The organism is Methylosinus sp. RM1, assembly GCF_011378635.1.
In the GTDB taxonomy this organism is placed as follows: domain Bacteria; phylum Pseudomonadota; class Alphaproteobacteria; order Rhizobiales; family Beijerinckiaceae; genus Methylosinus; species Methylosinus sporium.
This window is the reverse complement of sequence record NZ_WOVC01000033.1, coordinates 1-40,392: the sequence shown is the minus strand read 5'-3', so window position 1 is coordinate 40,392 and position 40,392 is coordinate 1. Positions and strand designations below refer to the sequence as shown.

Here is a 40,392-nt window from a genome sequence, read left to right as displayed (position 1 = left end):
TCTCTTTGAACAGGGCGAAGGCGAGGCTCATCACGGCGGCTCCAGAATCACTCCCCCGATAGGGAATCATGCCTGAGCCGATCCGTTAACCGCCGTTAACCCGAATTCGGAACCCTGCGAGCCGAACCGGCAGCGTTGCGCCAGGGAGAGCGAAATGCTATCTGGACGCCTCGCGCCGCGACGAATCGAAATTCGAGAACTTGCCGCTTTTTGTGAGATCATCCCGGGCGTCACATGGAAAATCGCAGGATTTTGGTCACCGGCGGCGCGGGGTTTCTCGGTTCCCATCTGTGCGAGCGGCTGATCGCGGCCGGACACGAGGTCCTCTGCGTCGATAATTTCTTCACCGGCCAGCGTAAAAATATTCACCATCTGCTCGATCACGACAACTTCGAGCTGCTGCGCCACGACGTCACCTTTCCATTATTCGTCGAGGTCGACGAGATCTATAATCTCGCTTGTCCCGCTTCGCCGATCCATTATCAATTCGATCCCGTGCAGACGACCAAGACCAGCGTCCTCGGCGCGATCAACATGCTCGGCCTCGCCAAACGGCTCAAGGTCAAAGTATTCCAGGCGTCGACTTCGGAAGTCTATGGCGATCCTTCCGTCCATCCGCAGCCGGAATCCTATTGGGGCAATGTCAATCCGCTCGGGCCGCGCGCCTGTTACGACGAAGGCAAGCGCTGCGCCGAGACTTTGTTCTTCGATTATCATCGGCAGCATCGGCTGAAAATCAAAGTCGTGCGCATCTTCAATACTTACGGCCCGCGTATGCACGCCCGCGACGGACGCGTCGTCTCCAACTTCATCGTGCAGGCGCTCAAGGGCGAGCCGATCACCATTTATGGCGAAGGCCAGCAGACGCGCTCCTTCTGCTATGTCGACGATCTCATCGGCGGCTTCACGTCGCTGATGGATTCGCCCGACAATATCGTCGGTCCGATCAACATCGGCAATCCGAATGAATTCACCATTCGCCAGCTCGCCGAGCAGGTGATCGACCTCACCGGCTCCGCCTCCAAGCTCGTCTTCGAGCCGTTGCCGGCCGACGACCCCAAGCAACGCCGGCCCGATATTTCCGCGGCGGAGAGCCTGCTCGGCTGGGCGCCCACAGTTCAATTGCGCGAGGGCCTCCTGCGCACTATCGCCTATTTCGACGAGACGCTGGGCCGGCCTCGCCGAGCATAGCGACGCGGTAGCGCGTTTCCGGCCGAAGCGGACGCCGGTTCGGTGTAGGAAACGGAAAGGTTTCAGCGCGCGGCGGAGCGTCTCTCTTTCGAGGTCGCGCGACGGACATCTCGCGTCCCTCGCTCATGACCGGCGGACGTCGTCCAATGTCGAGAGTCGATCAGTCGAAATTCGAAGCCTTGGCCGACCGAATCTACGAGGCCGCCGTCGTTCCGGAACTCTGGCCGGAGCTGCTCGAAACGATCGGCGCGCTCAGCGGCGCTTTCGGCGGCGTTCTCTTCGCGAGCAATCCGCAATTTTCGGGCTGGACGGCGTCGCCGCGCATCGCACCCATGTTCGCCGAATTCGTCGAGAAGGGATGGGCGGCGCGCAATCCGCGTCCGGCGCGCGGCCTCGCCTTCGGCGCCGGCGGCTTCGTCGGCGATCACGAGCTTTTCTCGCCGGAGGAAATGGACGCCGATCCCACCTATGGCTATTTGCGCGGCCAGGGGATGGGCTGGTGCGCCGGCAAGATCGCCGCCCCGCCCTCGGGCGATATGCTGGTCTTCAGCTGGGAAAGGCGCTTCGTCGACGGCCCCTTCGATCGCGCGACGCTCGACGCTTTGAACGCCATCGGCGGCCATCTCGCCCGCGCGGCGCTCATCGCCGCGCGGCTCGGCCTCGAGCGCGCGCGCATGGCCGCCGAGACGATGCGCGCGCTCGGCCTGCCGGCGGCGGTATTGTCACGCTCGCATCGGCTGCTGCTCCCCAATGATCTGTTCACGCGCTTCGCGCCCTCGCTGGTGCAGGATCGGCGCGAGCGCGTAGTCATCGCCGATCCGCGCGCCGACGCGCTGTTCGAGCGGGCGCTCGCCCGCTTGCGCGTGATCGGCGCGCCGGCCGGCGTCCAATCGCTGCCGATTCCCGCCCGCGAGGGCAGCCGGCCGCTGATCCTGCATCTCGCGCCGATTCGCGGCGCGGCGCAGGATGTGTTCGCCGCCGGCGAATTGCTGCTGGTCGTCACGGAAGTGACCTTGGGAGCGGCGCCCAGCGCCAGCCTGCTGCAAGGCCTGTTCGATCTCACGCCCGCAGAGGCGCGCGTCGCCCGCGCCATCGCCGCGGGCCGGCCCGCCTCGGAAATCGCCAGGGAGCACGGCGTCTCGGGGGAGACCATTCGCACTCAGCTCAGATCGGTCTTCGCCAAGACCGGCGTGTCGCGCCAGGTCGATCTCGTCCGCCTGCTCGCCGGCGCCACTCTGCCATGAGCCCATTCTCCTCCGATCGAGGGAGACGCCGGAAGCGCGACCCGCGTAAACGCGGGCCGACCGCCGCGCGATCATCGCCGCGTCATCGACGACGTGCTCTGGATCGCGCTGACCGGCGGCGCCTGGCGCGAGCTGCCGGCCGAATATGGCAATTGGAGCTCGGTCTACCGGCAATTTCTGCGATGGTCAGAGGGGCGGCCGATGGCGCCTTCTGCGCATGGCGCGCAGAAGGCGCCATTGCAGACTGCGCTCGCCGCCGTCTGCGCGCTGCCCGGCCGGCGAGCGGCGCGCTGACGCCTCAAAAGGTCGGCTCTATGCCGCCCGTCGCCAGAAAATGCTCGAGCCAGTGAATGTCGTAGACGCCATTCTGGACATCGGCGTTGCGCACCAGCGTGCGGAACAGCGGCAAGGTCGTGTCGACCCCATCGATGATGAACTCGTCAAGCGAACGCCGCAGGCGCATCAGCGCCTCGGTGCGGTTGCGGCCATGGACGATGAGCTTGCCGATCAACGAATCATAATTGGGCGGGATCGTGTAGCCCTGATAGGCCGAGGAATCGACGCGCACGCCGACGCCGCCCGGCGGATGATAATAGGCGATGCGCCCGGGCGAGGGCCGAAAGCTCGACGGATGCTCGGCGTTCACGCGGCATTCGATCGCATGGCCCCAGAACCAGATATCCTCCTGCCGCAGCGACAGTGGCGAGCCGGCGGCGACGCGGATCTGCTCGCTGACGAGATCGACGCCGGTCACGGCCTCCGTCACCGGATGCTCGACCTGGATGCGCGTGTTCATCTCGATGAAATAGAACGCGCCGTTCTCATAGAGAAACTCGATCGTGCCGGCGCCGGCATATTTCAGCTCGCGCATCGCCTTGGCGCAGATTTCGCCGATCTCGGCGCGCTGCTCGTCGTTGAGCGCGGGCGAAGGGCTCTCTTCCCACACCTTCTGGTGGCGGCGCTGCAGCGAGCAATCGCGCTCGCCGAGGTGGATCGCCTGGCCCTTGCCGTCGCCGAACACCTGAATTTCTATGTGGCGCGGCTTGTCGAGATATTTCTCGAGATAGACGGTGTCGTCGCCGAAAGCGGCCTTGGCCTCGGCGCGCGCGGTCGCGAGCGCGGAATGCAGCTCGGCCTCGCTGCGGGCGACCTTCATGCCGCGGCCGCCGCCGCCGGAAGCCGCTTTCACGAGCACCGGATAGCCGATCTTCGCTGCGACTTTCGCGCCCTCTTTGTCGTCGGTGATCGGCCCGTCGGAGCCGGGCACGCAAGGGATGCCGAGACGCTTGGCGGTGGCCTTGGCCTCGATCTTGTCGCCCATCAGGCGGATATGCTCCGCCTTGGGGCCGATGAAGGTGAGGCCGTGCTCGGAGACGATCTCGGCGAAACGGGCGTTCTCGGAGAGAAAGCCATAGCCCGGATGCACGGCGTCGGCGCCGGTGATCTCGCAGGCCGACAGCAGCGCCGGAATATTGAGATAGGATTCGCGCGCCGCCGGCGGGCCGATGCAGACCGATTCATCGGCGAGCTTCACATGCATGGCGTCGGCGTCGGCCGTCGAATGCACGGCGACCGTCGCTATGCCGAGTTCCTTGGCCGCGCGCAGCACGCGAAGCGCGATTTCGCCGCGATTGGCGATGAGGATTTTGTCGAACATCGCGCGCCCTACTCGATCACGAGGAGCGGTTCGCCATATTCGACCGGCTGTCCGTCTTCGACCAGAATGGCCGTCACCACGCCGCCCTTGGGGGCGACGATGTCGTTGAAGGTCTTCATCGCCTCGATGAGCAGCAGCTTGTCGCCGGCGGTGACGCGGGCGCCGACCTCGACGAAGGGCTTGGCGTCCGGGCTCGGCCGCAGATAGGCGGTGCCGACCATGGGCGATTTCAGCGCGTCGGCGTGCTCGGCCGCCGCGGCGGGGGCCGGCGCGGCAGGTCTGGCGGCGGGCGCCGGCGCGGCGACAGGGGCCGGCGCATAGGCTGCGGCCGGCAGAGCGATGGTCGCATGAGCAGGCGCCACGACGGCCGGCGTGCGCGCGGCGCGGATGCGCAGATCGCCCTTCTGGACCTCGATCTCGGTCAGATCGCTCTCGCCGAGCAGGCGTGCGATCTCACGCAGCAGCTCGGTGTCGACGCCGGCGGCTCCGGCGGCGACTTTCGGTTTTGCGGCAGTGGTGGAAGGGCGACGAGTTTGGGCTTTGCGCGCCATGATTGCTCAGGTCTTTCTTTCTTCTCGATCGAACAATGCGTCCAGCGCCAGAACGTAGGAATCGGCTCCGAAACCGGCGATGACGCCGCGAGCCACTGGCGCGATGAAGGAGTGACGCCGAAAATTCTCCCGCGCATGAACATTGGAGAGATGCACTTCGACGACCGTCGCTCCCGAGCCTTTGATGGCGTCATGGAGCGCGATCGACGTATGGGTGAAGGCGCCGGCGTTGAGGATCACCGCCGCGCCGATTTTGCCCGCCTCCTGAATCCAGTCCACGAGGTCGCCCTCGTGATTGGACTGCCGGAACACGAGATCGAGCCCGCGGGCGGCGCAAATCTCGGCCAGCTGAGCCTTTATATCGTCGAGCGTCGCGAGGCCGTAGACATCGGGCTCGCGCGTCCCGAGCAGATTGAGGTTTGGACCGTTGAGAACATGGACGGCGGGCATGAGGGTCCTGAACGAAGGGCGGGTCCTGAACGAAGGGCGCGCGCCGCCCCGCGGGGCCTCTTCTAGCCTCATTGCCGCCGCGAAGGAAGCCCCGCCCCCGTCAGCAGACCGTCTTGCCGCATTTGCGCGTGTTGTCGATCTTGGCTTTGAGCTGCTGATAGCCGACCGCGCCGACGATCACCTCCTTGCCCAGCACCCAGGACGGCGTGCCGCTCAGATTGAGGCTGTCGGCGAGCTCCATGACCTCCTTGATGGACGCCTTGGCCTCGGGGCTTTTGGCGTCCTTCTCGAGCTTGGCCGGATCGGCGCCGAGCTCCTTGGCGACAGCGACTGCCTGCGCCTTGCCGACCGCGCCGCGCGTGTTGAGCAGCTTGCGATGGAATTCATAGAATTTCTCCGGCTTCAGCTGCAGGCGCGCCGCGCCGGCGACCTCGGCCGCCTCGACCGAGCCGGCGCCGAGCACGGGGAAATCCTTCAGCACGACGCGCAGCTTGGGGTCGCCGTCGATGAGCTTGGCGATATCGTCCAGCGCGCGTTTGCAATAGCCGCAGTTATAGTCGAAGAACTCGACCAGAGTGACGTCGCCCGCCGGATTGCCGATCACCGCCTGATTGGCGGAATTGAACAATTTATCCGCGCCCTGAGTGACCGCCTTTTGCCGCGAATCCGCCTCGGCGACCTTCTGGCGGCGCTCGAGCTCGTCGATGGCGTCGCGAATCACCTCAGGATTGGCGATGAGATAATCATGGACGATTTTCTCGATCTCGGCCTTTTGCGGGACCGCGAGCTCGGCGCGCAGCGGCGTGGCGACGGCGGCGAAGCCGACCGCCGCGACGGCCGCGGCGCGGACGAGAGCGCCGAGGTCGAAAATTTGGGCGAGCCGCAGCGACATGGCAATCTCCTCGAAGGGTTCGGAACGTCCTCTTCGACGTTCGCGCGTCAGGGCTGGGTGCGCACGCCGTCGTTGAGCTGAAGCGAGCCGAGCCCGTAGTTGAATTTGGCGTCGCCGAGCGTGCGCAATTGCAACGACACCATGATGGTCTGGTTCCGCGAGAGCCCGGTCGAGGTGTTCCCTTGGAAGACCGACGAATAATTGACGGAGACGGTGGTGCATTCGTCGTGGTAGCCGCCCCCGAGGCCCAGCGCGGCGACCGAGAACAGCGGCGCCGATCCGGTGATCGTGCTGCCCGTCAGCGTGATATTCGTCGCCGGCGAGACGGTCAAGGAATTGTAGAGATAGCGGCTCATGTCGAAAGTGGCGGAGCCGGTGAGAAAATAATTCTTGGTGATGTCGTAGCGGCCATTCACCGACATGCCCTGGCGGCGCTGGTCGAAGCCGATCACCGGCTGCGACGCGTAATTGGCGTATTGCAGATTGACGGTGAGCGGATCGAGCTTGAACGAGGCGATGACATCTATGCGGCGGCCGCGCAATCCGTCCGGATCGAACCGCCCCTTGCCGACGATGCTGAAGAACGACGAAGGCGCGATGGCGAGACGGCCGACCCAGTCCGAAGTACGCGTGTCGAGGCCCGAAGAAAGGCCGACATTGGCGGCGTCGGCGGTGGAATAGCCGTTCTTGCCGGCCAGCTGCCGCGACTGGCCGACGAGGGCGTTGATGAAGCCGCCATTGGCGAAGGTCAGCGTGCCCTGCCCGCCGTAATTGATGCGCGTGCCGGTCTCGAAACGATCGTAGCCGGAATATTTGCTCCATTCGAACAGGTTGGAATCGTCGAAGACGAGGCTCTGCGCGTCCATGTTGACGAGCGAGGGGATCGACGACTGGTTCGGCCGCGCCACCAATTGCGCGATCGGCTCGACCACGAGATCGCCGAGATTGCTGCGCGCGAGAATGGGATAGCGCCATTCGACGCCGCCGCCCGGCGTCGCCTGTCCCCGAAACACGCTGTCCGCGCCATTGACGAACAGCGACTGCGCAGAATTGGGAATCGGCTGCCCGACGCTGTTGTAGGCGGCGTAGGAATTCGTCGAGTCGTAATTGAGATAGGAGCCGGTCACGCGGGTGAAGGCGAAGGGCGTCCAGGCGCCGCCGATCGGGTCGATGAAGCGGCGCTGCCAGGAGGCCATCGCCGTCGCATGTTGATAGTCGCCGCCGACGCCGCGCAGCAGGCAGCCGCTCTTGTACGGATCGGCGGAGGGCGAGTAGAGCTGGCAGACGTTATAGAGGCCATAGAGCGAATCGAGCGTGCGCGGCTGGATCGACTCGTAATTGGCGATGCTGGCGGAGGTGCTGGTGAAATTGGCGTCCAGCGTGATCTGGCCGCCGATGCCGAAGGTCTTGGCCGGGTCCACGGCGAAAGAGCGATTATAGTCGAGCAGAGGATGCACGACCGGCTGCTGCGCCTGCACGTCGCTGGCCGACAGGCCCTGGAAGTAATAGCCGCGCAGATCGAAATAGCTGCGCGGCCCCTGCCCGGTCAGATAGACGGTCGAAGACGCCTCGCGGAAGAAGTAGTTCTGCAGGAAACTGTTGTACTGCTTGTAATCCTGCAGGAAATAGCGGTCGCTGAGCACGGTGGCGTCCCAGCCGAAGCGCCAATAATCGTTGATGGCGAATTCGCCATTCGAATAGATCGAGCCGCGCCAGCGCTCGTTGCGCGCGCCATAGGGCGCGATGGTGAAGGCGCTGGGGTCGCTGACATGCGTCCCCTCGGCGCGGATGACATAGGAGCCGTTCTCGAGCCGATGACGGAACTCGGCCGCGAGGAAGGGGCCCTGCCGCGTGAAGCCGGTCGGCGTGATGGTGAGATCGTAATCGGGCGCGATCGCCCAATAATAAGGCACGCCGACGCCGAAGCCGAGCTGCTGGCGATAGGTCAGCTGCGGGTTGAGAAAGCCGGACTTGCGCTTCACCGACGGATCGGCCGACCAGAAATAGGGGACATAGGCGATTGGCGTCCCGAACAGTTCCAGCGAGGCGTCCTCGTAATAGATCACCTTCTCGTCATTGTCGTGGATGATGCGCTTGGCGTGGACGGTCCACAGCCGGGGCTTGCTCGGATCGTTCTGGCAGGCGTCGCAGGCGGTATAGGCGCCTTGCTCGAAGGTCGTGACCTCGCCCACGCGCTCGGCGCGCGGCGAGGTGAAATGCGTGCTCTCGGCGCTCTCGACCTGCAGGCTGTCGATAAAGCCGTTCTTGAAGTCGTCGGTGAAGTCGAAGCGATCGGCATAGGCGATCGATCCGTCCTTCTCGGTGAGCTTGGCGTGGCCTTCGGCGAAGACGCGCTGCGTGTTGCGGTCATAGACGACGCGGTCCGCCTCCAGCACCCGGCCCTTGTAGAAAATCTGCACGGAGCCGCGCGCTGTGACGACGTTACGGCGCTCGTCATAGGCGAGTTCCTTGGCCTCCACCACCATGCGCTGCGCGCTCTCGGGCGGCGGCGCGGCCAGCGGCTGCGCGCGACCCACGACCGGGGCCGCGACGAGAAGAACAGCGAGGGCCGGAGAGAGCCGGGAAAAAAGGCGCGACGACGCCGGCCCGGAGCGGATTCGCTCCGGCCCCGGCCTAGATTCGCGAGAGCGACGACGGGACTCCATCAGCCGTCCTCCGAATGCAGTAGAACGAGCGCACCCAACATGCTTCCGACGAGAGCAGGCGACCAAGCAGCGACCAGCGGGCTGATGACGCCCGCGCCGCCCAGATCGGAAAAGATTTTCGAGGCGATATAAAGCACGAAGCCCGAGACGACGCCACCCGAAATGGTCCGTGCGATTCCGCCAAATCGAAAGAATCTTAATGAAAAGGAAGCGGCGACGAGAACCATGGCGACCAGCAGCAGGGGCCGCGCAAGAAGCGTTTGAAATTGCAGCGTGTACCCGGTCGGGTCGAGGCCTGCGTCGCGGCTGCTGTCGCCGAGCCGCGGCAGATCCCAGAAGGGCGCGCCCTGCGGCGGCGTCGCCGCCGAGGCGAGCTGCTCGGGCGTCAGATCGGTGGCCAGAAGATAAGAGCCGACGGCCCGCGATTCTTCGCCCGGGGCGCTGACGCGGGCGTCCTCGAGCACGAAAACGCCGGCGAGCAGCCGCGCCCGCGCCGCCTCGACGCGCTCGAGGAAGACCCCGTCCTTCTGATAGACATTGACGCTGACGCCATCGAGCGCGAGGCCGCCGGCCCGCACATCGACCGCATGCATGATCGCCTGACCGTCGACGCCATTGAGGCGGAACCATTTGCCGTGATCGATGCGCACGCTGCCTTCCACGCCGAACAGATCGAGCTCCATCTGGTCGGAGCGCATCTTCATCATCGCCGAGACCGGATTATAAAGTGTGACCGAAACGATCCCGATCGTCGCCGCGACGAGCGCCGGCGGCAGCAGGAACTGCCAGACCGACATGCCCGAGGCGCGCGCGACGACGAGCTCGAGCTTGCGGGTGAGGTCGACGAAGGTCGCCATGGAGCCGAACAGCACGGCGAAGGGGAGAATCAATTCCGCCGTCGCCGGGACGCGCAGCAGGGTCATCAGCGCCACAGTGCCGGCGCCCGCCTGCGGAATGTCGCCGGCGCGCCGCAGCAGCTCCACGAAATAGACGACGAACATGAGACAGAACATGGCGACGAAGATCGCCATGATCGTCCTGGTGAATCGCGCGGCGAGATAGCGCGTGATGGTGACGCCGATCATCCGACCCTCGCGCGCGAATCGAAATCGGAGAGGCGGAACGAGGCCGGCACATGTCGCGCAGAATCGATCGCCATCGCCTGTCGTCGCCCCTCCCCCTCGATGCGCCCTGCCGACGCGACCTGTTCCGCACCGCTTGGCTAGACGCTCCGACGGCTCGGCGCAAGCCGAGGCCGGCGCGAGGGTCGATCGGCGCGGTCGATCGAAGCTGCCCTGCCCTCGAGGCTTTTCCTGGGCGAAGCCGCGCCGCCCCCGCCTCACCGGCTCGCGCGCTCTTCGACCGAAGGGTCGATGCATCCGACCGAGAATTCGTCGACCTACCTCCCCTGACGCGCGCCTCTCGCCCATCGTTTCGTAACCTTCCGCCGCTAGCTTGCGAATTTGCTCGACGAAGCGCGCGCCTCCTGCGCCGCCCGCCAGCCGCATAGAAATGGGCGTCGATGCGAGAATCTCGGATCGCCTGGGTCGACAATGCAAAAGGAATGAGCGTCATCCTCGTCGTCATGATGCATTCCGCGCTCGGCGTCGGAGAGGCGATGGGGGACGAGGGGCTGCTGCATTGGATCGTGGCTTTCGCCAAGCCGTTTCGCATCCCCGGCTTTTTTTTCATCGCCGGGCTTTTCCTGTCCCGCGGAATCGATCGCGACTGGCGCGCCTATCTCGATACGAAGCTCGTCCATTTCGCTTATTTTTATTTTCTGTGGCTCTTCGTCCAATGGCTGTTCAAGAGCGGACTGTGGTCGGGAGCCGATCCGCTGAACGCGTTTCGGCAATTGGCGCTCGCCACGATCGAGCCGTTCGGCACATTGTGGTTCATTTATCTGCTGCCGATCTTTTTCGTCGTCGCCAAGCTGCTGCGCGGCGTTCCGCCGCCGATCCTGCTGCTGGCGGCCGCGCTGCTGGAGACCGCCCGCATCGAGAGCGGCTGGACCGCGCCGGACGAATTCGCCGCTCGCTTCTTCTTTTTCCTGGCCGGTCATATGTTGGCGCCGCAGGTCTTCGCCCTGGCCGAATCGGCGAGGCGGGCTCCGCGCGCGGCGCTGACATGGCTGCTCGGCTGGGCTGCGGCCGAAGCCGCATTGGCCTTCTCGCCGGCCCCGATCGCCGGCTATTCCACGCTCGCATCGCTGCCGCTGGTGAGCCTCACGGCCGGCTTGGCGGGCGCGGCGGCCGTCATCGCCGGCGCCGCGCTCGCCTGCGATCTTCCAGCAATGGGATGGCTACGCTATTGCGGCGCCAATTCACTGGCGATCTATCTCGGATTTTTTCTGCCGATGGCGGCCGCGCGCAAGCTCATCCTCGATCATGATCTCGTCGCGAATGTGGATATGGCCTCGCTCATCGTCACGCTGACCGCGGTGGGCGGCCCCCTGCTCCTGCAAAAAATGACGAAGCGCGGGCGATTTCACTTTCTCTTCGAAAGGCCGGCATGCTTCCGGCTCGCGGCGAGATCTCGCGAGATCGAGCGGGACGCCCGCCAGGAGGCTCTCTGAGCTCCGATTTCCGACCCTGTTCGACGAGGGAATAGTCCATCGCTACGCGGTGGTCGTCGAATGATCGCGGACTCCGAGAGAGGCTGCGGTCGAGATCCGAGCCGACCAGCGTCGAACAACCTTGGTCTTTCCGACCTGCCGATAGCGCGAGCTTGCCCGCATTTTCTTGCGCCGGGGCTCTTGACCCGGTAGCTCATGCGCCGTAGGTATGTGTGCGCATACTTACATACGAGGCGACATGCACTCCGACGATATGGTCCGCAAGCCGCGAGCCCGCGACCGCCGAGCCACTCGCGACGCTCTGATCGCGGCCGCAGCGACGGCGTTCGCCGAATGCGGCTACGAGGGAGCGACGACGCGCGCCATCGCCGACGCCGCAGGCTGCTCGGAGGCCCTGATCCAGCGATATTTCAGCGGCAAGGAAGGCCTGCTGCTCGCGGTGCTCGACAAGGAGGATGACCGCTCCGACGCGGCGCTCTTCCTGGGGCGCCCGCTTTGTTCGAGCATGGCGCAAGAAACGCGCGAGATGCTCGCGCATTTGGTCGAGAAAATCTCGGAACGTTCGGACCGAATTCGCATCGTGATCTCGAGAGCCCTGCTCGATCGAGCCTTCAAAACGCATTTGAACCGCATCTGGATCCGTGAGGAAATCAGGAGCAGTCTCGAGACGCGGCTCGCTCTCTACGTCGACGCTGGAATCGCCGAACCCGATCTCGATGTCGGCTCCGCCGCCGAAATGCTGTTGAGCCTCGGCTTCGAGCTGGGCTTCGTGCATCGCGAGGTTCTCGAGACTTCACCCGAAGTGACGAGGCGGCTTCTGGAACAGTTCGCGGACATGTTCGGTCGAGCGGTTTCGGCGCCGCCCTACCGCGGGTCTCCCGCGGAGGCCCAGAAAGGCAAGGAATGAGGGACCTCGGTCGCTCCGAAGCCCTACGACGAAAAGCGCTATGTTTTCCCCACTCTCTCGAGCGAAGCCGCACATGATCCCGACGCGTCACCGAGTCCCTTCGTCGCCTTCGATCGTCACGACTCCTGAAGCACGGATTTCGCGCTCGGCCGCAGCAGGCCTGTTCGGCGCTTACTTCGCGCTGCTTTCTATGGCGGTCGCCGCGAGCTGCGAACGAGCGCTGGCCGCAGAGCCGGCGCGTCCGCCTGCGCAGGCGGGCTATGTCGTCGTCCATCTCCAACCGATCACGCGCGTGACGGAATTGCCCGGCCGCACGACCGCCGTTCTAACCGCAGAGGTGCGGCCCCAAGTCAATGGGGTGGTCCTGAAACGGCTCTTCGAAGAGGGCAGCGAGGTCAAAGAAGGCCAACAACTCTATCAGATCGATCCGGCTCTCTACCAAGCATCCTATGACAGCGCGGTCGCCACATTGGCGCGCAATCAGGCGACTCTCCAGGCGGCAAACGCGAAAGCCGCTCGTTACAAGTCGCTGGCCGCCATGAAAGCCGTGAGCAAGCAAGACGTCGAGGACGCCGTCGCGGCGGCGCAACAAGCGGAGGCCGATATCGCCATCGCCCGAGCGAGCATCTCCCAGGCCAAGATCAATCTTTCCTATACGAAAGTTCTTGCGCCCATCTCCGGCCGTATCGGTCGATCCACAGTCACGCCGGGCGCGCTCGTGATCGCCAATCAGAGCAATGTTCTCGCGACGGTCACGCAGCTCGACCCGATCTATGTCGATGTGACGCAATCGGCGACGACGCTATTGCGTCTGCGGAAGGCGCTGGCGAGCGGCGGGCTCGAAAGCATCGGCAATGGCGCGGCGAAGGTCACTTTGAAGCTCGAAGACAACAGCACATATGATGTCGCGGGAAAGCTGCAGTTTTCGGAGGTCACCGTCGACGAGGGGACGGGCACGGTTCTCATGCGGGCGATTTTCCCCAACCCCAAACACCTTCTGTTGCCGGGCATGTATGTACATGCCTCCCTTCAGGAAGGGGTGGATCGAAACGGCGTTCTGATACCGCAGCAAGCCGTCTCCCGCAACACGCATGGAGATGCGACCGTCCTGCTGATCGGAGACGACGACAAGGCGAGCCTGCGCATCATACAAACAGGTCAAGCGATCGGCGATCAATGGATCGTCATCGGCGGCCTCCGCGCGGGCGAGCGCGTGATCGTCGATGGATTGCAGAACATACGTCCCGGCGATGTCGTTCGACCCGTCGCGGTCGAAGACGCGGCGATCCGCGCCGACAAACGGTCCTGACGCTTCGCCACGGGGATTCCATCGATGTCACGTTTCTTCATCGACCGTCCGGTGTTCGCATGGGTTCTCGGCCTGATCGTGATGCTGCTCGGCGGCATTTCGATCTTTCGGTTGCCGATCGCGCAATATCCCAGCATCGCTCCGCCGCAAATCTCGATCACGGTCACCTATCCGGGAGCCTCCGCTCAGACGGTCATGGATACGGTGGTGAGACCCATTCTCCAACAAATGTCGGGCCTCGATGGCTTGGAATATCTTCTTTCGACCGCCCAATCGAATGGATCGATGGAAATCGACCTGACATTCGTGCAAGGCACGGATCCGAACATCGCGCAGGTGCAAGTTCAGAACAAGCTGTCTCTCGCCCAGCCGAATCTGCCGACCGAAGTCACCCAGCAGGGGATCAAGGTCAACAAATCGGTCAAAAGCTTCATGATGATCGTCGGCGTCTATTCCGACGACGGCGCGATGTCGGCCGTCGACATCGACGACTATGTCTCTTCCAACGTCAAGGATCCGTTGACGCGCATCACCGGCGTCGGCGACTTCACCTCGTTCGGGTCCGAATACGCCATGCGCATCTGGCTCGATCCGGACAAGCTCAACAAATATTCGCTGACCGTCGGCGATGTCACGAGCGCGCTCACCGCGCAGAATGTGCAAGTCTCGTCAGGAGAGCTCGGCGGACTGCCGGCCAGCAAGGGCAATCGGCTCGACGCCGCCATCATCGGGCCGGCCCGGCTCGAAACGCCCGAGCAATTCGAGAACATCTTGCTCAAAGTGAATCCGAGCGGCTCACAGGTGAGATTGATGGACGTCGCGCGCGTCGAGATCGGCGCGCAGTCCTATTCGACGGCGTCGCTCTATAATGGCAAGCCCTTCGGCGCTCTCGCGCTCAAGCTCGCCCCGGGAGCCAACCAGCTTTCCACGGAAGCAGCCGTGCGCGCCGAGCTGGACCGCCTCGAAAAATTTTTCCCTCCCGGCCTCAAGCTCGCCTATCCGCTCGACACCGAGCCCTTCATCACGCTTTCCATCGAGGAGGTGGTGAAGACGCTATTCGAGGCCGTCGCGCTGGTCTTCGTGGTCATGTTCGTCTTCCTGCAAAACTTTCGCGCGACGCTCATTCCGACGATCGCTGTGCCGATCGTGCTGCTCGGCACATTCGGCGTGCTGGCCGCTCTCGGCTATTCGATCAATACGCTGACGATGCTCGCAATGGTGCTCGCCGTCGGCCTCCTCGTCGACGACGCCATCGTCGTCGTCGAAAACGTCGAACGGCTCATGAGCGAAAAGGGTTTGTCGCCGCGAGACGCCACGCGCGCGTCGATGGACGAGATATCGGGAGCGCTCGTCGGCATCGCCCTGGTGCTCTCGGCGGTGTTTCTGCCTATGGCCTTTTTCGGCGGCTCGACCGGCGTGATCTATCGTCAATTCTCGGTCACGATCGTGTCGGCGATGGCGCTCTCCGTGCTGGTCGCGTTGATTCTCACTCCGGCGCTCTGCGCGACGCTGTTGAAAGAGCCGGCGCGGGAAAGCGGTCCCAGGGCCGGCTTCTTCGCATGGTTCAATCGCACATTCGCTCGACTCACCGAGCGCTACAAGAACGGCGTCCACAATCTGATCGCGCGTCCGCGCGCGTTCATTATGACCTTCATGGCGATCACCATGGCGGCGGTCGTGCTGTTCAACCGAATCCCGACCGGCTTTCTTCCCGACGAGGATCAGGCGCTGCTCTTCGGCCAAGTGACGATGCCGCCTGGAGCCACCGCCGAACAAACGGCGGCATTGAACAAGCAGATGGCCGATTATTTGCTGACCGCCGAAAAGGAGAATGTCGAATCGGTGCTGACCGTCTCGGGGTTCAATTTCGCCGGTCAGGCGCAGAACGCCGGCTTCGCGGCGATCAAGCTGAAGGATTGGTCGGAAAGACCGAGCCCCCGACAGAGCGGCGCAGCCGTCGCCGGCCGCGCGATGCAACATTTTGCCGGGAGTCGCGACGGCCGAGTCTTCGTTTTCCAGCCGCCCGCGGTGATGGAGCTCGGCAATGCGACGGGCTTCGACCTCCAGCTCGAAGACCGGGGCCAGCTCGGGCGTGAAAAATTTCTCGCTGCGCGCAATCAACTGCTCGGAATGGCCGCGCAGGATGTTACGCTTGCCGGCGTGCGCCCGAACGGTCTCGAAGACGCGCCCCAGTACCGGCTGAAGATCGACCGCGAAAAAGCCAATGCGCTCGGCGTCTCGGTGAGCGACCTCAACGCGACCATACAGGGCGCTCTCGGCTCGCAATATGTCAATCAGTTCCTGCGAGCGGGACGTGTGAAGCAGGTCTATGTCCAGGGCGACACGGCTTCGCGAATGTCGCCGAGCGACCTCGCGCGTTGGCATGTGCGCAACTCGTCGGGAAAAATGGTTCCGTTCGACGCCTTCCTCGACGGCGCATGGACATTGGGCCCACAAAAAGTGGAAAGCTACAATGGTCTCACATCCTTTGAAATTCTCGGCGCCCCCGCGCCCGGCCACAGCACTGGCGAAGCCATGGCGGCGATGCAACGCCTCATCGAGAAGCTTCCTCCGGGAGTCGGCTACGAATGGACCGGCCTCTCCTATGAAGAGCAGAAATCCGGCTCGCAGACAGCCGCGCTCTACGCCATCTCCCTGACGGTCGTGGTGCTCTGTCTCGCCGCTCTCTACGAGAGCTGGGCGATCCCTCTTTCCGTCATACTGGTCGTTCCCCTCGGCGTCATCGGCGCGATCACGGCGACATTGAGCAGCGGACTGGCCAATGACGTCTATTTTCAGGTCGGCCTGCTCACGACGGTCGGCCTCGCGGTGAAGAACGCGATCCTCATCGTCGAATTCGCAAAAGCGTTCTTCGACAACGGAGCAACGCTGGCGGAGGCCGCGATCGCCGCCGCCGGCGAGCGGCTGCGGCCGATTTTGATGACCTCCATCGCCTTCGTGGCGGGCACTCTGCCTCTCGTCTTCGCGACCGGCGCGGGTTCTGCCAGCCGCATCGCGATCGGCACGGCGGTCGTCGGCGGAATGCTCAGCGCGACGCTTCTGGCGATTTATTTCGTACCGGCGTTCTTCGTCACGGTCTCGAGCGCTTTTCGGGTCAGACCGAACGGAGCTGTCGAGCCTCGAGCTCCCGTGACGCGGGACATATCGAGCGAGCATTCATGGTGAGGCAGCCCATACAAAACGCAGGCCTCGATGAGCCGGCAATGAAATGCGAAGACGGCGCCGATCGCCGCGATCCAGAGATCGAGAAGGGCGCGCTGAGCAGACCCGAGGCCGCGAACATGGAATTCGGCCCCGCACCGATACGCCGCGAAGGCGACGGTCGTCTTTCCAAATAAGCGCGGGAGGCGCGCGGAACAGCCCGAGGACCATCGATGGGACGAATTTTCGAGAAGATCGGGCGATCCGGCTGCGCCATCGAAGGTCCGCGTCGGATCGAAATCGGCGGCGGCGCCTATCGGAGCGGGAATCGCGTGGCGGAGGGAGCGGGATTCGAACCCGCGATACGGTTTCCCGTATACACACTTTCCAGGCGTGCGCCTTCAACCACTCGGCCACCCCTCCATAAATCCCGGCCGGCTCAGATTCGGCCCCGGATCGGCGCGCACTATATTCACAAGCCGCCAGAGTGCAAATCATTCCGTAAGTCGTCCACGCTCAAACTTTCGGCTCCCGCCCAGTCGCGCCCGGAAAACAGCGACGCTCGCCGATTCGGCGGGCGCGGCCCCATTGCTACGCGCGGATTCGGCCGTATAAGCGGCCAGATGACCGAGGACAGAGCCCGTTATCGCGCGGAGCGCGGCGAGGAAACGAATCAGGAGCCGTCCCACGGCTTCGGATCGCCCGCCCGCAATGAGGCGGAGGCGACGCTCAAATCCGTGGCCGATCTGGTCGCCGCCGGGCTCGTGGATCCGGCGGGCGCGGAAGCGTTGCGCGCCGTCGAGGCCCGCTATAGCGTCGCCGTGACGCCGGAAATCGCCGCGCTGATCGACCGCGCCGACCCCGCCGATCCGATCGCCCGGCAATTTCTGCCGGACCCGCGCGAGTTGGAGACGCGCCCGGAGGAGCGCTCCGATCCGATCGGCGACGACGCCTTCAGCCCCGCCGAAGGGCTGGTGCACCGCTATCCCGATCGCGTGCTGCTCAAGCTGCTCTCCGTGTGCCCGGTCTATTGCCGTTTCTGCTTCCGCCGCGAGACCGTCGGCCTCGGCAAGGGCGCGACGCTCTCCGACGAGGCGCTGGCGAGGGCGCTGGCCTATGTCGCGGAGCGGCCGCAGATTTTCGAGGTCATTCTCACCGGCGGCGATCCGCTGGCGCTCTCGGCGCGGCGTCTCGCCGCAGCGGCCGAAAAGCTCGCCGCCATTCCCCATGTCGCCGTGCTGCGCATCCATACGCGCGCGCCGACCGCGGCGCCGCGCCTCGTGACGGCGGAACGGCTCGCGGCGCTGAAGGCGAGCGGCAAGGCCGTCTATATGGTGATGCATGTCGATCACGCGCGCGAGCTCTCGGCTCCGGCGCGCGCGGCCGTCGGCCGCATCCAGAGCGCTGGGATTTCGACGCTGGCGCAGACCGTGCTGCTCGCCGGCGTCAATGATGCGGTCGATACTCTAGAAGAGCTGATGCGCGCTCTGGTGCGGGCGCAGATCGAGCCGTACTATCTGCATCATCCCGATCTCGCGCCCGGAACCGGGCATTTCCGCCTCTCGCTGGAGCGTGGGCGCGCGCTCTACGCCGAGCTGGCGCGGCGGCTCTCGGGAATCGCGCTGCCCTCTTACGTTCTCGACATTCCCGGCGGCTTCGGTAAGGTTCCGCTCCAGCAATCGCATCTGGAGCAGGACGAGGACGGCGGCTGGCGCGTCCGCGACCGCGCCGGAGGGCGGCATCGCTACCCGGCGGGAGACTGATAGTCCCGCGCGAGCAGCGGAACTCTCGCCGCCGCCGCAAGATTGGCGAATTTTTCGTCTCATTGCTCATATGGCTCGTCTCACCACCGAAAGCTCCGCCTTGCGCCGGTTTCTCGCCCTCTGCCTCATCCTCTTCGTCACGAGCGCGGCCTTCGCCGCCGAGCCCTCCTCCTCGCTGGAGCAGTTCAACGCGCGGCTCGACCTCGCCCGCGCGACGCTCGACGAGGTGGAGGCGGCCCTCGCCGATCCCTCGCTCAACGACGCCACGCTCAAGAGCCTGCGCGATCGGGTCGATGCGCTCCCGGCCGAGCTGCAGGATGTGGTCGAGCGGCTGACGCCGCGCCTCGCGGCGCTGCAGGCGCGGCTCGACGAGCTCTCGGGCCCCGCTAAGCCCACGAGCGAGACGAAGGAGGCTCCAGCCGCCGCGCCGGCTCCGGCTCCGGCCGAGGCTCCGCCCAAGAAGGAGGAGCCCGCCCCGGGCAAGGGAGCGCGCGCGCCCGGCAACGGCCGGGCGGTCATCGCCAAGGCCTCGGCCGAAATGCGTTCCTCGCCCGCGACCAGTCCGGCGCCGGCTCCGGCCGTGGACAGCGGCTCGCTGGCGACGGCGAGCGTCAACGCCGAATGGGCGGAACAGAAAAAGCTCTATGAGGAGGTGGACGCGACGCTGAAGCGCGCGCGTGCGCTGTCGATCGAGACGCGGCAGACCGCTCTGGCGATCCGCGCGCGGCAGCGGGCGCTCTTCGCCAAGACGCTGTTCCTGCGCACCAGCGGGCTGTTCTCCCCTGCTCTGTGGAGCGCCGCTCTGCAGGAGCTGCCCTATGACGCCAAGATTTTCGGCCTGCTGCTGGAGCAGCGCGGAGAGGCCGTCTCGGCGCGGCTGCGCAATGGGCAGATCGAGACTTTTCTGGCGACGATATTTTTCACGTTGCTGCTCGGCGTCCCGGCGCTTCTCTTCGCCCGCCGCTTCTCGAAGCGCGAGGCCGAGGTCGAGGCGCCGGATCGGTTCCGCAAGGCGGCGGCGGCGTTGACGACGACCATTGTGACCGCAGCGCTGCCGATCGCCATCGTCGCGGCCGTCGCTTTGGCGCTCGACGGCTTTCAGCTCGAGGACGCCGTTCTCGCACCCCTCGGCCGGCGACTGTCCGAATCCGTGACTTTCGTCGCTGTTTCTTATGGGCTGGCGCGCGGACTGCTGGCGCCGGGCCTGCCACAATGGCGGCTCGTCGGCTTGGGCGATCGACTCTCGCGGCGGATGCTCTATCTCGCGGTTCTCATCGGCTTCGTCGCCGCGGCGACGCGCGTTCTGGAGCAGATCGCCGAATTCGTGCAGGCGAGCCTTCCGGTGATCGTGCTGACGCGCGGCGCCGGCGCCTTGTTCATCGCCATCGTCTTTCTCATCGTCACCGTGGCGACGCGCCATGAGACATGCGAGGGCGACCCCGGCGCCGATCTCGACGGGCGCGACCGGATCTATGCCCTTCGTCTGCTCGCCTGGGTGGAGATCGTCGTCATCACGGGCGCGCTGGCGGCGGGCTATGTCGCCTTCGCCAATTTTCTGGTGTTGCAGCTCGCCTGGCTCGCGGCGGTCGGCACGGCGCTCTATCTGCTGCTCGCCTTCGTCGAGACCGGCCTTCAGCGCCTCTTCCAGCCGGAGACGCCGCTCGGGCGGACCCTCGTCTCCGGTTTCGGCGCGAGGCAAGAATCGCTCTGCCAGCTCGCTGTGGTGTTGACCGGCGTCGCGACGCTCGGCCTCTACGCCTTCGCGCTCTTCGTCGCTCTGGTCCCTTACGGTTTCCAATCCGGCGATTTCTTCGGCAATCTGCAGACCGCCTATGCCGGTTTCAAAATCGGCGAGGTCACCATCTCGCCGGCCGGAATGGCGACGGCGCTCGCCCTTTTCGCGCTCACTTACGGGGCGACCAAGGCGTTGCGCCGCTGGCTCGATCAGCGCCTGCTGCCGCTGACACGGCTCGACATGGGCCTGCGCCATTCCATCGGCGCCAGCCTCGGCTACGCCGGATTCATTCTGGCGGTCGCCGTGGCGCTGGCCGAGCTCGGCCTCAGCCTCGAGCGGCTCGCCATCGTCGCCGGCGCGCTGTCGGTCGGCATCGGCTTCGGCCTGCAATCGATCGTCAATAATTTCGTCTCCGGCCTCATATTGCTGTGGGAGCGGGCGATCCGCGTCGGCGATTGGGTCGTGCTCGGCGAGGAGCAGGGCTATGTGAAGCGCATCAATGTGCGCTCCACCGAGATCGAGACTTTCGACCGCGCCACGATGATCGTGCCCAATTCCAATCTCGTCTCCGGCGTCGTCAAGAATTGGCTGCGCAACGATCGCATCGGCCGCATCAAAATCGCCATCGCCCCGCATTCGGGCGTCGATCCCGTGCAGATCCGCGAGCTTCTGCTCGCCGCCGCCAAGGCGCAGGACGGGCTGCTGCGCATTCCGGCGCCGCAAGTGATGTTCCTCTCCATGGAGCAGACGGCCTTCCGTTTCGAGCTCTGGTGCTATGTCGAGGATGTCGAGCAGGCGACGCGGGTGAAGAGCGATCTGCTCTTCGACATCTACCGCCGCTTCGCCGAGGCGGAGGTGAAGATTTCCGCCCCCGCGCCGGCGCCGGCGGTGGTGCAGGTGATGGGGCTGGAGCCTTTCGCGCCCTCGCCGCGCGCGCTGGAGAGCGGACGCGAGCGGGACTATGCGGTGGCTGGCGAATGAGTGTAGAAGGCGCGCGCATTCCGTTTCGTTCCACTCACAGACGAAAGCCGCATGTCTCGCTCCCTTCGCTTCCTCGCGCCGGCCGCGGCGCTTCTCGCGCTCGCCTCTTGCACGAGCGAGAGCCGCCTGCCGAAAGAGCCCGAGCAGCCGAGCTTCTATCGCTCGCTCGCTGCGCCGAACGCGCGCGTCGACGCGCAGGCGGCGCGGGAGATGATCTCGCTCTATCGCGGCAACAACGGGCTCTCGGCGCTGGCGCTGGACCCCACATTGCAAGAGGCCGCGCAGGCGCAGGCGAGCGCCATGGCGAGCGCCAATTCGTTGAGCCATGAGGTGCGCGGAACGCTGGACATGCGCCTCACCGCGCGCGGGATGCGCAGCGTCAGCGCCGCGGAGAATGTCTCGGCCGGCTATCACACGCTCGCCGAAGCTTTCTCTGGATGGCGGCAGTCGCCGCCGCACAATAAGAATTTGCTGATGAAGAAAGCGACGCGCATGGGAATCGCGACCGCCTATGCGCCCAATGCGAAATACAAGGTCTATTGGGCGCTGATTCTCGCCGACTGACCGATCACGCCCGGCGTTTGCGCTTGCGGCCGCCGCTCGACGCCTTGCCGCCGCCCGGCGTTTTGGTCGCCGCCTCCTCCGGCCGCACATAGCGCACGCCCAGAAAGAAAAGAATTTGCGCCTCGCCGACGATGGGCGGCGCCGCGGCCGCCGGTCTCGCCCTCGCGGAAAAATCTATCAATTCGCCCATTTCATCGCCCCCGCAATGAAGCGCGCAAATCGCGCGTCAGGTCGATGGGGCGATTAGGGGACGCCGAGGGTTAATGTTGCGTCAATGTCCGCACGCTAATATCGCCGATCGTGTATTTAGTTTGCGATTGGTGCGTATATGCCACGAGGCGAAAGCGAAAGGCGGAAGGCCGAGGCGGTCCTGTTCCGCGAGATCGTCGACCAGTTCGTCGCGCGTCCGCTGCATCCGGCGGCCGATGTCGAGCAGTTCGAGACGCTGGTCGGAGGCTTCATCGAGATGCTCGACGCCGATGTGGTGGCCGAGCGGGCTCTGGAACTGTGTCGCCATCCGGACACGCCGCGCGGGATCATCGCGCGGCTTCTCGACAAGGGCGGGCGCGTCTCGCGCATCGCCATAGAATATGCGCCGTCGATCCACGCCGGCCTCGTCCGCGCGCTGGCCGAGCATGGCTCGGCCGAGCTCGCCATCGCCATCGCCCGCCGCTCCTCTCTCGAGCGCAAGATCGCCGCCGGCCTCGCCTCGCGCGGCGAGAGCGAGGTGCTCTGCGCGCTCGCCGCCAATCGCCGCCTGCATCTCGATCAAGCGGCGCGGCGCTCGCTGCTGCAGGCCGCGCGCGACGATCTGCGGCTCGCCCGCATATTGCTGGACCGCGCCGATCTCGCGCTCGACCCGGAGGCGCTGTTCCTCGCCGCCGACGCCGGCGAGCGCTCGCGCATTCTGCTGGAGGCGGCGACGCGGGCTCTCGTCTCCAACGGGCCGGAATATGTCGCGCGGCCGACGCCGGCGCTGGCCGAGGAGATCGACGCCTGCGCCCTAGCACGCGATTTCGAGGGACTGGCCGAGGCGCTCGCGGAAGCGCTCGACTGCCGCAAATCGCGCGCGCGCGCCATTCTCGCCGACAAGGGCGGCGAAGCGCTGGCGCTCGCCCTTCTCGCGCTCGGCGTTTCGGAGGATACGGCGATCCGCATCTTCTTGGGCGCGGATCGCGAGGCCCCGGATGTGGAGCGCATACGCTCGCTCGTCGCGCTGATGCGCTCGACGCCGCCGCGCGCCGCGCAGAGGCTCGTCGCCGCGATGACCGGCTCGCTGCGCCAGGAGAAGGAGCGCGCCGCCGCCGCATCCGCGCGCCCTGGCGCCGTGGAGCAGAAGCGCAGGCGCAAACAGAAGAGCCAGACGGCCAAAGCGCAGGCGTGAAGCCGCGATGCCAGCCTTCAGGCCCGCTCTCGTCTCGCCCTTAAGGCCGCATCATGCCGCAGCGGCGATTCGTCCTTTATTGACGCCCGTCAACGACGCGCGGCGACACGACCTTTACGCGACTCTTCGTTCGGTCGCGGCGCGCCTCGATCGAACCAATCATTCGATGGAGGAAAAGGCATGTCGCTCATCACCTGGACGCCCGAGCAATTCGCCACCAACGTCTCCAAGCATGACATAGAGCATCAGGAAATTTTCAGACTGCTGAATGTTCTCGGCGATTCGGTCGCGAGTGGCGACCGCGACGCCGTCGGCCGCGACCTCGACGCGCTCATCGCTTATGTGGCCGAACATTTCGCCTCGGAAGAAGCGAATTTCGAAGCCTATGGTTATCCCGCCTATCCGGGCCACAAGGCCGAGCACGACAAGCTGGTCGCCGCCGCGCTCGATCTGCAGAAGAAATTTCACGCCGGCGAGACGGAAGTGACCGCCGATACGGCGGCCTTTCTCGTCGGCTGGCTGACCGATCATATTCCGAAGATCGACAAGCTCTACGGCTCCTTCCTCAATGAGAAGGGCGTGGCGTAAATCGCGCTCGCTTTTCCTCTCCCCGCGCCGGCGGGGTGTGGACGAATTCGCCCTCTACCCGCCCGGTTTCGGGAATCCGCCTCGCTATGTCATAAGACCCGCGCAATTCACAGATAAGCGCGCGGACATGATACGCCTCGAGAACATCAGCAAGCAGAACGGCCAGCAGCTCCTCTTCATCGAAACGTCGGCGGCGCTGCTTCCCGGCGAGAAGGTCGGACTGGTCGGCCCCAATGGCGCCGGCAAGACGACGCTCTTCCGCATGATCGCGGGCCAGGAGCGGCCGGATGAAGGCCAGGTGTCGGTCGATCGCGGCGTCACCATCGGCTATTTCAACCAGGATGTCGGAGAAATGGCCGGCCGCAGCGCCGTCGCCGAGGTGATGGACGGCGCCGGCCCGGTGAGCGCCGTCGCCGCGGAGCTCGCCGAGCTGGAGGCGGCGATGGCCGATCCTGATGCGGCGGAGAATTTCGACGCGATCCTCGAGCGCTATGGCGAGGTGCAGGCGCGTTTCGAGGAGCTAGACGGCTATGCGCTGGACGGCCGCGCGCGCGAGGTGCTGGCAGGTCTCGGCTTCAGCCAGGAAATGATGGACGGGGATGTGGGCCAACTATCGGGCGGCTGGAAGATGCGCGTCGCGCTGGCGCGCATTCTGCTGATGCGCCCGGACGCCATGCTGCTCGACGAGCCGAGCAACCATCTCGATATCGAGAGCCTGATCTGGCTCGAGGGATTTTTGAAAGGCTACCCCGGCGTGCTGCTGATGACCTCGCATGATCGCGAGTTCATGAATCGCATCGTCGACAAGATCATCGAGATCGACGGCGGCTCGCTCAACTCCTATTCCGGTGATTATGAATTCTACGAGCGCCAGCGTGCGCAGAACGAATTGCAGCAGCAGGCGCAATTCGAGCGGCAGCAGGCCATGCTCGCCAAGGAGATCAAGTTCATCGAGCGCTTCAAGGCGCGCGCCTCGCACGCCGCGCAGGTGCAGAGCCGCGTGAAGAAGCTCGACAAGATCGAGCGCGTCGAGCCGCCGCGCCGGCGCCAATCGGTCGCTTTCGAATTCGCGCCGGCGCCGCGCTCCGGCGAGGAGGTGGCGACGCTCTCGCGCGTCTCCAAGCGCTATGGCTCGCGCAGCATTTACGAGGGGCTCGATTTTCAGGTGCGGCGCAAGGAGCGCTGGTGCGTGATGGGCGTCAATGGCGCCGGCAAATCCACGCTATTGAAGCTCATCGCCGGCGCCGCCCAGCCGGACGAAGGCGCGGCGGCGCTCGGCGCCAATGTGAAGATGGGCTATTTCGCGCAGCACGCCATGGAGCTGCTGAACGGCGAGCACAGCGTCTTCGAATCTCTCGAGGACGCATTTCCGCAAGCGGGGCAAGGCGCGCTGCGCACGCTCGCCGGCTGCTTCGGCTTTTCCGGCGACGATGTGGAGAAAAAATGCCGCGTGCTCTCCGGCGGCGAGAAGGCGCGGCTGGTGATGGCGAAAATGCTCTTTGATCCGCCGAATTTTTTGGTGCTGGACGAGCCGACAAACCATCTCGATCTCGGCACCAAGGAGATGCTGGTCGAGGCGCTCGCGGCCTATGAGGGCGCAATGCTGTTCGTCTCGCACGACCGGCGCTTTCTGGCGGCGCTCTCCAATCGCGTGCTGGAGGTGACGCCGGAGGGCGTGCATCAGTTCGGCGGCGGCTATACGGAATATGTCGCCCGCACCGGGCGCGAGGCGCCGGGCGTGCACGGGTGAGCATGGCCTCGCTCAGCGCGCGAGATGCTGGTCGAAAAAGGCTTTCATCTTGGCGACGGCGAGGCGCGATTCCGGCGCGTTCGGAATCTGCCCCTGGAACACATGCGGCATTCCTTCATAGACGTCGAGCTTGGCGGTCCCGCCCGCCGCTTCGATCGCCTGATACAGCCGCACCGAATCGCTGAGCAGAATTTCCCGCGTGCCCGCCTGAATGAGAGCGGGCGGAAAGCCTTTCTCGAAATCGCCATGAACCGGCGAGACATGAGGATGCGCCCAATCCTTCTCGTCCGCATAGGCGAGCATGGCGTTTTTGATCTGGCGCTCGTAGGACATGATCGGATCGGCGTCGCGCAGCGTGACGCGCGTGTCGGCGGCGTTGCGGAAATCCGCCGTCAGCGACCATGTCGCCACCGCGCCCGGCAGGCCGAGGCCTTCGTCGCGCATCTTCAGCGTCGTCGCGACCGCGAGATTGCCGCCGGCGGAATCGCCGAACATGGCGATGCGCCGCATTTGCGCGCCGCCGGCGAGCAAATGCTTCACGACGGCGACCACATCTCCGGTGATCTGCGGCCATTTCGCCGCAGGCGCGAGGCGATAATCGACGATGACGATGCGACGGCGAAAGACGTGCGCGAGCTTCGCCATTCCCTCGAGCGCGCCGCGCGCGTCGAAAAACACGAAGGCGCCGCCATGGAGATAGACGACGACCGATCCGTCATCGACGAGCCCATTCGGCGCAATGTCGAAATAAGAGACGCCGTCGGTCTCGATCCGCAACACGGCGACGCCCTTCGCCCGCACGGCCGCGAGATCGACCTCGCGCGCCGCAGCGGCCGCCGCCTGCAGCCGCGTCCAGCCGTCATGATCGCCGGGCTCCGGCAAAGTGGGGATGACGGCGTGATCGCCGCCGATTTTCGCCAGCAGCCGCTGGCCGTCCGTCGAAATCGTCTCGGGAACCCAAGCATAGGCGGAGGCGCGGGCCGGATCGGCTCCCGACGTCGGCCGCAGCAGCGCGACCAGTAGTAGTCCGGCCGCAGCGCAATGTGCGAGCGATTCCTTCAAGGTCCCTCTCCGATCGGAGGACGGGCGAGGCCCGCGCGCTGCACAGTGCCTCGAATATTTTTCCGGTTCTTTGCTCGACCGCGGCGACTGTTTCCACTCGGCGACTTGTCGGCGCCGATTGAAAGGGCGCTGTTTCTCGAAGGACGAGCGAAGCGTCGGGCGCCGCCTCAGGAAGCTTCCCGCGTTTCCTCCTTCACCTTCCCATCCAGCAGGCAGCTCACCGTTACATCGCCCATCACATTGATCGCGGTGCGGCAGCGGTCCAAGAGCCAGTCGATCGTCAGCAGCAGCGCGATATAATCCGTCGGCAGCGCGACGGCGCGAAACACCATGGTCATGGTCACGAGGCCTGCCTCTGGAATGCCGGCCGCGCCCACGGAGGCGACGACCGAGGTCAGCACCACCAGAATCTGCTGCGTGAAGGTCAGATGCATTCCCAGCAATTGCGCGACGAAGAGCGCGGCCATCGCCTCATAGAGCGCCGTGCCGTCATTGTTGAAATTGGAGCCGATCAGCGCGCCCATGCTGGCTGATTGCTCGCGCAGGCCGACGCGTTCGCGCAGCAGCTCATAGGTGAGCGGCATGGTCGCCGTGGAGCTGCCGGTCGAAAAGGCCATCAGCAGCGCATCGCGCACGCCGGCGACCACATGCAGCGGGTTCGCCCAGGAGCCGAGCCATATGCGCAGCGCATAATAGAGAAATTGCAGCGCCAGCGCCGTCAGCACGGCGATGAAAAATCCGCCGAGCGCCAGAAAATCCCGAAAGCCGCTGACGCCGACGATGCTGGCGATGAGGCCGAAGACGGCGAGCGGCACGACGTCGATGATCCAATACAGAATGGCGATGAGGCTCGAAAGCGCCACATGCACGAGATCCTCCACCGTGCGCACTTCGTGAGTTCGCAGCCCGCGCAGCGCGACGCCGAAAGCGACGGCGATGAAGATGACGCCCATCACCGCGCCATTGTCGCCGAAAGGTCCGAGAATGCTCTTCGGCACGCTGTCGAGAAATTGCGTCAGCGGATCGGCCCCGCCGCCCGCAGATTTCGCCGGTGCGCCGGGAGCGGCCGTCGTCCAGGCGCCCGGCTGCAGCACATTGGCCACGGCGAGTCCGATGAAGATCCCCGCCAGAGTATTGGTGAGGAGTAGAGTAACGAGGCGCAGCGCCTGCCCGCCGGCGAGATGCGCGCGCATGAGCGCCTGGACGATGGCGAGCAGGATCAGCGGCGGCGCCAGCGCGCCCAGCAGGCGCAGGACGAGCTTGGCCGGCGTCTCGAGGATATGCGCCCAATCGCCGAGCGCGAGGCCGGCGCCGACGCCGAGCGCCACGGCGACGATGATGCGCGCATAGAGCGGAATGGCGCGCCAATGCGCGATGAGGCCGGTCGACGTCTCTCTATCATTCGATCGCAATCTTTCGTCCTCCAATGATCGGCGCAGCCGCGGCGGCTGGCCGATCGGCGCCGCCGACATGAAAATGACGCGAATTGTCAACCTTATAGGTCTATTCCCGGCGTCTCGGGAGTCCCATGCTCGGCGCGTCCTACGCTCTCATCGTCAATATCATGATCGCGGCGCTGTTCGCCGCGAGCTTCGCCTTCGTCGCGCTGGCCAATCCGGCCGACCGCCGGGCGCTGTGGTTCGCCGCGAGCTATATGCTGGGAATGGTGGCGCCGCTGAGCCTTTTCGTCATTCGCTTCGGCCTCTGGCCCGATTTCTTCGGCGCCCTGAACTATGTCGGCTTTTGCGCGGGCCTGTTTTTGATGACGGCCTCTCTCGCCCGCTTCTACGATCGCGGCCCGCGCTGGAGCGCGGTCGCCGGGCTCTATTGCGCGGCGCTGCTCAGCGGCGCGGCGATCGGCGAATGGCCGCAAGACAGTCTCGCCTTCAACCTCGTCTATCAGACGCCCTATGCTCTGGCGACCGCCTGCTGCGGCTGGATCATCCTGCTCGCGAGCCGACGCGGGGCGCTCGAAATCGCGCTCGCCGGCCTCTATGGGGTGATCGCCGCGCATTTCATCGCAAAGCCCTTTTTCGCGACGGCCTACGGCGTCGGCCGCACGTCGAGCGAATATGTCGCGAGCTCCTACGCGATCGTCTCGCAATCGGTGACGGGCGTTCTGCTGATCGCGGCCGGGCTGCTCACCTTGCTCCTGGTCGCGCAACGGGCGATCTCCGAGGCTCGCCGCGCGGCGGAGACCGATCAATTGACCGGGCTGTTGAACCGGCGCGGATTCGACCTCGCTTGCGCGCCTTTGCTGGCGCGCGTCCGCGCCGAGGGCGATCCGGCGACGGTCGCCCTCGTCGATCTCGATCATTTCAAACGGGTCAACGATCGATTCGGCCATGCGGTCGGCGACGAGGTCTTGAGATATTTCGCCGCGCTGCTGCGGCTGACGACTCCCGAAGGCGCGCTCGTCGGCCGCCTGGGCGGAGAGGAATTCGTCGTTTTCCTGGATGGAGCGCCGCGCGCGCAAGGGCGGCGCGTCGCCGAGATGATCCGGCAGGCGGCCGCGCTGCATGTCACGCCGCGCCTACCCCCGATCACGGTCAGCATAGGCGTCGCCGAAATCGCCGAGGATGAAACCTTCTTCCAAGCGATGCGCCGCGCGGACGAAGCGCTCTATCGCGCCAAGACGCTGGGCCGCGATCGCGTCTGCGTCGCCCGCCGGGCGAGCCTGAAGGAAATCCATAGCTAGACGAAAGTCGATCATCGCGCCGCCTTTCTTCGGCCGCTATATAGTCGCCGCACCACGTCGCATCGAAAGGCCGAGCCGGCATGATCCGCGGAATAACCCTTTCTCTTCTCGCACTCGCCTCTCTCGCCTCCGCCGCCCCCGCCGCGGAGCTGAAATCGCAATACACGTCTCTCCAGAACTGCCCCGCCGTCGATCGGCTGAAACTCGCGAATCGGACGCTGGAAAAAAGCGACAGGACCGCGATTTTCCGCTGCGCCGGCGTCGGCGGCTTTTCCGTCTATGTCGTGGACGATGATCCGCGCAGCTTCCTCGTGCTGGAGCGCGGCAAAACGCTCTATTCGCTGGAACGGCCCATGGCCTCGGCCTTCTCGCTCGGCAATTTTCCCAATGTCACGGGCGCGAAACAGGCCGAGTGGCGGCTCGATCCCGCCGGCGCGCCGGCCGGGCTGATCGTGCGCGTCGCCTATCAGCGCGCCGACGGCGCCGCGGCCTCCACGCTCATGGTCTTCGATCTGCGCGGCGAGCCCATGATCATCGGCGCGGCGAAGACGAATGAGGAGGCGCGCGACCTGATCGACGGCCTGCTCGTCGCCAGAACGCTGGAGGAAAAACTCTCGCGCGAATGCAATGCGATCTATGTCTCGCTCTGCAAGGGATTTCCGCCCGGCCCGGAAATGCTCGGCGGCTGCTTCGACGCGCGGCCCGAGATCGCCGACGAGGTTCCGCAAAAATGCGTCGCCGATTTCCAGACCAATGTGGAGAATTATCACCAGGCCAAGGGCGGCCATTGACCGAGGCCGCGCGACGAGATCACGCCGCTTTCTTCTTCTCCGCGATCGACACCAGCGTGCGCAATATGCGGCGCGCGCCCTCGAGCCGGCTCTTCATATCGGCGAAATCGCGGATGAAGACGATTCGCATATCCGGGCGCACCTTCGCCTGCGCGCTCGGCTCCATGATGAAGCGCGCGAGGCCGGCGGGATCGGCGAAATTGCCGTCGCGGAAGGCGATGATGACGCCCTTCGGCCCCGCCTCCAGCTTCTCCACATGCGCTCTTCGGCACAGCGCCTTGATGGCGACGATCTTGAGCAGCAGCTCCACCTCCGGCGGCGTCGGGCCGAAACGGTCGATCAATTCCGCCGCGAAGGATTCGATGTCCTGATCCGTCTCCAGCGTCGAGAGACGCCGATAGAGCTGCAGGCGCAGAGTGAGGTCCTGAACGTAATCTTCCGGTATCGTCACCGGCGCGCCTATGGCGATGGTCGGCGACCAGGCCTCCTCCTCTGGCTCCTCTATGCCGGCCTTCAGCAGAGTGATCGCATCGCCCAGCATCTGCTGATAGAGCTCGTAGCCGACCTCCTTGATATGGCCGGACTGCTCCTCGCCCAAGAGATTGCCGGCGCCGCGAATGTCGAGATCATGGCTCGCGAGCTGGAAGCCGGCGCCGAGCGTGTCGAGGCTCTGCAGCACTTCGAGACGCTTCTGCGCTTGCGGCGTGATGGTCTTGTTTGCGGGCGTGGTGAACAGCGCATAGGCGCGCGTCTTGGAGCGACCGACGCGCCCGCGCAGCTGATAGAGCTGCGCGAGGCCGAACATATCGGCGCGCCAGACGATGAGCGTGTTGGCCGTCGGAATGTCGAGGCCCGATTCGACGATGGTCGTCGAGAGGAGAATGTCGAATTTCCCCTCGTAGAAAGCCGTCATGCGCTCTTCGAGATCGCCGGCCGCCATTTGCCCATGCGCCATGACGAATTTCGCCTCCGGCACGGCCTCGCGCAAAAATGCGGCGGCGTCTTCCAGATCTTCTATGCGCGGGCAGACGAAGAAGGCCTGGCCGCCGCGATAGCGCTCGCGCAGCAGCGCCTCGCGCACGATGAGCGGATCAAACGGAGAAACAAAGCTGCGCACGGCGAGGCGATCGACCGGCGCTGTGGCGATGAGCGACAATTCGCGCACGCCGGTCATGGCGAGCTGCAAAGTGCGCGGAATGGGCGTCGCCGAGAGCGTCAGCACATGCACCTCGGCGCGCAGCTCTTTTAAGCGCTCCTTATGGCCGACGCCGAAATGCTGCTCCTCATCGATGATGACGAGGCCGAGATCCTTGAAGGAGATCGCCTTGCCGAGCACGGCATGGGTGCCGACGGCGATGTCGACTGTACCGTCCGCAATGCCGGCCTTGGCGAGGCGCATGTCGGAGGCGTGCGTCATGCGCGACAATTGCGCGACGCGAATCGGCAGGCCGGAGAAGCGCGTCGAGAAAGTCTTGTAATGCTGGCGCGCGAGCAGAGTCGTCGGCACGACGACCGCCACTTGGCGGCCATTGATCGCCGCGCAGAAGGCGGCGCGCAGCGCCACTTCCGTCTTGCCGAAGCCGACATCGCCGCAGACGAGCCGATCCATCGGCCGCCCCGAGGCGAGATCGTCCAGCACGGCCTCGATCGCCGCGGCCTGATCCTCCGTCTCGTCGTAAGGGAAACGCGCGCAAAATTCGTCGTAGAGACCTTCCGGCGGGACGAGCTTGGTCGCCTGCCGCAGGCTGCGCTGCGCCGCGATCGCGATGAGGCCCTTGGCCATCTCGCGAATGCGATTCTTCAACCGCGCCTTGCGCGTCTGCCAGCCGACGCCGCCGAGCTTGTCGAGAACGGCCTCCGTATCCTCGGAGCCGTAGCGGGTCAGCAGCTCGATATTCTCGACCGGCAGATAGAGCTTGTCGCCGCCGGCATAGTGAATCTCGAGGCAATCATGCGGCGCGCCGGCGGCGGTGATCGTCTCGAGGCCGATGAAGCGGCCGATGCCGTGATCGACATGCACGACCAGATCGCCGGCCGAGAGCGCGGCGACTTCGCCGAGCAGATTCTCCGTATGCTTGGTCTTGCGCCGGCGGCGCACCAGGCGGTCGCCGAGAATGTCCTGCTCGCCGAGAATGGCGAGGCCTTCCGTCTCGAAACCATGCTCGACGCCGAGCACGGCGAGCGCCGCCGCGCCCTTGCCGAGCGCCAGAGCGGCGGGAAGAGAGGACACCGTCTTCAGATCGCGCAATCCATGCTCGGCGAGCACGCTGCCGAGACGCTCGCAGGAGCCGTCCGACCAGCCGGCGACGACGACGGTCCTGCCGGCGCCGCGCAGCGCCTTCACATGCGCGACGGCCGCCTCGAACACATTGGCGTTCTCGTCATTGCGCTCGGGCGCGAAATCGCGGCCGGCGCGGGCGGCGCAATCCACCGTCTCCTTGCCGGCGCCGTCCGGCGCGGCGAAGGGCGAGAAGGTCGCGAGGCTGCGGCCCTCGAGCTTGCCGCGCCATTCCTCTATGGTGAGATAGAGCTGGTCCGGCGGCAGCGGCTTGTAATTGGAGTCGGCCGGGGCGGCGTCATAGGCGAATTTGCGGGCGTCGTAATAATCGGCGATCTGCGTCAGCCGCTCGCCGGCGGCCTCCTCGACCAGCGGATCGAGCAGCAGCGGCGCCTCGCCCACATAATCGAAGACGCTGCCCATGCGCGCATAGAACAGCGGCAGCCAATGCTCGGCGCCCTGATGGCGACGGCCCTCGCTGATCGCCTCATAAAGAGCGTCGCCGCGCGTCTGGCCGCCGAAGCGCGTGGTGTAGGCCTGGCGAAAGCGCCGCATCGTGTCGCTGGTGAGGCGCAATTCGCTCATCGGCACGAGATCGAGCGAGCGCAGCTGCCCCGTGGTGCGCTGGCTCTCGGGATCGAAGCTGCGAATCGATTCGAGCGTGTCGCCGAAGAAATCGAGGCGGATCGGCCCCGGCATTCCCGGCGCATAGAGATCGACGATGCCGCCGCGCTGGGCGTATTCGCCGGTCTCCCGCACGGTGGAGGAGCGCAGAAAGCCGTTTGTCTCCAGCCACAGCGCCAGCTCGTCGAGACGCACCACATTGCCGGGCGCGGCGGAAAAAGTGTCGGCGGCGACATTTTCCAGCGGCGGCACGCGCTGCAGCAGGCAGTCCACCGTCGCCATGACGACGCGGGGCCGCTCGGCAGAGGATTTGGAGCGGGCGAGGCGCGCCAGCGCCGTCATGCGGCGGGCGGATATAGCGGCGTTGGGCGAGACGCGATCATAGGGCTGGCAATCCCAGCCGGGAAAATCCAGCGCCTCCACTTCCGGCGCGGCGAATCGCAGCGCCTCGCGAAAAGCCGCCGAGCGCTGCGCGTCACGCGCCACATGGACGAAGACGGCCGGCCGCCCTTCCGCGACGCGGACCAGCGCGCGGGTGAGATCGGCGGCGACGAAAGCGTCGAAACCGTCCGGGACATTCACGAAGCGGAGCTTGTCGCCTTTTTCCAGGCGGGCGACCGCGGATTTGAGATCGGTCATTTCGGGAACATGCTCTCAAAGATCGAGCGGCTTCTCATGCGTATGGAAAGCCGCGATCCGGCGGAAGAGTGGCGTGTCGTAGCAGGCGGGAACCGGCGCGGCGCGCGACAGCCAGCGAAAAACCTCGTCGTCCTGCGCGTCCAGCAACGCTTCGAGATCGTCGAGCTCGGCCTCGGGCAGAGAGTCGATCGTCGCGTCGACGAAACGGCCCATCAATATGTCCATTTCGCGCATACCGCGTCGCCATGCGCGAATTCTTATGCGCCGGCGGCGAATGTCGGGATCGTCTCGGGTCGAAGCGCTCAAGGGCGGAAATCCGCTCGCGGAGGGACGGAGTACAAGAATTCGCGCGCCGGGCCGCCCCTTCGGGCGCCGGCGCGGAGCCAGAGGAATTAGCGCAGCCGGCGGGGAAAAGATAGTCATCCACAGCCTGTGCGAAGCCGTTCGAGATCGTCGCCGAGACAGTTGCAATCACGCTTCGATTGCGGCATAAGGGCCCCGTCGCGTCGCGGCGACATGGATGCGGGTGTAGCTCAGGGGTAGAGCACAACCTTGCCAAGGTTGGGGTCGAGGGTTCGAATCCCTTCGCCCGCTCCAAAAAATCTAGAAAAATATCAGATTGATATGAGAGGCTTGCCGCAAGGCGGCCTTTTCTCATTTTCGACGTGGTGTCCACATGGTGTCCACCGCCTCAATAGTGAACACCAAGCCTCACTGCGTTCGAGCGATTCAGGGCCCAATTCGCGTAGGAGTTGACGTTGAAATGTACCGGGCGTCCCAGATGGGCGACGACCTGCGCCAGCCTCGACGTCACCTCCAAGCTCTCGGGGATAATGTGGTCGACCTGCACACCGCCGAGTGCGACTGCAGTACCGCACAGCCAGCGCCTTTCCCGGTGCGCTGTGAAGACGGCATAGCGCTCGGCAGGCGAGAACACATTCGGCCCACGTTGCGGTCCTTGATCTTGCCCAGGGCAACTGTAGCTTCGCCAAGGTTGCGCCTGTTCGATACGCTCGGGCGGGACTGCGATCAACCCCGCCCACGCTAGCCATGACATCGGATAACGTGGCAGTGCAAAAGGATGCGGCCCCGTCCAGCGTCCGATCCGGCGTTCACCGATCCGCCTCCACCGACGACATCGCATTCGAGCGCGAGATCGCGAACGAGGAACGGCAGCGCGCCGTCAAGGGGCGCGAGCCCGTGATCAAGGAGCGTGAGGCCATCCGAGCGCCGCTTACTGTTCTCGCTGGGGATTTCTAGGCTGCCGCAACGGTTTCGGGTCTCAGGCCCTTCCTTTCCGCCCTTTCCGACGACTGCAACGGAATGAACGGCGCGGCCTTCTCAGAAAGAAACATCGCTCCGACGCGATCGCGATGCGCGGCGACCGCATTGCCGACCGCAGGCAGTAGCTCGTTCATTGCCCTGCGGTAGTCGTCGAGTTCTATGGGAGCCCCGGATATCGCCGGCTCGATCCGGACAACATTCTGCGGCCCCAGCAGCAGACGGGCTTGATTCGTTGCGGCTAGCGACTGGGCGTGCATGGCGGCGCCGATGACCTTGCGCCAATGGAACAGCCCCCCGACCGACATGCGGCGCGTCACGTGAAATGGATCCTGCCCACATCCAATGCTGAGCACTTTGATACGCTCGCGCGGCACGTCGTAGGCAACCATCGCCTCGATGATGGCGAGCATGAGAGGGTTGTTCGCCCAAATGCCGCCATCGATCAGGCGATAGCCGCCGCTGTCCAAGGCGCGATAGATGGTGGGCGCCGCCGAAGTCGCCAACGCGACGTCGACCATCTTCCGGCGCCAGTCCTGCTCGTAGTCGGCATGGTGCCGCGTCTTGAAGAGGAACACCTCGCTGAAGCGCCCGTCGAACGAGGGGATCACGTGGCGGACCTTCGACTCCCCGAGGAGCTTCTCGCCCAAAAACTCCTGAAGAACGCGCCGTAGGGCGAGCCGGTTGTAACGATGGAAGGCCGCGTTCACGAAGTTGTTGCGGACGAATTTCCAGATCCGACCCAAGGCGTTGTCCCACACGGGCGGGAAGATCTGGGGCCCGCGGTGCAGGTAGAGATCCCGGATCTCGCGAGCCGTCTTGCCCGCGCCGAGTCCGAGAGCAAGAATTCCGCCGGTGGAGGTTCCTGCGACGAGGTCGAAATAATCCACGATGGAGGCGTCGGCGCCGAGGGCCGCCTCAAAATCCGCAAGCACTCCCGCAGGGAAGAGCCCGCGGATGCCACCTCCATCGACAGCGAGGATGCGAAAGTCCCGATCTGCCGGCCAAGCCTGTGGAACCCGGCGCGAAGGGATTGACCCCGCCGACCGCGGGAGCACGGGCTGTTCGTATGACATTCGTCGCTCCTTGTGGGATGATTGCCGCCGCCGGCCCATTTGCCGGTTAGCTCCCAACCCTCGTAGTAGAAGAGCCATTCGCAGGCCCAAGGGATGATCGTTTCGGCGATGAGCCGGTCGGAGGACCATTCGTCGCCGCGCGGGTCATAGAGGCAGAGAGAAAAGCCTTGGCCGTCGTCATCGACATAAATATGCGGCGGCCTCTTACCCATTCCTCGGGGGTCGAGACCGATTGTTGGGGTGATGACGCGAACAGTGACGTAACTCGCCCCTATGACCCCGGTCTCAAAATAATAGAGCCGTGGGAAATATCGGATGTTGATGGTGTAGCGGCGAGCGATAGGCGTCACTTTTCCTTCCCAAGCGCCGATGAAAGTCCCATCGAACAGGAGTCGAAAGCCCGGCCAGTCGCGCCGGATCGCCTTATCCTGCTCGATGACCGCGAGCGGGCGCAAATCAGTTTCCATAGAAGTTGTGCGCCGCCGGCTGCTTGGCCGCCGCGGGCGTCACGAGTCCGCTCGCGGCGCCGATGACGCGGCCCGTCGCCGGAACGATCCGATTGCCGCCCGGCGCGGAGCGACTGACATATTCGTCGAGCACCTTCTTGGCCGGGCGCTCGCCAAAAAGGCCTTCAAGTACCTTGCCCATCTCCGCCAAGCTGAGATTGCCGCTTCGAAGGACTTGCATCTTGGCCACGAAGTCCCGCAGGTCGGCGATCATGAGATCCTGATCCGCGTCCGAGGCGGGCCAGCGGTCGGTGAGAACGTCAGCGGGGCAGCGGGGGTTGGCTTCGTAAATGAGCCGTTCCCGCGCCTTCTCGATCTCGAGTCGCGCCAATAGGCAGCAAGCCTGATGCAGCACTTCTTCGGACAGCGTCCGAGTTCGGTTAGCGTTGTCGGCGATCAGCTTAGACAGCAGGACCGAGGGCGGCCGACGTAGCCGCAAGCGATCCCGACGTGAGAACAGAACGTTGCGCCAACGCTTGATCAGTTGGAGGGCGATCAGTGCGCGCGACTTCTGATAGGCCGGCTCCCGATCTGGGACGGGCTCGGCGGGGGCCCGGGCCGTAGTTTTCCGGGCGTCGAATGCCAAGGAGCGTTTCTCGAAATATCGCGCGAAGTCCTCGTCCTTTGGAGTCTTTTCCTTGAACCATTCGGCGAGGCCCCAAGGATTGGCGAGGAGACGTCGATCTTCGACCTGGGGATCCTCCGGCTTGCTGTGGAAGATGGTACTGGTGCGGGGCGTCTGAAGCGCAACCAACACGGCGGGCGTCAGGTCGATGTGCATGCCGTCCTCGTAGCTGACGCAAACGCATCGCGTGTGTCGGATCGTCATGTCGAAATAGCGCGAGCCCTCCTCGCCCCGGATGGCTTCGTAGAGCGTGTCCAAGACGGCCTGCGGGTCGGCGTCGGCGCGTATGTTGAGATCGACGATCGCGTCGATGTCATATTCCTCCTTGTCCGACACGCGCGCTACAGTGGCGCCGATTGCCATGGAGCCCTGGGGATACATGAGCCTGACGAGCCCGTGCAGCGGGCTGGCCTTGCGGTCGATCCAATCCTGCATCGTTTCAAAACGCGCGACGGCTTTGTCGTGCTCCGTCTTGGAGAGCTGCACACTGATCGCGATGTCCGCGAGCAGAACGTCGATCGGCTCCGACACGCCGAGCGGGGAGAGGCTTTTCGGGTTGAAGTTCAAAGTTCGGTCCTTTTACGAAGAGAATTTGCGCGGGAAGCGATTTCCTGCGACCATTCCCATGCTGTCCTGATTTCGAATGCTCCACCCATGCCGATTTCGGACAGATTTTTTTGTCCGAATTCACGTGGCACGGAGCAATTGATGTCGAGGGCCAGAAGCATGCGGGCCGTCAATGACTGAAAATGAAATTGATGATGGGGCGACAGGGGGCTCGTTGACGCTCGACGAGCTGCGCGAGGCCTTGGGGTCGCTTGGGCCGCTTGAGCTCAAGAAACTCAGGGCGGCCGCGGCGGTGCTCTCACGGGGAACGGGCTACGACGTGGACGAAGTCGTATCCGACGCGGTCGATGCCGCGCTGACGACAAGGAAATGCCCGCGTAGCCTCCCGATCGTGGTTTTCCTGGTGCAAACGATCCGTAGCCGCGTCAGCAACCATCGAAAGAAGGTCAAGACGTCCGCGGTGTCGATGCGTGCGCCCGCAGGGCATCCCGATGGGGATGGCATGCCGGAGGTCGTCGATCCGTCCCCGAACGCGGAAGCGGCCTTGATCGAGTGCGAAACGGTCGACCGAAGCATGTCAGATGCGGAGATGGTTCGAAAGATCAATGATGCCTTGCAAGACGACTATGAGGCACAGCTCTGCTTGGCAGGATGGACTGACGGAATGAGAGGGCAAGCGTTGCGGGATTTCGTCGGCGTTGACCAGAAGGCGCTCGATTACATCGCCAAGAGGATACGACGAGTCGCGTGGCGGCTCTTTCCCAAAGGGTGGCGGCCATGAACAATAAGAAAACGCCGTTGGATCAATTCGAGGATGCATTCATCGACAGTGTCCTGAACATGTCCGAAAGCGAACTCGACGAAGAGCTGCGCGAAATGGAGCTCGATCCCGAGGCGGCAATCACGCGAACCAAGGCGGCAATCGCTCGGGGTATCATCAAGGCGAACAAGGCCAATTTCGCTCGAACGCGCAGTCAGCTAGCCGATGCGAAGGCGCGCCTCGCCTCCTCCTCCAAACTCGGAGACCGTAGTGGTGCGGTCGCTCGGTTCGAGAAACTGAAGACCGGCGATCCCGATCTGTCGAATAGGATGATGATGGCGGCACGCAAGGGTAAAGGGCTGAGCGAGAATGACGTCGAAGCAATTCTTGAGGACTTGGACGATCTCGAGAAGCTTAAAAAAGGCGACGACGGGAAATGACGCCGGCGGAGAAACTCCTTCAAAGTCTGGGAATTGACGATCCGAAGGAAATAGATCTGGAAGCCATCGCGTGGCACATGGGCGCGTTGGTCAAGCGACGTCCGCTCGATGGTTGCGAGGCGCTAATAGTCGGGAACCAGCGAAAAGCTATAATATCGGTGAACAGCTTAAGTATCGAGACACGACAACGATTCTCGATCGCCCACGAAATTGGACATTGGCATCACCACCGTGGACGAATTCTGTTCTGTGAAGGTCGTGACTTCGGCAGCCCGACCTCTCCAATCAGTCCGGAAAAGCAAGCTGACGATTTCGCCTCTGACCTCATATTGCCAAACTACATTTTTCTACCGATAATCAGGAAAATCAAGCGTTTGAATTTGAAGATTGTTCGCGACATCGCCGGGCAATTCAGAGCAAGTTTGACGGCTACTTTGATCAAGCTGGTGATGTCGGATTACTTCCTGGTGATTCCGATGGAAGGCGCCCCCCTAAAACGAGATGAAGGCGCCCCCCATAACGGAATGATGGCGCCCCCCGATTACGAGATGATCTCGCCCCCCTGTAACGGAATGATCCCGCCCGGGTGATTTCGTGCAGTGGCGGGGTCCGTCGTTGGCCTGATCAGATCGCTCCTTTGGCAATCCAAGGGGAGCAGTCCATGCCAGCGGAGCGGATTACGATGCGCCAAGCGCGCGAGATTATTCGGCTGAAGTCCACATCGGTTTCGGCGCACGAGATTTCCCGGCGTCTCGACATGCCGCGCTCGACGGTGCGGGCGACGATCGAGCGCGCGGAGAGCGCCGGACTGTCCTGGCCGCTGCCGGAGGGAATGAACGATGACGCGCTGGCGGTGGCGCTCTACGCCGCCCGGCGCAGCAAACGAGGCCATCGGCGGGCCGAGGAGCCGGACTGGGCGGGCGTGCATCGCGAGTTGAAGCGCAAGCACGTCACCCTGACGATTTTGTGGGACGAATATATCGCCGCCAATCCGGGCGGCTACAGCTATTCGCGCTTTTGTGAGCTCTATCGCGCCTTCGAAAAGACGCTGTCGGTCACGATGCGGCAGACGCACGCCGCCGGCGAGCGGCTGTTCGTCGATTACGCCGGCGACGGCGTCCCGGTCGTCATCGACAGGCTCACCGGCGAGCTTCGCATGGCGCAGATATTCGTCGCCGTGCTCGGCGCGTCGAGCCTCACTTTCGCCAAGGCGAGCTGGACGCAGACGCTCCCCGATTGGATCGACGCCCATGTGAGCGCGCTCGAGGCCGTGGGCGGCGTCCCGCAGCTCATCGTGCCGGACAACGCCAAGACGGCGATCGTCAAGGCCTGCTTTTACGACCCGCAGGTCAATCGCACCTACGCCGACATGGCGGCGCATTACGGCGCGGCGCTGTTGCCGGCGCGGCCGAGAAAACCGCGCGACAAGGCGAAGGTCGAATCCGCGGTGCTGATCGTCGAGCGCTGGCTGCTCGGCAGGCTGCGCCGCCGGACCTTCCACAGCCTGGCGGAGGTCAACGCCGCCATCGGCGAGATGCTGAAAAATCTCAACGAGGAGCGACCGGTCCGCCGGCTCGGCGTCACCCGCCGCAAGCTGTTCGAGGAGGTCGACCGCCCGGCGATGAAGGCCCTGCCGATCGAGCCTTACGAATATAGCGAGTGGCGCCTGCGCCGCG

General features: G+C 64.6%; 32 protein-coding genes and 2 tRNA genes. 20 read left to right on the top strand and 14 right to left on the bottom strand.

The genetic code is table 11. The annotated features are described in order from the left end of the window. The first annotated feature begins 234 nt into the window (after positions 1–234). The 3 genes from FMZ75_RS17400 to FMZ75_RS22235 all read left to right on the top strand — a co-directional run bounded on the left by FMZ75_RS17400 (position 235) and on the right by FMZ75_RS22235 (position 2,729). Positions 235–1,191: a UDP-glucuronic acid decarboxylase family protein gene (locus FMZ75_RS17400; RefSeq protein WP_166144634.1), complete on the top strand. Its 957-nt coding sequence runs from the start codon at positions 235–237 to the stop codon at positions 1,189–1,191. Between the two features lie 146 nt (positions 1,192–1,337). Continuing rightward, positions 1,338–2,435: a helix-turn-helix transcriptional regulator gene (locus tag FMZ75_RS17395; protein ID WP_166144631.1), complete on the top strand. Its 1,098-nt coding sequence runs from the start codon at positions 1,338–1,340 to the stop codon at positions 2,433–2,435. A 15-nt stretch (positions 2,436–2,450) separates the two neighbouring features. Next, positions 2,451–2,729 (top strand): transposase, encoded by a 279-nt coding sequence (locus tag FMZ75_RS22235; protein ID WP_166144642.1) that lies wholly within the window; start codon positions 2,451–2,453, stop codon positions 2,727–2,729. A 4-nt stretch (positions 2,730–2,733) separates the two neighbouring features. On the opposite strand, the gene accC is transcribed toward FMZ75_RS22235, so the two are convergent. The 6 genes from accC to lptG form a co-directional block, all read right to left on the bottom strand. Beyond that, a complete protein-coding gene (accC, locus tag FMZ75_RS17385; RefSeq protein ID WP_166144628.1) occupies positions 2,734–4,092 on the bottom strand; it encodes an acetyl-CoA carboxylase biotin carboxylase subunit in 1,359 nt (452 codons plus the stop codon). Positions 4,093–4,100: 8 nt separating this feature from the next. Continuing rightward, the gene (accB, locus tag FMZ75_RS17380; protein WP_174800244.1) at positions 4,101–4,643 is read right to left on the bottom strand and encodes an acetyl-CoA carboxylase biotin carboxyl carrier protein; all 543 of its coding nucleotides are present in this window, start codon (positions 4,641–4,643) and stop codon (positions 4,101–4,103) included. A 6-nt stretch (positions 4,644–4,649) separates the two neighbouring features. Continuing rightward, positions 4,650–5,093 carry a type II 3-dehydroquinate dehydratase gene (gene aroQ, locus FMZ75_RS17375; protein WP_166144625.1) on the bottom strand — a complete coding sequence of 148 codons (444 nt, stop codon included), beginning with the start codon at positions 5,091–5,093 and terminating at the stop codon, positions 4,650–4,652. A gap of 100 nt (positions 5,094–5,193) precedes the next feature. Next, on the bottom strand, positions 5,194–5,985 hold the full coding sequence (locus FMZ75_RS17370) for a DsbA family protein (protein WP_142864727.1): 792 nt from the start codon (positions 5,983–5,985) through the stop codon (positions 5,194–5,196). Positions 5,986–6,032: 47 nt separating this feature from the next. Continuing rightward, positions 6,033–8,522, bottom strand: a complete 2,490-nt coding sequence (locus tag FMZ75_RS17365; protein WP_370464742.1) for an LPS-assembly protein LptD — start codon at positions 8,520–8,522, stop codon at positions 6,033–6,035. Positions 8,523–8,650: 128 nt separating this feature from the next. Then, the gene (gene lptG / locus FMZ75_RS17360) at positions 8,651–9,736 is read right to left on the bottom strand and encodes an LPS export ABC transporter permease LptG (protein ID WP_166144622.1); all 1,086 of its coding nucleotides are present in this window, start codon (positions 9,734–9,736) and stop codon (positions 8,651–8,653) included. A gap of 437 nt (positions 9,737–10,173) precedes the next feature. Here lptG and FMZ75_RS17355 point away from each other — a divergent pair, with 437 nt between their 5' ends. The 4 genes from FMZ75_RS17355 (at position 10,174) to FMZ75_RS17340 (ending at position 16,628) form a co-directional block, all read left to right on the top strand. Beyond that, positions 10,174–11,226 carry an acyltransferase family protein gene (locus tag FMZ75_RS17355; protein WP_166144619.1) on the top strand — a complete coding sequence of 351 codons (1,053 nt, stop codon included), beginning with the start codon at positions 10,174–10,176 and terminating at the stop codon, positions 11,224–11,226. Positions 11,227–11,464: 238 nt separating this feature from the next. Beyond that, entirely contained in the window at positions 11,465–12,133 is a 669-nt protein-coding gene (locus FMZ75_RS17350; RefSeq protein ID WP_166144616.1) for a TetR/AcrR family transcriptional regulator, read from the top strand. A 190-nt stretch (positions 12,134–12,323) separates the two neighbouring features. After that, on the top strand, positions 12,324–13,442 hold the full coding sequence (locus tag FMZ75_RS17345; RefSeq protein WP_246729045.1) for an efflux RND transporter periplasmic adaptor subunit: 1,119 nt from the start codon (positions 12,324–12,326) through the stop codon (positions 13,440–13,442). A gap of 24 nt (positions 13,443–13,466) precedes the next feature. Then, positions 13,467–16,628, top strand: coding sequence for an efflux RND transporter permease subunit (locus FMZ75_RS17340; protein ID WP_166144610.1), 3,162 nt, complete (start codon positions 13,467–13,469; stop codon positions 16,626–16,628). A 309-nt stretch (positions 16,629–16,937) separates the two neighbouring features. Here the strand turns inward: FMZ75_RS17340 and FMZ75_RS17335 are convergent. Further along, positions 16,938–17,027, bottom strand: a tRNA-Ser gene (locus FMZ75_RS17335). Positions 17,028–17,227: 200 nt separating this feature from the next. Here FMZ75_RS17335 and FMZ75_RS17330 point away from each other — a divergent pair. The 3 genes from FMZ75_RS17330 (at position 17,228) to FMZ75_RS17320 (ending at position 21,647) form a co-directional block, all read left to right on the top strand. After that, positions 17,228–18,367 carry a lysine-2,3-aminomutase-like protein gene (locus tag FMZ75_RS17330; protein WP_166144607.1) on the top strand — a complete coding sequence of 380 codons (1,140 nt, stop codon included), beginning with the start codon at positions 17,228–17,230 and terminating at the stop codon, positions 18,365–18,367. 100 nt (positions 18,368–18,467) lie between these two features. Then, entirely contained in the window at positions 18,468–21,083 is a 2,616-nt protein-coding gene (locus tag FMZ75_RS17325) for a DUF3772 domain-containing protein (protein WP_246729044.1), read from the top strand. 51 nt (positions 21,084–21,134) lie between these two features. Beyond that, a complete protein-coding gene (locus tag FMZ75_RS17320) occupies positions 21,135–21,647 on the top strand; it encodes a CAP domain-containing protein (RefSeq protein WP_108915898.1) in 513 nt (170 codons plus the stop codon). A gap of 4 nt (positions 21,648–21,651) precedes the next feature. On the opposite strand, the gene FMZ75_RS17315 is transcribed toward FMZ75_RS17320, so the two are convergent. After that, a complete protein-coding gene (locus FMZ75_RS17315) occupies positions 21,652–21,837 on the bottom strand; it encodes a hypothetical protein (RefSeq protein ID WP_166144601.1) in 186 nt (61 codons plus the stop codon). Positions 21,838–21,975: 138 nt separating this feature from the next. Here FMZ75_RS17315 and FMZ75_RS17310 point away from each other — a divergent pair, with 138 nt between their 5' ends. The 3 genes from FMZ75_RS17310 to FMZ75_RS17300 all read left to right on the top strand — a co-directional run bounded on the left by FMZ75_RS17310 (position 21,976) and on the right by FMZ75_RS17300 (position 25,369). Next, the gene (locus FMZ75_RS17310) at positions 21,976–23,031 is read left to right on the top strand and encodes a DUF2336 domain-containing protein (protein WP_142861814.1); all 1,056 of its coding nucleotides are present in this window, start codon (positions 21,976–21,978) and stop codon (positions 23,029–23,031) included. A 180-nt stretch (positions 23,032–23,211) separates the two neighbouring features. Further along, positions 23,212–23,619, top strand: coding sequence for a bacteriohemerythrin (locus FMZ75_RS17305; RefSeq protein WP_108915901.1), 408 nt, complete (start codon positions 23,212–23,214; stop codon positions 23,617–23,619). 127 nt (positions 23,620–23,746) lie between these two features. Further along, complete coding sequence (locus tag FMZ75_RS17300; RefSeq protein ID WP_166144598.1) at positions 23,747–25,369, top strand: ABC-F family ATP-binding cassette domain-containing protein; 1,623 nt, start codon at positions 23,747–23,749, stop codon at positions 25,367–25,369. A 12-nt stretch (positions 25,370–25,381) separates the two neighbouring features. Here the strand turns inward: FMZ75_RS17300 and FMZ75_RS17295 are convergent, their stop codons facing one another. Continuing rightward, the gene (locus tag FMZ75_RS17295) at positions 25,382–26,431 is read right to left on the bottom strand and encodes an alpha/beta hydrolase (RefSeq protein WP_166144595.1); all 1,050 of its coding nucleotides are present in this window, start codon (positions 26,429–26,431) and stop codon (positions 25,382–25,384) included. A gap of 167 nt (positions 26,432–26,598) precedes the next feature. Continuing rightward, the gene (locus tag FMZ75_RS17290; protein WP_246729043.1) at positions 26,599–27,924 is read right to left on the bottom strand and encodes a dicarboxylate/amino acid:cation symporter; all 1,326 of its coding nucleotides are present in this window, start codon (positions 27,922–27,924) and stop codon (positions 26,599–26,601) included. 35 nt (positions 27,925–27,959) lie between these two features. Between FMZ75_RS17290 and FMZ75_RS17285 the strand changes: the two genes are divergently transcribed. Both FMZ75_RS17285 and FMZ75_RS17280 read left to right on the top strand, forming a co-directional pair. Beyond that, positions 27,960–29,129 carry a GGDEF domain-containing protein gene (locus tag FMZ75_RS17285; protein ID WP_166144592.1) on the top strand — a complete coding sequence of 390 codons (1,170 nt, stop codon included), beginning with the start codon at positions 27,960–27,962 and terminating at the stop codon, positions 29,127–29,129. Positions 29,130–29,209: 80 nt separating this feature from the next. Beyond that, a complete protein-coding gene (locus FMZ75_RS17280; RefSeq protein ID WP_166144589.1) occupies positions 29,210–29,920 on the top strand; it encodes a hypothetical protein in 711 nt (236 codons plus the stop codon). Between the two features lie 19 nt (positions 29,921–29,939). On the opposite strand, the gene mfd is transcribed toward FMZ75_RS17280, so the two are convergent. Further along, positions 29,940–33,461 carry a transcription-repair coupling factor gene (gene mfd / locus FMZ75_RS17275; RefSeq protein ID WP_166144586.1) on the bottom strand — a complete coding sequence of 1,174 codons (3,522 nt, stop codon included), beginning with the start codon at positions 33,459–33,461 and terminating at the stop codon, positions 29,940–29,942. A 15-nt stretch (positions 33,462–33,476) separates the two neighbouring features. Continuing rightward, on the bottom strand, positions 33,477–33,884 hold the full coding sequence (locus FMZ75_RS17270) for a succinate dehydrogenase assembly factor 2 (protein ID WP_166144583.1): 408 nt from the start codon (positions 33,882–33,884) through the stop codon (positions 33,477–33,479). A 99-nt stretch (positions 33,885–33,983) separates the two neighbouring features. On the opposite strand from FMZ75_RS17270, the gene FMZ75_RS17265 reads away from it, so the two are divergent. Further along, positions 33,984–34,058, top strand: a tRNA-Gly gene (locus FMZ75_RS17265). Positions 34,059–34,717: 659 nt separating this feature from the next. Here the strand turns inward: FMZ75_RS17265 and FMZ75_RS17260 are convergent. Together FMZ75_RS17260 and FMZ75_RS17255 are read right to left on the bottom strand one after the other, a co-directional pair. Then, on the bottom strand, positions 34,718–35,818 hold the full coding sequence (locus FMZ75_RS17260) for a CBASS cGAMP-activated phospholipase (RefSeq protein ID WP_166144580.1): 1,101 nt from the start codon (positions 35,816–35,818) through the stop codon (positions 34,718–34,720). A 456-nt stretch (positions 35,819–36,274) separates the two neighbouring features. Beyond that, positions 36,275–37,516, bottom strand: a complete 1,242-nt coding sequence (locus tag FMZ75_RS17255) for a nucleotidyltransferase (RefSeq protein ID WP_166144577.1) — start codon at positions 37,514–37,516, stop codon at positions 36,275–36,277. Between the two features lie 172 nt (positions 37,517–37,688). On the opposite strand from FMZ75_RS17255, the gene FMZ75_RS17250 reads away from it, so the two are divergent. The 4 genes from FMZ75_RS17250 to istA all read left to right on the top strand — a co-directional run. Beyond that, a complete protein-coding gene (locus tag FMZ75_RS17250) occupies positions 37,689–38,297 on the top strand; it encodes a hypothetical protein (RefSeq protein ID WP_166144574.1) in 609 nt (202 codons plus the stop codon). After that, the gene (locus FMZ75_RS17245; RefSeq protein WP_166144571.1) at positions 38,294–38,716 is read left to right on the top strand and encodes a hypothetical protein; all 423 of its coding nucleotides are present in this window, start codon (positions 38,294–38,296) and stop codon (positions 38,714–38,716) included. Before FMZ75_RS17250 ends, FMZ75_RS17245 begins: the two co-directional genes overlap by 4 nt. Beyond that, positions 38,713–39,306, top strand: coding sequence for an ImmA/IrrE family metallo-endopeptidase (locus tag FMZ75_RS17240; RefSeq protein ID WP_166144568.1), 594 nt, complete (start codon positions 38,713–38,715; stop codon positions 39,304–39,306). Before FMZ75_RS17245 ends, FMZ75_RS17240 begins: the two co-directional genes overlap by 4 nt. A 92-nt stretch (positions 39,307–39,398) precedes the next feature. Beyond that, the coding region (gene istA / locus FMZ75_RS17235; RefSeq protein WP_246729042.1) for an IS21 family transposase at positions 39,399–40,392 on the top strand (994 nt) is incomplete at its 3' end.

What these genes read in the sequence shown, in the direction of transcription:
- FMZ75_RS17310 (WP_142861814.1), top strand. Translation starts at nt 21,976, where the DNA reads ATGCCACGAGGCGAAAGCGAAAGGCGGAAGGCCGAGGCGGTCCTGTTC.
- accC (WP_166144628.1), bottom strand. Translation starts at nt 4,092, where the DNA reads ATGTTCGACAAAATCCTCATCGCCAATCGCGGCGAAATCGCGCTTCGC.
- FMZ75_RS17315 (WP_166144601.1), bottom strand. Translation starts at nt 21,837, where the DNA reads ATGGGCGAATTGATAGATTTTTCCGCGAGGGCGAGACCGGCGGCCGCG.
- FMZ75_RS17370 (WP_142864727.1), bottom strand. Translation starts at nt 5,985, where the DNA reads ATGTCGCTGCGGCTCGCCCAAATTTTCGACCTCGGCGCTCTCGTCCGC.
- FMZ75_RS17320 (WP_108915898.1), top strand. Translation starts at nt 21,135, where the DNA reads ATGTCTCGCTCCCTTCGCTTCCTCGCGCCGGCCGCGGCGCTTCTCGCG.
- mfd (WP_166144586.1), bottom strand. Translation starts at nt 33,461, where the DNA reads ATGACCGATCTCAAATCCGCGGTCGCCCGCCTGGAAAAAGGCGACAAG.
- accB (WP_174800244.1), bottom strand. Translation starts at nt 4,643, where the DNA reads ATGGCGCGCAAAGCCCAAACTCGTCGCCCTTCCACCACTGCCGCAAAA.
- FMZ75_RS17285 (WP_166144592.1), top strand. Translation starts at nt 27,960, where the DNA reads ATGCTCGGCGCGTCCTACGCTCTCATCGTCAATATCATGATCGCGGCG.
- FMZ75_RS17350 (WP_166144616.1), top strand. Translation starts at nt 11,465, where the DNA reads ATGCACTCCGACGATATGGTCCGCAAGCCGCGAGCCCGCGACCGCCGA.
- FMZ75_RS17245 (WP_166144571.1), top strand. Translation starts at nt 38,294, where the DNA reads ATGAACAATAAGAAAACGCCGTTGGATCAATTCGAGGATGCATTCATC.
- FMZ75_RS17240 (WP_166144568.1), top strand. Translation starts at nt 38,713, where the DNA reads ATGACGCCGGCGGAGAAACTCCTTCAAAGTCTGGGAATTGACGATCCG.
- FMZ75_RS17340 (WP_166144610.1), top strand. Translation starts at nt 13,467, where the DNA reads ATGTCACGTTTCTTCATCGACCGTCCGGTGTTCGCATGGGTTCTCGGC.
- FMZ75_RS17400 (WP_166144634.1), top strand. Translation starts at nt 235, where the DNA reads ATGGAAAATCGCAGGATTTTGGTCACCGGCGGCGCGGGGTTTCTCGGT.
- FMZ75_RS17330 (WP_166144607.1), top strand. Translation starts at nt 17,228, where the DNA reads ATGACCGAGGACAGAGCCCGTTATCGCGCGGAGCGCGGCGAGGAAACG.
- FMZ75_RS17280 (WP_166144589.1), top strand. Translation starts at nt 29,210, where the DNA reads ATGATCCGCGGAATAACCCTTTCTCTTCTCGCACTCGCCTCTCTCGCC.
- aroQ (WP_166144625.1), bottom strand. Translation starts at nt 5,093, where the DNA reads ATGCCCGCCGTCCATGTTCTCAACGGTCCAAACCTCAATCTGCTCGGG.
- FMZ75_RS17395 (WP_166144631.1), top strand. Translation starts at nt 1,338, where the DNA reads ATGTCGAGAGTCGATCAGTCGAAATTCGAAGCCTTGGCCGACCGAATC.
- FMZ75_RS17305 (WP_108915901.1), top strand. Translation starts at nt 23,212, where the DNA reads ATGTCGCTCATCACCTGGACGCCCGAGCAATTCGCCACCAACGTCTCC.
- lptG (WP_166144622.1), bottom strand. Translation starts at nt 9,736, where the DNA reads ATGATCGGCGTCACCATCACGCGCTATCTCGCCGCGCGATTCACCAGG.
- FMZ75_RS17250 (WP_166144574.1), top strand. Translation starts at nt 37,689, where the DNA reads ATGACTGAAAATGAAATTGATGATGGGGCGACAGGGGGCTCGTTGACG.
- FMZ75_RS17300 (WP_166144598.1), top strand. Translation starts at nt 23,747, where the DNA reads ATGATACGCCTCGAGAACATCAGCAAGCAGAACGGCCAGCAGCTCCTC.
- FMZ75_RS17355 (WP_166144619.1), top strand. Translation starts at nt 10,174, where the DNA reads ATGCGAGAATCTCGGATCGCCTGGGTCGACAATGCAAAAGGAATGAGC.
- FMZ75_RS17260 (WP_166144580.1), bottom strand. Translation starts at nt 35,818, where the DNA reads ATGTCATACGAACAGCCCGTGCTCCCGCGGTCGGCGGGGTCAATCCCT.
- FMZ75_RS17270 (WP_166144583.1), bottom strand. Translation starts at nt 33,884, where the DNA reads ATGACTATCTTTTCCCCGCCGGCTGCGCTAATTCCTCTGGCTCCGCGC.
- FMZ75_RS17345 (WP_246729045.1), top strand. Translation starts at nt 12,324, where the DNA reads ATGGCGGTCGCCGCGAGCTGCGAACGAGCGCTGGCCGCAGAGCCGGCG.